The organism is Edaphobacter aggregans DSM 19364 (assembly GCF_000745965.1).
In the GTDB taxonomy this organism is placed as follows: Bacteria; Acidobacteriota; Terriglobia; order Terriglobales; family Acidobacteriaceae; genus Edaphobacter; species Edaphobacter aggregans.
In genome coordinates this window covers 248087-304776 of sequence record NZ_JQKI01000001.1, presented here as the reverse complement: position 1 = coordinate 304776, position 56690 = coordinate 248087, and the positions used below count along the sequence as shown (strand labels likewise).

54 protein-coding genes (1 of these 54 cut by a window edge) are annotated in these 56690 nt (G+C 62.1%); 33 read left to right on the top strand and 21 right to left on the bottom strand.

What is annotated here, in order from left to right; genetic code table 11:
• The 7 genes from Q363_RS01390 to Q363_RS39975 form a co-directional block, all read right to left on the bottom strand.
• Positions 1-1215, bottom strand: partial view of an SGNH/GDSL hydrolase family protein gene (locus tag Q363_RS01390; protein WP_035347238.1) — the 5' end (the start) only. The gene continues 3387 nt to the left of window position 1, outside the view; the window shows 1215 of its 4602 coding nt (coding positions 1-1215); its start codon is at positions 1213-1215; the stop codon falls past the left edge of the window.
• Positions 1216-1277: 62 nt separating this feature from the next.
• Positions 1278-2198, bottom strand: coding sequence for a hypothetical protein (locus Q363_RS01385; protein ID WP_245631974.1), 921 nt, complete (start codon positions 2196-2198; stop codon positions 1278-1280).
• Positions 2195-2692, bottom strand: a complete 498-nt coding sequence (locus Q363_RS01380; protein ID WP_035347236.1) for a hypothetical protein — start codon at positions 2690-2692, stop codon at positions 2195-2197. Before Q363_RS01380 ends, Q363_RS01385 begins: the two co-directional genes overlap by 4 nt.
• A 43-nt stretch (positions 2693-2735) precedes the next feature.
• Positions 2736-3167, bottom strand: a complete 432-nt coding sequence (locus tag Q363_RS01375) for a hypothetical protein (RefSeq protein ID WP_157466459.1) — start codon at positions 3165-3167, stop codon at positions 2736-2738.
• A 5-nt stretch (positions 3168-3172) separates the two neighbouring features.
• A complete protein-coding gene (locus Q363_RS01370) occupies positions 3173-3661 on the bottom strand; it encodes a hypothetical protein (protein WP_035347233.1) in 489 nt (162 codons plus the stop codon).
• A 223-nt stretch (positions 3662-3884) separates the two neighbouring features.
• Positions 3885-4856, bottom strand: a complete 972-nt coding sequence (locus tag Q363_RS01365; RefSeq protein ID WP_035347232.1) for a hypothetical protein — start codon at positions 4854-4856, stop codon at positions 3885-3887.
• A gap of 165 nt (positions 4857-5021) precedes the next feature.
• Positions 5022-5162 carry a hypothetical protein gene (locus Q363_RS39975; RefSeq protein WP_157466458.1) on the bottom strand — a complete coding sequence of 47 codons (141 nt, stop codon included), beginning with the start codon at positions 5160-5162 and terminating at the stop codon, positions 5022-5024.
• 877 nt (positions 5163-6039) lie between these two features.
• Between Q363_RS39975 and Q363_RS01355 the strand changes: the two genes are divergently transcribed.
• The 3 genes from Q363_RS01355 (at position 6040) to Q363_RS01345 (ending at position 8646) form a co-directional block, all read left to right on the top strand.
• Positions 6040-6711, top strand: a complete 672-nt coding sequence (locus tag Q363_RS01355) for a helix-turn-helix domain-containing protein (protein WP_157466456.1) — start codon at positions 6040-6042, stop codon at positions 6709-6711.
• A gap of 297 nt (positions 6712-7008) precedes the next feature.
• On the top strand, positions 7009-7275 hold the full coding sequence (locus tag Q363_RS01350) for a hypothetical protein (RefSeq protein WP_035347227.1): 267 nt from the start codon (positions 7009-7011) through the stop codon (positions 7273-7275).
• Positions 7276-7326: 51 nt separating this feature from the next.
• The gene (locus Q363_RS01345) at positions 7327-8646 is read left to right on the top strand and encodes an alpha/beta hydrolase family protein (protein WP_035347225.1); all 1320 of its coding nucleotides are present in this window, start codon (positions 7327-7329) and stop codon (positions 8644-8646) included.
• Between the two features lie 103 nt (positions 8647-8749).
• Here Q363_RS01345 and Q363_RS01340 read toward each other — a convergent pair whose 3' ends face one another.
• A complete protein-coding gene (locus Q363_RS01340) occupies positions 8750-9376 on the bottom strand; it encodes a Maf family protein (RefSeq protein ID WP_211256097.1) in 627 nt (208 codons plus the stop codon).
• Between the two features lie 139 nt (positions 9377-9515).
• Between Q363_RS01340 and Q363_RS01335 the strand changes: the two genes are divergently transcribed.
• A complete protein-coding gene (locus Q363_RS01335; protein ID WP_035347224.1) occupies positions 9516-11555 on the top strand; it encodes a S9 family peptidase in 2040 nt (679 codons plus the stop codon).
• 74 nt (positions 11556-11629) lie between these two features.
• On the opposite strand, the gene Q363_RS01330 is transcribed toward Q363_RS01335, so the two are convergent.
• Complete coding sequence (locus Q363_RS01330; protein WP_035347223.1) at positions 11630-12538, bottom strand: D-hexose-6-phosphate mutarotase; 909 nt, start codon at positions 12536-12538, stop codon at positions 11630-11632.
• A 127-nt stretch (positions 12539-12665) separates the two neighbouring features.
• On the opposite strand from Q363_RS01330, the gene Q363_RS01325 reads away from it, so the two are divergent.
• Together Q363_RS01325 and Q363_RS01320 are read left to right on the top strand one after the other, a co-directional pair.
• Positions 12666-13577 carry a hypothetical protein gene (locus Q363_RS01325; protein WP_035347222.1) on the top strand — a complete coding sequence of 304 codons (912 nt, stop codon included), beginning with the start codon at positions 12666-12668 and terminating at the stop codon, positions 13575-13577.
• A gap of 172 nt (positions 13578-13749) precedes the next feature.
• Positions 13750-15363 carry a TIGR03118 family protein gene (locus Q363_RS01320; RefSeq protein WP_084079817.1) on the top strand — a complete coding sequence of 538 codons (1614 nt, stop codon included), beginning with the start codon at positions 13750-13752 and terminating at the stop codon, positions 15361-15363.
• 5 nt (positions 15364-15368) lie between these two features.
• Here Q363_RS01320 and Q363_RS01315 read toward each other — a convergent pair whose 3' ends face one another.
• Positions 15369-16505, bottom strand: coding sequence for a mechanosensitive ion channel family protein (locus tag Q363_RS01315; RefSeq protein ID WP_051978190.1), 1137 nt, complete (start codon positions 16503-16505; stop codon positions 15369-15371).
• Between the two features lie 48 nt (positions 16506-16553).
• Positions 16554-17441, bottom strand: coding sequence for an alpha/beta hydrolase (locus tag Q363_RS01310; protein WP_245631973.1), 888 nt, complete (start codon positions 17439-17441; stop codon positions 16554-16556).
• Between the two features lie 56 nt (positions 17442-17497).
• Here Q363_RS01310 and Q363_RS01305 point away from each other — a divergent pair, with 56 nt between their 5' ends.
• A complete protein-coding gene (locus Q363_RS01305) occupies positions 17498-18052 on the top strand; it encodes a hypothetical protein (RefSeq protein ID WP_035347216.1) in 555 nt (184 codons plus the stop codon).
• 66 nt (positions 18053-18118) lie between these two features.
• On the opposite strand, the gene Q363_RS01300 is transcribed toward Q363_RS01305, so the two are convergent.
• Positions 18119-20239: a glycosyltransferase 87 family protein gene (locus tag Q363_RS01300; RefSeq protein ID WP_035347214.1), complete on the bottom strand. Its 2121-nt coding sequence runs from the start codon at positions 20237-20239 to the stop codon at positions 18119-18121.
• Between the two features lie 125 nt (positions 20240-20364).
• Here Q363_RS01300 and mnmG point away from each other — a divergent pair, with 125 nt between their 5' ends.
• The 3 genes from mnmG to dnaB all read left to right on the top strand — a co-directional run bounded on the left by mnmG (position 20365) and on the right by dnaB (position 24897).
• A complete protein-coding gene (gene mnmG / locus Q363_RS01295; protein ID WP_035347212.1) occupies positions 20365-22338 on the top strand; it encodes a tRNA uridine-5-carboxymethylaminomethyl(34) synthesis enzyme MnmG in 1974 nt (657 codons plus the stop codon).
• Between the two features lie 56 nt (positions 22339-22394).
• Positions 22395-23099, top strand: a complete 705-nt coding sequence (gene msrA / locus Q363_RS01290) for a peptide-methionine (S)-S-oxide reductase MsrA (RefSeq protein WP_035347210.1) — start codon at positions 22395-22397, stop codon at positions 23097-23099.
• Positions 23100-23490: 391 nt separating this feature from the next.
• The gene (gene dnaB / locus Q363_RS01280; protein ID WP_035347206.1) at positions 23491-24897 is read left to right on the top strand and encodes a replicative DNA helicase; all 1407 of its coding nucleotides are present in this window, start codon (positions 23491-23493) and stop codon (positions 24895-24897) included.
• A gap of 12 nt (positions 24898-24909) precedes the next feature.
• Here dnaB and Q363_RS46035 read toward each other — a convergent pair whose 3' ends face one another.
• Together Q363_RS46035 and Q363_RS01270 are read right to left on the bottom strand one after the other, a co-directional pair.
• Positions 24910-25278 carry a type II toxin-antitoxin system VapC family toxin gene (locus tag Q363_RS46035; protein ID WP_035347205.1) on the bottom strand — a complete coding sequence of 123 codons (369 nt, stop codon included), beginning with the start codon at positions 25276-25278 and terminating at the stop codon, positions 24910-24912.
• 2 nt (positions 25279-25280) lie between these two features.
• Positions 25281-25571, bottom strand: a complete 291-nt coding sequence (locus Q363_RS01270) for a type II toxin-antitoxin system VapB family antitoxin (RefSeq protein ID WP_245632002.1) — start codon at positions 25569-25571, stop codon at positions 25281-25283.
• A gap of 169 nt (positions 25572-25740) precedes the next feature.
• On the opposite strand from Q363_RS01270, the gene Q363_RS01265 reads away from it, so the two are divergent.
• Positions 25741-26121 (top strand): VOC family protein, encoded by a 381-nt coding sequence (locus Q363_RS01265; protein ID WP_035347200.1) that lies wholly within the window; start codon positions 25741-25743, stop codon positions 26119-26121.
• 116 nt (positions 26122-26237) lie between these two features.
• Positions 26238-26966: a helix-turn-helix transcriptional regulator gene (locus Q363_RS01260; RefSeq protein ID WP_051978188.1), complete on the top strand. Its 729-nt coding sequence runs from the start codon at positions 26238-26240 to the stop codon at positions 26964-26966.
• A 12-nt stretch (positions 26967-26978) separates the two neighbouring features.
• Here Q363_RS01260 and Q363_RS01255 read toward each other — a convergent pair whose 3' ends face one another.
• A complete protein-coding gene (locus tag Q363_RS01255) occupies positions 26979-28334 on the bottom strand; it encodes a GDSL-type esterase/lipase family protein (protein ID WP_169746903.1) in 1356 nt (451 codons plus the stop codon).
• A gap of 96 nt (positions 28335-28430) precedes the next feature.
• Here Q363_RS01255 and alr point away from each other — a divergent pair, with 96 nt between their 5' ends.
• Entirely contained in the window at positions 28431-29663 is a 1233-nt protein-coding gene (gene alr, locus Q363_RS01250) for an alanine racemase (protein WP_245631972.1), read from the top strand.
• A gap of 3 nt (positions 29664-29666) precedes the next feature.
• Here the strand turns inward: alr and Q363_RS01245 are convergent, their stop codons facing one another.
• Positions 29667-30914, bottom strand: coding sequence for a cation:proton antiporter (locus Q363_RS01245; RefSeq protein ID WP_035347193.1), 1248 nt, complete (start codon positions 30912-30914; stop codon positions 29667-29669).
• A gap of 94 nt (positions 30915-31008) precedes the next feature.
• On the opposite strand from Q363_RS01245, the gene Q363_RS01240 reads away from it, so the two are divergent.
• The 5 genes from Q363_RS01240 (at position 31009) to Q363_RS01220 (ending at position 34439) form a co-directional block, all read left to right on the top strand.
• Entirely contained in the window at positions 31009-31218 is a 210-nt protein-coding gene (locus Q363_RS01240) for a hypothetical protein (protein WP_035347192.1), read from the top strand.
• Positions 31219-32259 carry a Gfo/Idh/MocA family protein gene (locus Q363_RS01235; protein ID WP_035347190.1) on the top strand — a complete coding sequence of 347 codons (1041 nt, stop codon included), beginning with the start codon at positions 31219-31221 and terminating at the stop codon, positions 32257-32259. It abuts the gene before it with no gap.
• A 251-nt stretch (positions 32260-32510) separates the two neighbouring features.
• On the top strand, positions 32511-32807 hold the full coding sequence (locus Q363_RS39960; RefSeq protein WP_035347189.1) for a hypothetical protein: 297 nt from the start codon (positions 32511-32513) through the stop codon (positions 32805-32807).
• Positions 32804-33127: a hypothetical protein gene (locus Q363_RS01225; RefSeq protein WP_157466454.1), complete on the top strand. Its 324-nt coding sequence runs from the start codon at positions 32804-32806 to the stop codon at positions 33125-33127. Before Q363_RS39960 ends, Q363_RS01225 begins: the two co-directional genes overlap by 4 nt.
• 1 nt (position 33128) lies before the next feature.
• Positions 33129-34439 carry an MFS transporter gene (locus tag Q363_RS01220; protein WP_245631971.1) on the top strand — a complete coding sequence of 437 codons (1311 nt, stop codon included), beginning with the start codon at positions 33129-33131 and terminating at the stop codon, positions 34437-34439.
• Here Q363_RS01220 and tsaA read toward each other — a convergent pair.
• Positions 34436-34861 carry a tRNA (N6-threonylcarbamoyladenosine(37)-N6)-methyltransferase TrmO gene (tsaA, locus tag Q363_RS01215; protein WP_035347187.1) on the bottom strand — a complete coding sequence of 142 codons (426 nt, stop codon included), beginning with the start codon at positions 34859-34861 and terminating at the stop codon, positions 34436-34438. The genes Q363_RS01220 and tsaA overlap by 4 nt on opposite strands.
• A gap of 256 nt (positions 34862-35117) precedes the next feature.
• On the opposite strand from tsaA, the gene Q363_RS01210 reads away from it, so the two are divergent.
• Positions 35118-36539: a DUF4382 domain-containing protein gene (locus Q363_RS01210; RefSeq protein ID WP_245631970.1), complete on the top strand. Its 1422-nt coding sequence runs from the start codon at positions 35118-35120 to the stop codon at positions 36537-36539.
• 172 nt (positions 36540-36711) lie between these two features.
• Here Q363_RS01210 and Q363_RS01205 read toward each other — a convergent pair whose 3' ends face one another.
• Complete coding sequence (locus Q363_RS01205) at positions 36712-37590, bottom strand: lipoprotein (RefSeq protein WP_035347665.1); 879 nt, start codon at positions 37588-37590, stop codon at positions 36712-36714.
• 248 nt (positions 37591-37838) lie between these two features.
• The gene (gene mltG / locus Q363_RS01200; protein ID WP_035347186.1) at positions 37839-38822 is read right to left on the bottom strand and encodes an endolytic transglycosylase MltG; all 984 of its coding nucleotides are present in this window, start codon (positions 38820-38822) and stop codon (positions 37839-37841) included.
• 398 nt (positions 38823-39220) lie between these two features.
• On the opposite strand from mltG, the gene Q363_RS01195 reads away from it, so the two are divergent.
• The 7 genes from Q363_RS01195 (at position 39221) to Q363_RS45280 (ending at position 42396) form a co-directional block, all read left to right on the top strand.
• Positions 39221-39679, top strand: coding sequence for an antitoxin Xre/MbcA/ParS toxin-binding domain-containing protein (locus Q363_RS01195; RefSeq protein ID WP_051978185.1), 459 nt, complete (start codon positions 39221-39223; stop codon positions 39677-39679).
• Positions 39680-40132 carry an RES family NAD+ phosphorylase gene (locus tag Q363_RS01190; RefSeq protein WP_035347184.1) on the top strand — a complete coding sequence of 151 codons (453 nt, stop codon included), beginning with the start codon at positions 39680-39682 and terminating at the stop codon, positions 40130-40132.
• Positions 40113-40652 (top strand): Holliday junction resolvase RuvX, encoded by a 540-nt coding sequence (ruvX, locus tag Q363_RS01185; RefSeq protein ID WP_245631969.1) that lies wholly within the window; start codon positions 40113-40115, stop codon positions 40650-40652. Before Q363_RS01190 ends, ruvX begins: the two co-directional genes overlap by 20 nt.
• A gap of 153 nt (positions 40653-40805) precedes the next feature.
• A complete protein-coding gene (locus tag Q363_RS01180) occupies positions 40806-41279 on the top strand; it encodes a GreA/GreB family elongation factor (protein WP_035347181.1) in 474 nt (157 codons plus the stop codon).
• Positions 41280-41281: 2 nt separating this feature from the next.
• Positions 41282-41530 carry a hypothetical protein gene (locus Q363_RS01175; protein WP_035347180.1) on the top strand — a complete coding sequence of 83 codons (249 nt, stop codon included), beginning with the start codon at positions 41282-41284 and terminating at the stop codon, positions 41528-41530.
• A gap of 71 nt (positions 41531-41601) precedes the next feature.
• A complete protein-coding gene (locus tag Q363_RS01170; protein ID WP_035347178.1) occupies positions 41602-42234 on the top strand; it encodes a CDP-alcohol phosphatidyltransferase family protein in 633 nt (210 codons plus the stop codon).
• 27 nt (positions 42235-42261) lie between these two features.
• Positions 42262-42396: a hypothetical protein gene (locus tag Q363_RS45280; protein ID WP_281175957.1), complete on the top strand. Its 135-nt coding sequence runs from the start codon at positions 42262-42264 to the stop codon at positions 42394-42396.
• Positions 42397-42617: 221 nt separating this feature from the next.
• Here the strand turns inward: Q363_RS45280 and poxB are convergent, their stop codons facing one another.
• Together poxB and Q363_RS01160 are read right to left on the bottom strand one after the other, a co-directional pair.
• Positions 42618-44357, bottom strand: a complete 1740-nt coding sequence (poxB, locus tag Q363_RS01165) for a ubiquinone-dependent pyruvate dehydrogenase (RefSeq protein ID WP_035347176.1) — start codon at positions 44355-44357, stop codon at positions 42618-42620.
• 27 nt (positions 44358-44384) lie between these two features.
• On the bottom strand, positions 44385-44615 hold the full coding sequence (locus Q363_RS01160; protein ID WP_035347174.1) for a KTSC domain-containing protein: 231 nt from the start codon (positions 44613-44615) through the stop codon (positions 44385-44387).
• Between the two features lie 203 nt (positions 44616-44818).
• On the opposite strand from Q363_RS01160, the gene Q363_RS01155 reads away from it, so the two are divergent.
• From Q363_RS01155 to Q363_RS01120, 7 genes are all read left to right on the top strand, one after another.
• Entirely contained in the window at positions 44819-45571 is a 753-nt protein-coding gene (locus Q363_RS01155; protein ID WP_051978175.1) for an acid phosphatase, read from the top strand.
• A gap of 74 nt (positions 45572-45645) precedes the next feature.
• A complete protein-coding gene (locus Q363_RS01150) occupies positions 45646-48198 on the top strand; it encodes a TonB-dependent receptor (protein WP_084079886.1) in 2553 nt (850 codons plus the stop codon).
• Positions 48199-48316: 118 nt separating this feature from the next.
• Positions 48317-49270: an isoaspartyl peptidase/L-asparaginase gene (locus Q363_RS01145; protein WP_035347169.1), complete on the top strand. Its 954-nt coding sequence runs from the start codon at positions 48317-48319 to the stop codon at positions 49268-49270.
• Between the two features lie 22 nt (positions 49271-49292).
• Positions 49293-50045 (top strand): endonuclease III domain-containing protein, encoded by a 753-nt coding sequence (locus tag Q363_RS01140; RefSeq protein WP_051978173.1) that lies wholly within the window; start codon positions 49293-49295, stop codon positions 50043-50045.
• 136 nt (positions 50046-50181) lie between these two features.
• On the top strand, positions 50182-53874 hold the full coding sequence (locus tag Q363_RS01135) for a TonB-dependent receptor (protein WP_157466452.1): 3693 nt from the start codon (positions 50182-50184) through the stop codon (positions 53872-53874).
• Between the two features lie 619 nt (positions 53875-54493).
• A complete protein-coding gene (locus Q363_RS01125) occupies positions 54494-55156 on the top strand; it encodes a PEP-CTERM sorting domain-containing protein (protein ID WP_035347164.1) in 663 nt (220 codons plus the stop codon).
• A gap of 330 nt (positions 55157-55486) precedes the next feature.
• Complete coding sequence (locus Q363_RS01120) at positions 55487-56269, top strand: hypothetical protein (RefSeq protein WP_051978171.1); 783 nt, start codon at positions 55487-55489, stop codon at positions 56267-56269.
• Positions 56270-56690 lie beyond the last annotated feature (421 nt).

Sequence of the window (56690 nt, the reverse complement as noted above, 5' to 3'; positions counted from 1 at the left end):
GCAGTCGCCGACGCCGAAGCAGTCGGTCTCGGTTGGAGCCAGCACGTGTTGTCCCTGCGTGTTGTAGAGGCCGTTCAACATCAGGGCGCTGTAACCCGTCTTGAAGTAGGGAACGGTCGTATCGACGTTTTCCGGGAAGTGATTGGAACCTCCGGCCAGTCCCTGGTGGAAGATCATCATTCCAACAGAAGCGGGAGTGCCTGAACCGGTAAGTTGATGCACCGTTGCTCCGCCACGGGTGGACGTAACGGTGACGACCTCGCCCGCCTCGGTGCCGGGAGTAATCGCGCTCTCCGGATCCTTGAAGCTGTCGCGTCGCTGTCCCAGCCGCAGGTCTTCGACATGCGTCTGACTGTTCCACTGCGAAGGCGTGTAGCCCTCCGTGCGGCCGTAGGTGGGCTCCGCCTTCACATCGCAACCGCTTGCGCAGTCAGAGGACGAGACTGCGTTCGCGATTCCGTTGTCGCCGCGCGCGTCCTGGTACTGGCTGGCGTACTCCACGCCGTTCAGCCGGTTCACTTCAAGATTGGTTCCGGCTGGCTGCGCGACCGTCTGTGTCGTGAAAGGCAGCGTGGCAACCTTCTGGCCGAGTCCGCTGGCCAGTGCGTTCACGCTTAGATCCACGTAGCTCTTCGTGGCGGCCTGCGCGGGCGCGGTCGGATCGCCGGAGAGCACCAGCGGGCCGGTCATCGTATCGCCCTGCTTCAGGACGTACGGGTTCGTGGTGTCGAGCGGATGCCCGGCGACGGCCGCGGCGATCGCGGTATCGACGTAGCTCTTGCTCACCGTCTGCATCGCCACCGAGGTTGGGAGCACGGCACTGCGCACAGCGCTGAGGTGCACCGGCGACTGGCTCGCCGGAATCACCCAGTACTCGCGGCTCACGCTGCCATCGTCCAGGTGATACACCGCGGCGTAGTAGGTTCCCATGGGCCTCGCGCCCGCATTGGGAGCAAGCTGCACGCTCAGCACACCTCCGGCCGAAAGCGTGGCGGCGGTGCTTCCACTGGCGACGGTCTGGCCCGACGCGCTGGTAAACGCTGGCCAGTTGACGATCACCGATCCGCCTGCAGGCGTGCCATTCGCGCGATAAATCGTATCTATAACCTGTGTGGTTACAACCTGTGCCAGCGTGCCAACTGCCAGCACGGCAAGCATTCCAGGAACTGCCAGCAGGATCCCCACCAGCGTTCGTCCTCCACGCTTCCAACTCATCGTTATCCCCTCTCTCAACTCCCGCAAATCACACAACACGCGACGTCTCCGCCGCACAGGTCTCACGCAGGCAGATAGCTGCGGAAACAAAGAACCATCTCGCCATCGCTGGCATCGCGCACAGGCAGCGCTCGAAACGCTCCGGCGAGCCGGATGCGAGTGAGCGGCGCCGTCAAGGTCTCCGCGGCCTCGGCCGCGCTCTGCATGGCCTGAAGGCGCGGATAGTGGTAGATCACGCGGTCGCCTCGCTCGCCCCCCATAACGAAGAGCGCGGACCACTCCTGGAAGAAGCTTCCTCCTTCGCGATCGACGAACCCCACCATGCGGCTCACCTGCATTCCGGCCGCGGGAGCGCCGGCCAGCAATGGAGCTTCAAGCTGAAGTGCGTTATCGGCGATGCTTGCTACGCGGCCCACATTCAGTGAGACGCGCCGAATGTAGTTCAGGTCGCTGTTCACGTCCGCAGCGGAGCGAACGTAGGCTCCGCTGACGCCGGCGCCGACGAGATCGCCGATGAAGAATGCTGTTGCAGCACTGCCCACGTTCAGCGAGCTTGCGGTCGAGGCTGGTTGCAGTGGAATCGCAGTTGCGGACGTTCCTCCACTGCCGTTGGGCGCCGCGCCGCTCGTTGTCGCGAGCAGGTTCATCTGTTGCGAGCCGCTCGAGAGCGCCATCTGCCGCTTTCCCCAGCTTGCGAACTCGAGTTCGACGGTTGCTTCGACTTCAGTGCGCACCTGCGCGAAGGTCATCGCGGGAGCGCCGGATCGAAGCGCGGCAATCATGCTTCCCTTCGGTGCGCCGCTGCTGCGTTTGAAGCCTGAGCACCAGCCGAGGTCAATCCACGGCGCAGGCGGCGCGTCGAGAGCGAAGCGTCCTGTCTGTGCCGCGTCGAAGAGGCACGGCGTCTCTGTCGTGCGGTCCACGGGGGCGAAGTACGCCCTCACGCGCCGCGTTACCGGCGCCACAGCTCCCACTCCGTTCACAGCTCACCTGCTTCCTGGTAGCAGAAGACGTCGACCGTCGCCACCCGTTCCAGCCGCTCGTCCTTTGGCTGCGCGGACTGAAACGCTGCGTCGTTCCAAAAGACATTCGTCTGCATCGCCGCAGGCCCGGAGGCGGCGGTGTAGTTTGTCTTGACGGCGCGCTGCGGAACCTGGCTCAACGCGGCGGCCAGCTCGGCGTCCATTGCGGCAAGCAACCTTCCACGATCCATGCCGCCGTTTCCTGCATTTCCCGCGGTTGCGTAGCGGATCTCGCAGCGCATCGTTACCAGGGGAAGTGCGCCCTGCGCATCCATCTTGACGTCGGTCCATCGGAGGCGGAAGGCGTCGGGCTGGTCGTATGCGGAGACCAGCTCGTTCTCCTCCACAAGGATGCCTGGCCGCAACACACCCCGCACGACCACGAGGCGCGCGGGATTCAGCGCGGCGATGCGGTCCCGCAGCGTGATGTAAAACGTATCTTTTGCATGCTGCATAAATTCGTAACCCTTTCCGTAACAAAACGCCGCAGCGCAGGTTCTACAACGTGTCCGCGGTGGACTCGTGCAGCTGGAGACGGTAGCCACAGATCGCGTCGCCGGCCGTAAGCTCGGTTGCGGAGGTGATGGCGAGCAATGACTGATCGACGAGGACCCCGAAGGCCGAGGCAAACAGCGCCGCCGTCGAGGCGAAGTCGTGCGAGCCCGTGAGTGTTTCAATTGCGGTGGCGGAGACGAGCAGTTCGCGCCGTGCGGCCTTGCCCTCCGCGGTTCGCGCTGATGTTGCGCGAAAGACGACCGGCGCCAGCTCGACGTCCTGAAACTGCGGCACGGCGAGGCCAAGCTGCTCGGACGCGTCGCCAGCTATCGCGGGTGCGGGAATCCGCAGCATCACGGAGCGGGCGCCTGCGCCGCGCAGCAGAACAGAGGCCGCACGGCGCGCTGCCTCTGCGGCTCTTGAGAGATCAGCCATGGGCGTCACCCCAGCCTCTCTGCCACGTAGGGGCGAAGCAGCGCGAGCACCTGCGGGTCGAGCAGCGATCCCGAGAAGTACTCCATCTGTACGGTGTCGATGCGGCTGGTCTTGACGTTCAGCGCGGGCGTCGCCTGGGCGTTCTTCACGATCTGCGCGCAGGCAATCTTCACCGGCGACGGAATCGCGGAGAGACCGGAGGTATAGGTCACCTCGACCTCGTTGTAGTTGATCCCCAAAAGGTTCGCGGGGAAGGTAAGCTCGCCGGTCGCGAGGTTCACATCGACACTGGCGGGGTCGAGCGTCGACCAGCTTCCGGGCAGGCTGAAGGCCCATGCGACGTGATCACGGAAGGGTTCGTTCAACTCGCCGCGGCGGGGTCGGCCGTAGCGGGCGCGCACTTCGATCAGGCTCGAGGCCATCGCGATCCAGTCATCAGCGGCATCGGTGCTGAGACCGTACTGGACGTATTCGTTTGGCGATAGATAGGTCACTGGGGATCACCCCTCCTGGAAGGTTTTTGCCGCGCGCGGCGGGTTGGCTCCCGCGCGGCTGTTTGTACCTCAGGGGCTAAAGCCCCTTTTACTGCGGCTATTGCGGCACGGCTCAAGCCGTGCCCTTAAGCAAGACGGTTCGAGCTTCGCTCGAATGTCCCACTCATGACGCGATGAGACTGCGTCATGAATGGGGCACCCGTTCGTGCAGAACAGCCTGTCTTTAGCGGTCTACGAGCACCTGGTAGTGCGCGTAGTTGGCGCCCTTCACGACGAGTCCGCCGAACTTCACGACGACGTACTGCGAGGCGAGCGAGCCGGGGACGCCGAGCTGGAAGATGCGCGGGTTCGGATCGGAGAGCCAGTGGTACTTGATCATGTCCTCGGTGACGATGTAGGCGGGCAGCACAGCGGAGCCGGAGCCGGGCGTTCCGGTGTAGCTGAGCGTCCACTCGGGGATGAGCGGGAGCTCGCCGGCCTGCGTGGAGAGCGTCTTGACGGTGAGGCCAGCGGCGAGCTCCTTGGTGTTGAGGATGGCGTTGAATTCCTGCTTGGCCTCGCGATCGATCAGGTCGAGCAGCACGGGGTTGGCGTAGATGGCCGTCGGACGCACACCGAAGGAGGTGTTCGAGAGCATCTGCGCGACGGTGGACTTGAGGCCGTCGACGATGGACTGCACGGTGCCGATGGTGACGGTGTTGCCACCGGCGGCGATCTGTGCGGCTGCGCCGAAGTACTGCGCAGTCGTCGGCGAGCTGAGCGAGGTGTCGTTGCCGTTCCACAGCGCGACGTCGTGCGTGCGCAGGACGCCGTCGACGGTGTCGGCGAGGTCCTTGGCCTGCAGGTAGGCGAACTGCGACTGCTGCTGGCCGAGCTCCATGTCGAAGAGGTTGTAGTTGATCTGCGCGACGAGGGCCTTGAACGGAACGCTGCGCTCGACGCGGGTGGGCGTGACGAGCGGGGCGACGATGTTGCGCGGGTCTACGAATCCTGAAGACGCCGCAGGCGCCGGGATTGTGGTTTCTTCGAAGAAGCGCGAGGGGTGCCCGGTGGCCGGGACCTGCTTGATGCGCCGGCCGAAGATGCCGCGGCGCTGGACGAGATCGGTGATCTCGGTCTGGAAGGCGGGGACTTCGATGGCGCCAGGTCCGAGGAAGTCAGCGGCGGCGTGGATCTCAGTAAACTTCGGGTTCATTGTTCTCCCTTTCGATGAAGAAAGGCGCGGCTTGTGGCCGCGCCTTTGTGTTGGTGAAATTTTGGAGGTTTCTCCCGTGCGCTTATGGTCGATCAAGCAGCGTCAAAATACGGGGGTTCCTCGCGTTGCTCGGAATGACGGCCTTGAGGGGGCGTGCACTAAGAGCTAGCGCAGCAGGCCGGAGCGCATGAGCTGTGCCTTGACGGCGATGCGCTGCTCGAGGCTCAGGCTGCTCATTGCGGCGTCGAGCGCGCCTGCTTCGACGGAGTCGACCGTGACGCCCTGCTTGGCGAGCATGGTGGCCATGCCTGCGGGCAGAGTCTTGCGTAACTGTTGGGGGCACAGTTTTGTCGGACGCCGCCATTAGCTCGGCGATCTTCTTTTTGGGTGCGGCGGGCTTGCGTGCGGCAACGGCCCAGACGGCGGGAAGGACGACGACGGCGGCTGCACTCATCGCGCACCTCCTGCGGGAGCCTGGGTTTGATTGCAGCGGTTGAGGCGTGCGAGACCGGGTTTGCGGCCGGCACGGCTTTTGCCTCGGGGAGCGGGAAACTCCGAGAGGCGGAGAGCGCAGGAACGGCAGTAGACTCCATTGCTGGTTGCGCTGCGGAGCCAGAGGGAGCCGCAGCCTTCACATACTTTCAGATCCATTCGCAAATGCATCATGTTGTTCATCTCAGCCCGTGTTCTCCCTGGCGAGCCTTGGTTGTCAGCGATCGGAGTGGCTCGCCTGAGGTGGTTGGGGGTGCTTCGACGCCTGCTTTCTGGTCGAGCGGCGAATCGTCGGCACACAGTTGCGGTTCAATACGATATGGCGAGACCCATTGGGATAAAGTCGCTGCACCCTCCGGCCGTTTATGGCGGAGACCGGGAGCCCGAGGGCGCGCCGGGGTTTGGCCGGCGGGCCGACGGATTTTGTCTCCGTTGAAGAAACTGGAGGAAGTCCAGTGGTTATAGCTTTAGACAAATTCCCTGTCAACAGGGAAGATTTCCTCAGGTTTCATGTTGGGATAAAGCCATATTTTGTAGGGATTCCTGCATCATAATCTATTGCACATAGATACATATTCGCCTACTATTCGTCTTGCATAATGATATTTCCTATTTCCTTACATCCTTACAAAAGAGAGGGTTAGCGCAACTGAACTTTCAGGATCTTCATGAACTGTTGCGGCAGGAGCTCGTGCGCCGTATCGATCGCGGCGTAGTAACCGGCAGTCGGCTGGCCCAGAAGGCGGGGTTTCAACAGGCGCATATCTCGAACTTCCTGAACCGGAAGCGGGCGCTGTCGCTCGAGGGACTGGACCGCGTGATGGAGGCTCAGGGGCTGACGGTGGAGCAGATTCTGCCGGTGGACCTGGCGGCTGGTGCGGCTTCGGAAGAGGAGGCAATTGATCCCGTTGAAGCGGTGCCGATTGTGTCGCCGTCGGCGGCGATCGACGACGCGAAGATCGCGGGCGCGGCGGTGATCGAGACGCTGCCGGTGGTCGGGGCGCGGCTCAGGGAGAATCGCGCGAAGCCTGCTCCGCGGCGGACGCAGTGGGAGAGGTTTGTGGCGGTGCGGGTGGATGCGCAACAGGCGTCGGCGATGGCTCCGGTGCTGGCGGTGGGGGCGCTGGCTGTCATTGACCGGCACTACAACTCGCTGGCGCCGTATCGGGCGAATCAGCCGAATATCTATGCGGTGCGGTCGGGGTCGATGCTGATGTTGCGGTATGTGGACTTCGACGACCGGCACCTGATTCTGCGGCCGTTTCTGCGGGAGTTTCCGGTGCAGCTGATTGGGCTGCGGGAGGGGGAGTCTCCGTCGGATTACATTGTGGGGCGGGTTTGTTTGGTGGTGGCGGAGGTTTGAGGATGCACCTTGTCGGTCACATAGGGGCATGAGACGATGCGGGACAGTCATGTATACGCCGCTCAAATGGTCGCTGGGTTTTCTTGCGGTCTTCTTAGTCGGATGTTGGGTGGCCGCACGTAACCCCATGGGCTCCTGTCCATCGACTCCGGCGGTGTTTGGCCTTTTTCTTTGTCTACTGGGTCCTGCGGGAACAGTGATTCCATCGCTCTATTGGATTAACGGGCGAGCCTGGCATTGGCGTAAGGGCGACCCATTTCGGCCGGTTCAGCCGTCTCTCGTCGAAACGGAGCGGCCATGATGAAGGTCAGGGAGATTGTGCTCACGGTCGTGGGATGGTTCGCTATCGTGTTGGCATTGTGGGCAGCACTGGCGATCATAAGCACTTGGTTTCTGGTTCCCGACGATCATAGACTCACGCCTGCGGGCAACCTAAAGATTAGGGTCGAATATTCTGCGGCCTTTGCCGTATGCGTTGCGGTGTTTGTCTCGTCCGGATCATGGGCCTTCGAGAAAGCGCGGCAATGCAGATTGAACCTGAGCAAGATTTCAACTGACCGCTAGCGGCGAATCACACCAAAAGGCTTCTCGCTGACAGCTTGGTAAACTTGAAGGATGCTCGGAAAGCTTTATGCGAAGTGGATGTACGCCTGGGAGACGGCGTTGACCACTCGCGATACGAATCGCGTTGTGCGGTCCCTGGAGTGGGGTGAGGATTGGCTTGGCGAGTTCCTTCCTGGGGCTGGGTTGCGTCATGAAACCGCAGATCCTTCGACTTCGCCCCTGTGGGGCTTCGCTCAGGATGACACGGATCGCGAGGGAAACGTTGAGCGTGGCGATGGCTTCGTGCGCATGGTTGCGTTGAATGAGTCGATTGTGGCGCGGGCGGATGAGTTTTTTGGGTATGAGACGCCTTCGGATTTTCGCTTGGAGCATCGGCATCCGCTGCTGTTTCCTACGAATGTGAGGCCGGAGACTCTGGCGCAGGATGCGGAGTTTCGGCGGCAGGCCGAGGTGGGCGAGGCTTCGACGGCGGAGTTTCTGCGGTTTACCTCGCCGGTGCGGACGCGGTATCCGGAGAACGATGTCGTGAATGCGCGGTGGTATCCGGCGGAGCATTCAACAGGAAAGGCAAAGGCGGCCAGGCGGGCGGGTAAGCCGAAGCAGGCGATGATCGTGATGCCGCAGTGGAATGCGGATGCGTTCAGCCACAACGCGCTTTGCACGCTGTTCAACCGGTTTGGCGTATCGGCGCTGCGGCTGTCGAAGCCTTATCACGACATACGGCGACCTGCGGAGCTGGAGCGGTCGGACTATGCGGTGAGCTCGAATATTGGACGGACGATCGCGGCTTGCCAGCAGGCGGTGGTGGATATTCGCAGCTGCATCGACTGGTTGGCCGCGCAGGGCTACGAGCAGTTCGGCGTGCTGGGGACGAGCCTGGGGAGCCTGTATGCGTTTATCGCGGCGGCCTTCGATCCGCGGATTCGTGTGTGCGCGTTCAACCATGCTTCGACGTGGTTCGGCGATGTGGTTTGGACGGGGCAGAGCACGCGGCATATTCGCGCGTCCTTTGAGCGGGAAGGGTTGTCGCAGGCCGACGTGAGGAAGATCTTTACGTCGATCAGTCCGATGTCGTACATGGAGCGCTTTGCGGCGCATCCGAAGCGCGTGCTGGTGGTGCATGCGACGTACGACCTGACGTTCATCCGCAAGTTCTCGCTGGATGTGCTTGCGAACTTCGATCGCGTGGGGGTCGACTATGTCTCGAAGGTGCTGCCGTGCGGGCACTACACGACGGGCGAGACTCCGTACCAGTACATGGATGGCTGGTTCCTGGGGTCGTTCGTGTATCAGGCGTTCAAGCGGCTGGCTGAGGAGGGAGTCGCAATGGGCAATGCAAACCGCAGGTCCTTCGACTCCGTGGCTCGCTAGCGCGAGCCACTTCGCTCAGGATGACACGTCGATTGTGGGTTCGCTCAGGATGACACGTCGATGATGGGATGACAGTCACGATGCCACTTTGATTTCGGCGCGGCTACGTGAGGTGCGTGAGGCGCGAGGGCGGCGGCACGGCCTCGTTGGTGCCCTCCTGGGCTCGGGCGAGCAGGGCCATGGTGCGCGACAGTGGCAGTCCCATCACGTTGAAGTAGCAGCCTTCGATGCGGGGAATCCAGCGGGCGGCGTAGCCCTGAATCCCGTAGGCACCGGCCTTGTCCATCGGCTCGCCGCTCATCAGGTAGTGGACCAGCTCCTCCTCGTCGATGAGGTCGAAGAAGACCTGCGTGATCTCGACCTCGCTGACCATTCCGCGCGCGGAGACGGCGGCGATTCCGGTGAGCACCTGGTGGGTGCGGCCGGAGAGCTGCTCGAGCATGCGGCGCGCATCGGCCCGATCGGCGGGCTTGCCGAGCATGTTGCCGTCGAGGACGACAGCGGTGTCGGCTCCGAGCACGAGGATCGGGTCGCTCGCGCCGTCGTCGTTGCTGCGATGACGCTCCCAGACGGCCTGCGCCTTTTCGACTGCGAGCCGCTGGACGTATTTGGCGGGGGTCTCGCCGGGCTGGGGCTGCTCGTCGATCTCGGCGGCCTCGACCGTAAAGTCGAGTCCTGCCTGCTCGAGCAGCTGGCGGCGGCGTGGAGAGGATGAGGCGAGAATCAGCATGTGAGTTGAGGGTATCGGGTGAGGGATTCCGCCGGCAAGATGGTGCGTGTGCCGGCAGCTTTGTCACAAAATTCTGCATGCGTCTGCATGTTTCTAGAGTACCTTCAGTTTCGCTGCTAGTTCATCCCCGGAGCGTACCGTGAAGAAGCTGATTGTTGGTGCAGCCGCTAGTATCGTCCTTATGTCCTCGATTGTCTATGCGCAACAGCCGCCGCTTATCGACCGACAGCTCTTCTTTGGCGAGGTTCAGATTGCGGGAGCGCAGATCTCGCCCGACGGGCAGTGGATCTCGTTCCTGAAGCCGTACAAGGGAGTACGCAACATCTGGGTGAAGAAGGCCGGCGAGCCTTTCGACAAGGCGCGGCCGCTGAGCGGAGAGAAGACCAGGCCGGTGGGCGGCTACTTCTGGTCGCGCAACTCGAAGTACGTTCTCTACTCGCAGGACAACGCGGGCGACGAGAACTTCAATGTGTATGCAATCGATCCTACTGCACCTGCGGACGAGAAGACCGGGCTTCCGGTAACGCGCGCGCTCACGGACCTCAAGGGCATACGCACGATAATCTACGCGGCTCCCAAGGCAAAACCTGACCTCCTGTACATCGGGCTGAACGACCGGGACAAGCGCTGGCACGATCTGTATGAGCTGCATCTCTCGACCGGCGAGAAGAAGCTGGTGCGCCAGAACACGGAGCGCATCTCGGGCTGGGACTTCGACAACAACGGCGATCTTCGGCTGGCGGCGCGGACCAACCAAGCCGGTGACACGGAGATCCTCAGCGTGGCCACCGATGGCTTCAAGCAGATCTACAGCTGCAATGTGCTGGAGCAATGCTTCGCTGTGGCGTTCACGCCGGACAACAAGCTGGCCTACCTGATCACGAATAAGGGCGCGCTGAACTTTATCGAGCTGCAGACGATCGATCCGGCAAGTGGAGCGACGACGAAGGTGGAAAGCGATCCGGAAGGCCGCGTCGATCTGCAGGGCCTGGTGACGTCGCGACTGGATCACCGGATTCTGTTCACCCTCTACGAGGATGACCGTGCGCGGCTGTACTTCCACGACAAGGAGTTCGAGAAGGAGTACCACTGGCTGCAGTCGAAACTGCCGGGCAAGGAGATCGCGCTGGGCTCGCCCTCGGACGATGAGAACACCTGGATTCTGAACGCCTACAACGATCGTGAGCCGGGCGAGACCTACATGTGGGATCGCAAGGCAAAGACACTGGCGCTGCAGTTCCGCATCCGCGAGGAGATTCCCCGTAATGCGCTTTCGGAGATGAAGCCGTATCACTACAAATCCTCGGACGGGCTGGACATTCCAGCATACCTGACGCTGCCGAAGGGGCTGCCGACGAAGAACCTTCCCCTGATTGTCTTTCCTCACGGCGGACCGTGGGGCCGCGACTCGTTCCGCTACGACACCTTCGCGCAGTATCTTGCCAATCGTGGATATGCGGTGCTGCAGCCAAACTTCCGCGCGTCGACGGGCTACGGGAAGAAGTTTCTCAACGCAGGCAATGGCGAGTGGGGCCGCAAGATGCAGGACGACCTGACCTGGGGCGTCAAGGCGCTGGTCGCGGATGGCACCGCCGATCCCAAGCGCGTTGGAATCGCGGGCGGATCGTACGGCGGCTATGCGACGTTGGCGGGCGTGGCGTTTACGCCGGACCTGTATGCGGCGGCCTTCGCGATCGTCGCGCCTTCGAACCTGATCACGCTGCTGGATGCGATTCCGCCGTACTGGGAGGCGCAACGCAAGCAGATGTACACACGCATGGCCGACCCGAATACTCCGGCGGGCAAGGAGTTGCTGATAGCAGAGTCTCCGCTGACGAAGGCGAAGGCGATTGTGACACCGCTGGTCGTGGTGCAGGGCAAGAACGATCCGCGGGTGAACATCCGCGAGAGCAACCAGATTGTGGCGGCGGTCCGAGACAACGGCAAGCCGGTGGAGTACCTGGTTGCGCCGGACGAGGGACACGGGTTTGCGCGTCCCATCAACAACCTTGCCATGGTGACGACGATGGAGGCGTTTTTCGCGAAATATCTCAGCGGACGCTACCAGCAGGACGTTCCGGCGGATGTTGCGGAGCGGTTAAAGGTTCTGATCGTGGATCCGAAGACGGTGAACGGCGATGTGACGCTGAAGGGTTCGCCGGCCGAGGCGATCAAGTAGCGCGATGGCGCGCGGCAACAGGTGCGAGGATCGCAGGTTCTCGCTGCGTTCTTCGTTTTTGCCGCCCGGGGAGCTTACTCTTTCGCCTTGGCGACGGTCACATGAGCCTGCATGACGTGGCTGGCCCCGGGTGCGAGCGTGACGGTGTTCGGGCCGGCGTTCACCGTCTCGACGCAGACCATCTCGTGCCACTCGTCGGGACCCATGTCGGGCATCTCCTTCCAGGGGTTGAAGACGACGGTGGTGTTGGAGTTCTGCTTCTCGACCGTGATGGTGCGCCGGCCGGGAGCGTCGTGGATCACGCAGGTCGCCGTGGTGTTCGGGTAGACGCGATCGGTGAAGGCGGTGAAGACGAGCGGAGCGTGCGCGCCGGGCTTCACCTTGAAGTTGTCGGTCTTGTCGATGTAGCTGGTCGGCTCGAGTCCGGTGACGGTGGTCTCGTGAACGTCGACGACGGCGAAGTAGGTATGGAGCGCCTCTTCAAAGACGAGCGGCGTTGCGGCGTCGTTGGCGACAGCCAGCTTCATCGTCAGCGTGCGGCCGATGACGAGCTCGAAGGCGAGGCGGAAGCGGTCGAATCCCATCTCGCGGCTTAGTTCGGAGGGAGCGAGCGTGAAGGTGAGATGGAGATCGTCGCCGGCGAGCGCGGCGAAGGATGGGGTCCAGTCCTGAATGCGCGCGAAGCCGTGCGAGGGGCCGGGCTTTCCCTGGTAGCGATCGGCCTTGGAGTCGACGGCGAACCAGGGGAAGGCGATGGGAACTCCGCCGCGAATGGGCTTGCGGGGCGCGAAGTCGCTCTTCCGGCTGAGGAAGAGAACAGGCTGCTCGCCTGCCGGCTGCCAGTACGTGAGGTGCGCTCCCTGCAGGTAGATAGTGGCGCTGGCGTGCGGTGTGGTGACGACGGCGCGGGCGAGCCCGTTGTGTTCGTCGAAGCGAAGGGCGTTGGGGATGCCGAAGTGCTCGTTGAGTTGTGTGAGGTCCATGTCGAAATAAAGTGTAGCGTTTATGAGCGGTCTGCGACATGCGCGGCGTTATGAGATACTTCCGGTCTCGGTAAAGGTCTGAGGCCCCAGTTCAAAATTCAAGATTGATGCAAGCGAGGTATCGCGTATGAGCCAGCTTCATCTGCGCATCTTTGATGGCAGCCGCCAGTTATTTCTTCTTCCCGCAAGTTTCCTGGTGCGGATTGTGGATGGGAATCAGAAGCAGCAGCGTTGGCACGATTACGCGTCAAACGACCTGCTGTTTCCCGACCTTCCGTTCTTCGACAACCAGGGCGACAGCTACAGCGTGCTGGTCTCGGCGAAGGGTTATAAGCAAGCCGGGTTTTATCCGGTGAAGCTCTCGAACGCATATGTGAAGACGCTGGATGTGATGCTGGTGTCGAAGACGCCTGGGTTCAGCTTTGTGAGTGCGCGGTGGCCCGAGGCGCAGGCGAAGTATCCCTTTCTGGGCAGCGACGTGGACAATGCAGCAGGGGAGGCGAGGTACGACGATCTGCTGGACCGCTCGGAGCGGGCGCTGGCATGCTTTCTGAATCTTGCGGAGGCGATGAGCACTATTCCGCTCGCGGAGGGAACTCCGCTGACTCACATCAGGCAGATGCGTTGGGATGGGGACTTCCGTCCGGCGCAGGACAGGTTCTTCTCGTGGTGCGATGCGACGCTGATCGATCAGGTGCGCGAAGGGGCGAGCGTGGGTCAGTTCTCCGAGGAGCCTGCTCCGGGGCTGCTGCATCCGGGGGCAACGTACTCGTGGAAGGAGGCGAAGTTTGGCGAGGCGAATGTGCAGCTGACGTTCCACGAGAACGAAAAGCAGAAGATCGGCGGCGTGGACTGCGTGATGCTGGAGACGGACGTTGATTACTACCGCGACCCGCTGGCGCACGCGATACTTGAGGTGTTTCCGAACGGACTGACGCACGCCCTGACCGATCCCGTCGAAGTCTACGTGCTGCGGTGGATGGCGGGAAGGATGGCGGGCGTGCCGGAGTTCGCTCCGCTGTACACGGTTACGGGCTGACGCCAGGCGAGCGCAGCTTCCGAAATAACCAAGGAATAACAATTAACTGACAAGAACCAGACATACGTTGTGTGCCGACCCACTAGGATTCCGATTAATCATTTGTATTGATCAGGGTTCTATTTGCGGGTGCGCTGCTGCGGCACGTCGCAGAAGAGAGTGAGTGAGCGTCATGCGAAACGCGATTCTTGTGGTTTTGGCTTCGGTGCTGGGTCTGCAGGCGGCGGCCCAGTCCTACAAGGTGACGAACATCATCTCCGACGGTTCGGTCCCGGCGGCGACGATCGATGCAAACTTTCTTAATCCGTGGGCGATCTCCACGAGCCCTACGTGGTGGATCAGTGCCGCGAACACTGGCTACAACTACGTGGTCCAGTCCTCGGGAGCGGTTCCGTTCAAGGTGATCGTCCCGTCCGCGTCCGGGGCGGCCGGCTCGACGGGCGAGCCCGCAGGTTCGGTGACAACGGCGGGGACGGTTGGGATGCTTCTTCCGAACGGCGTGAAGGCTTCGTTCCTCTTCTCGACCCTTGATGGCACGATCTCGGGCTGGAACAACAGGCTTGGAATGAACCTCGCTGTCTCACAGATCGCAATCAACAACAGTTCGGCGGGTGCGGTCTACCCGGGCATGGCGATTCTGAACATCGCCTCCGGTGGGGTTACGACCCAGAGCTATATCCTTGCCGCGAACTTCGGTGCGGGCAATGCAATCGAGGTCTACGACAGCAACTTCAAGCCGACGAAGCTCGCGGGGACGTTCACCGATACGACTCTCCCACCGGGCTACGCGCCGTGGTCCGTGCATGTGCTTGGGACGCAGGTGTTTGTCGCGTATGCGCTGCGCACTCCGGACTTCGAGGAGGTCCTCGGTTCCGGCAACGGCATTGTGAATGTCTTCGATACGTCGGGGAACTTTGTGGCTCGCGTGGTTACCTTTGGCAATCTCAATGCGCCGTGGGGAGTCGCCATTGCACCTGCCAACTTCGGCATCTTCAGCAATGATCTGCTGATCGGGAACCGTGGCGACGGCAAGATTAACGTCTACGATCCGAAGACGTTCGCGTACCTGGGCCAGCTGATGGATTCGACCGGCAAGCCATTGACCTACGACAGCCTTTGGGAGCTACTGCCGGGTGGTACGGCGGTGACGGGCACGACGGCGGTGAGCGGCGGCGATACGAGCACGGTGTACTTCACGGCAGGGCTCGCCAACGAGGCGCATGGCCTGTTCGCTGGAATCACAAACAGCACAACGCCGGGCAGCACCGCGACGTTTGGGTTCAGCACGTCGGCAGGCGCTGCGACGATTCCGGCGGGCAGCTCCACCACGGCGACGGTGAGCGTAGCTCCGGCCAACGGCTTTAGCGGCTCAGTCTCGCTGGCGTGCAACGGCCTGCCTGCGGGGGCTTCGTGCAGCTTTTCCCCGGCGTCGTTGAACGTGACGGCAAACGCCGTGGCGACGGGAACCGTGACGATCCAGACATCGACAGGGGCGGCGAATCTGCGGCCCGCCCGGCGGCAGAACATGCTCTTTGCGGGGGTTGCCTCTGCGCTGCTTCTGCCGTTCGCATCGCTCATGAGGATGCGGCGTAGACGCGCATGGCCGCACCTACTGTGCGCGGTGCTTGTCTGTGCGGCGGCGGGGGGATTCATCTCGGGGTGTGGAGATGACTCGAAGTCAACGCCGCTGCCTCCGACGACCCCGGCGGGCCAGTCAACGGTCTCGATCACCGCAACCTCGGGATCGATCACGCAGACAAGCTCGTTCGCGCTGACTGTGCAGTAAGGCTGCTAGTTCCTGCCTGAGGACAGGAAGGTTTCGGGCTGGGAGCCCTGCGTGCTGACGGCGATCTCGCTGGTTGCGGCGAAGCGCGTGGTGGGGAAGGCGTTGGGATAGTTCTGCCGGATGTAGTCGATCATCTGCTCGCGCACGAGGCAGCGCAGGTCGAAGTTCTCACTGGAGTTGCGCGAGCTCATCAGGCAGCGCAGCTCCATCGTGCGCTCGGAGAGGTTGGTGACCTGCAGCCCGCAGACCTTCCCGTCCCACAGAGGCGAGGACTCGCAGATGCGGCGGAGCTGCTGGCGCAGGTCTTCGACCGGCACCGTGTAATCGACGTAGAGGAACGAGGTTCCCAGGATGTCGGCCGCCTGACGCGTCCAGTTCTGGAAGGAGTTTTCGATGAAGAAGCTCAAAGGGACGATGAGGCGGCGGAGGTCCCAGATACGCACGACGACGTAGGCGGAGTTGATCTCCTCGACGCGTCCCCACTCGCCCTGGATGACGACGACGTCGTCGATGCGAATGGGCTCGGTGAAGGCGATCTGCAGGCCGGCGAGAAAGTTGGAGGCGGTGGACTTCGCTGCGGTGGCGAGGATCAGTGAGGCGATTCCGGCCGAGGCGAGCAGGCCGGAGCCGTAGTGCCAGATCCGCGGATCGTTGAAGGTCCACAGCAGAGCACCGATGGTGATGACGACGATGAAGCTGATCAGGATGCGGCGGAAGAGCTGGAACTGCGTGTGAACGCGGCGCGCGCGGATGTTGTTCTCGACCTTCAGGTCGTACTTGCGCAGCATGTACTCCTGGACGACATAAACGCAGCCGATGGCGAACCATCCGAGCGAGACGACGATTGCCATCACAAGGCCCTGGCGGATGATGGCGTAGAGATGCTCCGGAATGTCCGGGATGAGAGGAAGGGCGATAGTGCCGCAGGTGAGGAAGAAGATGGCGCGCGCGGGATGGCTGAGGAAGCGATTGATTCCCCAGCCAGTTCTTAATCCTGACCTCTCCTGCTCCCTCTTTTTAAGCACGCGGAAGAGGATGTAGTGGACGACGCTGGCCAGCACGATAATGCCGCAGAACACGAAGACGGCAGAGAACCACGGGTGGCGCGTAAAGTTCGGAAGGGCTGCGGCAGCGATCGTCATAGTTGGTGTGAAGCTCCGGGGTGCGCGTCGGTTGCCTTCGCGCAGGGGTTAGCGGACATGAGCGGTCTCGAGCGCATTTAAGACCTGCTGTTGAAGCGCGATGCGGTAGTCCGAGTATGCGTGATCGGTTGGGATGTGAGTGGCCCGGACCTGCGCATCGCCGAGCTTGTGGAGGTTGGCTGCCAGCTCATCGGAGGCGTCGGCAAGGCCATCATCGGAGGTGATGATGAGCACCGGCCGTGTCGCAAGCCGCGGAGCGAGGTCGGGAATATTCCACGCCGCAGCATGCGCGTACAGATCGCGCACCAGCGATTCGGGCGTGCAGCCGGCTAGCGGAGCGATGCCCTCCGCCGCGAGCCCCTTAGCGAATCGCGGAAGCGCAGCCTCCTGCTGGTTGGCCTTCACGACAGGCAGAGCCCTGCCGGCCATATTAGCGGCAGAGATCAGTCCGACGAAGCGAATGGCTGGGTCAGCCGCGGCGACGTTGGCGGCGATCATGCCTCCCATGGAGTGGCCGATGACGAGGATGTTCTTCGGATCGGCGCGGAACTTCGCCGCGTTTGCGGGATCGCGCAGGTACGCAACAGCAGCTTGCGCGTCCTCCATGGCGTGGGTGAACGAGAAGTCACCGGGCGATCCCCAGGAGCCGCGATAGTTGAAGTACAGAACATCGTAGCCAGCGCGCCGCAGCGTCTGCGCCAGATCGAGATTGCGTTCGTTGCCCGGAAATCCGTGCAACAGTAGCACGACAGGATGCGGTGCTGCGCCTTGAGCGATGTAGACGAACGCATTCAGGAGCGCTCCATGACTGGGGAGCTGGAAGGACTGCATCGCGGCAGGCGCGGACTTGTCGGGTGCTGGATCGGTTGTGATGGCGGCCGTTGTCTGCGTGGAGGCGGAGGCGGACGCGAACAAGAGAACGAGCAAAGCGAGCATTCGCATATCTGCGATTATGGCATCAAGCGAAGGGCACAAGGTCAACACGAAGAAGTATGACTGGTCGATCGCGTTTGCTTGAGAGTGCCCTGTTTTCGCAGAACTGCCGTATTATCCTCGACATGTTCAGCTTCGAGAAGCTATCAAAGCAAGTCCTTCTCCTGCTTTGCGTGTGGTCTGCTGCCGCGTTGCACGCACAGACAGTTTCGGGGTGGGATGCGGTAAAGCGTATTCCTTCCGATCGGCTCATTCGTGTCCGTTCATCTCATCGCTTCACGGTTTGTAACTTCGACAGTGCGGACGACGGCAGCCTTACCTGTACCGAGCGCCACACCGTATTCTTCGTCCCGACAAAGTCCTCGCGACATTTTCTTCGCTCCGAAGTGCAGTCCGTCAGGCTTTCGCGGCAGGGAGTCTCCACAGTACTGGGAATGGTGATCGGGGCGGGTGCCGGTGCCGGCATTGGAGCAGGCATCGACGCCTCAAGCAGCACTCGCGAGGATGGACACCTGGCTACGGCGGTAATGACTCTGCTGGGAGGCGTCATTGGCACGGGAATCGGCAGGCATACGGACTTCCTTGCTGGGCCGACGATCTATACAGCCCTCTAGCCTTAATAGCCGCCTGAATGCGATCAACCGACTGGATATGCGAGTCGGTAGAAGTATTACCCGTAGTCAGCGTGGCAGTTCAGCCCAGGCCAATGCGGTGAGTCCGATTCCGCGGCCACAGTCGCTTGCGTAGAGAATCTCGTTTGCGCTGCTCCAGGATGGCCGGTAGGCGTTGCAATCGTTAGAGGTGAGCGTAGTGACGCGGTTGGATTGCGTGTCGAGCACTGCGAGCTGCCAACGGTTGTGGACGAGCTCGGTGAAGGCGATGAGGCGATCGTCAGGCGAGACAGCAAAGGCCGCTATGTCGTCCGTGGCGGAGAAGAAGGAGCCGGGCTGGTGCCCGGGAGAGACAGTGTAGAGACCTGTGTGCCCCTCGTGCTTCGCCGCAAAGAGCAGGCGTCCGGAGCCGAGGAAGCCGGCCTGGCGCACGTCGTAGGTCTCATCCGTGAGTTGCATATCGTGGTTTGCCGAAGACAGCACCGAAGCTCGCAGCAGACCGCGGCCTTTCGCCTCGCGGATGTAAGCGAGAGTTTGCCCATCGGGGGAGAGCGCAGGTGACTCAGCGTCGTCTGCAAGGACGCGCGCGCCATTGGTACGAACGATGCGCGAGCCGCTGGCATCGGCGATCTCCACGAGTAGGGAGTTATCGGGCGCAACAGTGAATGAGAGCTGATCGACGGCCGCTGCTCCGGTAGTGGGTGGCGCGACGGCTTCGTCCTTCTGGTTCAGTACCTGATATCCCTCAGGCATCATGGCGATGAAGAGGATGTCGTGTGCCGTTCGGATGGGGTTGGTGGCGAGATAAGAGGACGAGTGCAAAGGAAGAAGGCTGCTCATCTGCGCATTGCGATGAGCGAAGTGATGACGGTATCCGGTGACGCTGAGCACGAATCCGCATGCGCCCAGAGCGGCCGCGATCGTGAGATCGCGCCACGAAGGATGCGCCGCGTTGCTTGAGCGGAGATGCCACAGCCACCCAAGAGACAGCAGGTACAACGCTGAGACGAGCCAGAAGCGCGCGGAGGGGAGCATCGGGATGTGCACCGCACCGACCAGCGAGATCGAGACGTAGAGGAATATGGCGAGGGCAGCGAGGTTCGTGGCGCGTCCCCGAAGCAGCGAATTCAGCAGCAACGTGACGGGAAGAATCAGGACGACAAAGTGGTAGGTCACGGGTATCGGCGATAACGCGAGGAGCGCAAGAAGAAAAGCGGCCCATTCGACCTGCTCGCCGCCGGCATCTCTGTGGGGAGCGGAGGGTTGAAGCAGAAAGAGCAGCGGTGCGGTCATCGCCATCTGCCAGAGCGGATACAGGATGGCGTAGAGCGATGGCGCGTTGATCCGGGGCGAGGGATTCAGTTGCGGCTCAAAGAGAAAGAGACGATGGAAGAGGGACGCTCCGGACGCGAAGCCGACGTTGTAAGGATCCATTAGCTCGCCTTGCAGGCTGCGCGGCAGCTGCTGAAAGGCGTAAGTCTGCAGGATCTCCTTGCCCATCAAAACTTCGGCGACGATCACGACGAGAACTATGGAACATGCGGTTGCCAGAGCAGCGCGCCACCGTCGCTTAACCAACAGATAGCCGAAGAAGAGGATAGGGTAGACCTTAAGCGCTGCTGCCATCGCAACGCATGTTCCGCATGCGAGGTTGCGTCCGCGAACGTAGAAGAAGTACGCCGCAACCATAAGGATCAGCACCGAGATGTGCATCTGGCCGAAGAGGAAGCTGGTACGCAACGGGACAATCGCAAGCAGACAGATGATCCAGACGAAGCGGCGCCGCAAAGCTGTCGATCGATGGAGCAACTCTGCGCTCGCCGCAAGCATCGCGAGATTCAGCACGATCCAGATGCGTTTGGCTGTAAGCGCTGAAAAAAAGGTGAGTGGGACGACGGGAAGAGCGGAGAACGGGGTCAGGCCGGGAAATCCGACGAGGCTCTGGTGCAGCCCCCAGTGATCCTTGATGCGTTGCAGCCATATCCAGTCATAGACACGGTCCAGACTGTACCCTTCGCGAAGAAGGCGCGCGACGAGATAGTAGTTGGGGAAGTCGGTGTTCAGTCGGTTCCACGCGGGCAGCAAGCCCTTCCAGAAGAGGAGCGCAGCAAGAAGGCCACAGAGAACGATCTCAATCCACACCTGTGCTGTGGGAATGGAACGAGGATTGGCTGTGGTCGTCGTCACCATGGTCTGAGCTTATGGCAACCGGCACCCGAATCCGCAGGTGCGCAGCAAACTTTACATCCTGGCGACAAACGGGCGTCTGGCAGATTCGAAGCCGTCTTCTCGGGGGAAGATCTAAGATAGAGGTGATGGCCTTTACGGAACAGTACGACGTGGTGGTTGTCGGCGCGGGCCACGCGGGATGCGAGGCTGCGGTCGCGGCGGCGCGCATGGGGCTGCGCACGGCTATCTTTACGCTGAACCTCGACCTGATCGCGCAGATGAGCTGCAACCCCGCCGTCGGCGGCATCGCCAAGGGACACCTTGTGCGCGAGGTTGACGCTCTGGGCGGCGTCATGGGCGAGGTCGCCGACGCCTGCGGCATTCAGTTCCGTCTGCTGAACACGTCGCGTGGCCCTGCCGTGTGGTCGCCGCGCGCGCAGTGCGACAAGGCGCTTTATCGCGTGAAGATGCGCGAGGTGCTTGAAGGCCAGAAGAACCTGTTCATTAAGCAGGCCGAGGTGGTGGACCTGATTGTGGAGCAAGTCAGCGAGTCAGCAGGTCAGCGAGTCAGCGGCGTGAAGCTGCGCGATGGCCGCGAGGTTCGCGCTGCCGCGACCGTCGTCACCACCGGAACCTTCCTCAACGGCCTCATCCACTGCGGCGAACAGCAGTACACCGCCGGCCGCTCCGGCGAGCCCGCCAGCGTTCTGCTCGGTGAATCGCTCAAGAAGCTCGGCCTGCGCAACTGCCGCCTGAAGACAGGCACGCCGCCGCGCCTGGACGGGCGGACGATTGACTGGTCGCGCTTTGAAGAACAGCCCGGTGACGCCGAGCCCACGCCCTTCAGCTTCCGCTCGCCGTTCACGCGCACGGGGCAACCGCCGCTGCGCCAGATCAGCTGCCATATTGCGTACACGACGCCCGAGACGCTCCAACTCATCCGCGACAACGTGCATCGCTCGCCCATGTACTCCGGGCAGATTGCGGCCATCGGCCCGCGCTACTGTCCGTCCATCGAGGACAAGATCGTGCGCTTCCCCGAGAAGTCGCAGCACCAGTTCTTCCTCGAGCCCGAGGGGCTGAACACGCACGAGGTCTACATCAACGGCATGAGCACGAGCTTGCCGATGGAGGTGCAGGCCGCGATGGTGCGTTCCATCCCGGGGCTTGAAGACGCCGAGATGCTGAGGCCGGGATATGCGATTGAGTACGACGCCATCGACCCCACGGAACTTAACCGCTCGCTCAAGGTGAAGAGCTTCGACGGCCTCTATCTCGGTGGCCAGATCAACGGCACCAGCGGCTACGAAGAGGCGGCGTGCCAGGGCCTGATGGCCGGCATCAACGCCGCGCTCGCGGTGAAGGGCGAGCCCGCCTTCACGCTCGACCGCACCGAGGCCTACACCGGCATCCTGATCGACGACCTCATCTCGAAGGGCACCAACGAGCCCTACCGTATGTTCACCTCGCGCGCGGAGTTTCGCCTGCACCTGCGTATCGACAACGCCGACCGGCGCCTCACGCCGCACGGCCGCCGCCTCGGCCTCATCCCCGACGACGCCTGGGCCGACTACGAGGCCAAGCAAGCGCGCGCCGCTGCCTTCGCCAGGCTGCTCGAAACAACGAAGGTCCAGATCGACGAGCTGGCCGCTGAAGTCCGCTCCCAGCTCGAAGGCACCAACGTCGAAGGCCTCACCTTCGCGCAGCTCCTCAAGCGACCCGCGATCACCATTGAAGCTGTTGCGCCCGCCCTCATCGAGCCGATGGCCGCGCGGAGCGAGCTTGCCGTGTGGGCCGAGGCGGAGACGGATGCCGGACACCTGCCCGTCTGGGTTCGCAACGAGATGAAGACCGTCGAGACCGAGATCAAGTACTCGGGCTACCTCGACCAGCAGCGCAAGTCGATGGAGAAGCTCAAGCGCGCCGAGCAGAAGGCCATCCCCGACTGGTTCGACTACACCGCCGTCTCCGGGCTCTCGCGCGAGATGAAGGAGAAGCTGGGCCGCGTCCGTCCGCAGACTCTCGGCCAGGCAAGCCGCATCTCCGGCGTCACGCCGGCAGCGATCAGCCTCATCCACGTCTACATCGAGATTCAGGGCCGTCAGCAGACCGTTGCCTAGCCACTGTTACTTTCAAAGCCTTCCTGCATCCAATGAGAGCAGCCGAAGGAGCAGCAATGAGAAGCGGCGCTTCATGGATCTACCTGAGTCTTGTCTTTCTTGCTCTGCTTGCGGGTGTGCTTTGGATGGGGAGAACAAAGATGGCGAGTGTAGCCGAAGCAGGACGGGGGCCGATTCCGGCGCCCGCTGTCGATGAGCACGTGAGCGCACCGGCAACCGAGACCGCGGTCTTCGCCGGCGGATGCTTCTGGGGCGTGCAGAGCGTCTTTCAGCGCGTCAAAGGCGTCACCGCCACCACAGCCGGGTACTCCGGCGGAACCAAGGAGACTGCGAACTATCGCGACGTCTCCGCCCACCGCACCCAGCACGCCGAGGCCGTAAAGATCGTCTACGACCCCTCAAAGGTCAGCTACGGCACGCTGCTGCGCGTCTTCTTCTCCGTCGTGCACGACCCCACGCAGCTCAACCGCCAGGGCAACGACATCGGCGAATCCTACCGCTCGGCCATCTTCCTCAGCACGCCGGAGCAGCAGAAGGTCGCCGCCGCCTACATCGCGCAGCTCGATGAGGCGCACACCTTCCCGAAGAAGATCGTCACGCAACTCGTCCCGCTCGAGGCTTTCTACGACGGCGAAGACTACCACCAGGACTACGCCGAAAAGAACCCGCACAATCCCTACATCCAGGTCTGCGACGTGCCGAAGATTGCGGGGTTGAAGCAGCAGTTTCCCGAGTTGTTTCAGGAGTACGAGCGGAAGTAACAAGGCTTGAAATGCCATAAACTTGCTACGTGATTGACAAGCATAGGTCCCGAAATCTTCGAGACGAGATTCGTCGCGTCCTGATGTCTCAATGGGATCCGATTGGAGTCCAAGATGAGCCCAATGCTGCCGATGAATACGACGGTTACCTTGGCGATATTTTGACATTGTTAGAGAGGGGCGCGAGCGCTGACGAACTCGCGACGTATCTGCTGAATGTCGAAACAATACGCATGGGGCTAGTCGATGCTGAGGGGGAGCCGCTGGTACCTACAAAGGCTCGCTTAGACACAGTGCAGGCTTTACAAGCCTTAGACTTGGACTAGTTTTCCACGAAGTCCACAGGAGGCGGGAGTATCCTCAGCCCCCCGTCCGCTAAGGTAGAAGCTCCATGGCAGCGATCCCCCAACTAGTAAGCAGCGGCGGCGACGAACGTCCCGCATCCGTTCACGCCGAGACCACCATCCTCGGCGCCATGCTCGTCGAGCCCCTCGCGATCACCGATGCCACCATGCTGCTCGTCGCCGACGACTTCGCGCTGGACTCGCACCGCCGCATCTACTCCGCGATGCTGCGGCTCTCCGAGGCCGGCCACGCGGTCGACATCGTCACCGTAGCCGAGGAGCTGCGCAAGCAGAAAGAGCTCGACTCCATCGGCGGCGTCCCCTACCTCGCCTCCCTCAGCGAGGGTCTGCCGCGCAAGCTGTCGATCGAGAGCTACGTGCGGATCGTCCGCGACAAGAGCCTGATGCGTCAGCTCATGACCGTCTGCGACATGGGCATGGTCGAGGCGGCGGACCAGAGCCAGGAGGCCATCGACGTTCTCAACAACGTCTCCAACCGCCTGATGGAGATCTCCGACCACGCCGTCACCGGCGGTTTCTCCGACATCGGCGATATCGTCAAGTCCTCCTTCGGCTCCATCGACGCCCTCTACGAGCAGGGCCGCGAGGTCACCGGCCTCGCCACGCACTACACCGAGTTCGACCGCATGACCAGCGGCCTGCAGGACTCTGAGCTGATCATCATCGCCGCGCGTCCTTCGATGGGCAAGACCGCCTGGGCCATCAACATCGCGCAGAACTCCGCCGTGCGCGACGGCAAGGTTGTCGCCGTCTTCTCGCTCGAAATGTCGAAGGAGTCGCTCCTCCGCCGTATGCTCGCCAGCGAGGCGCTTGTGAACTCGCGCAAGATCCAGACCGGCTTCCTCGGCAAGGACGACAAGGGCAAGCTGATCTCCGCGCTCGAGCGCCTGATGGAGTCGAAGATGTTCATCGACGATACGCCCGGCATTACGCTGGCGGAGATGCGCGCCAAGGCCCGCCGTCTCAAGCAGCAGGAGGGCAGCCTCGACCTCATCATGATCGACTACCTGCAGCTGATGAGCGCCTCCGCCGGTCCCGGCAAGAAGGGCTTCGAGAACCGCAACCAGGAGGTCGCGGCTGTCTCGCGCGGCCTGAAGGCGCTGGCCAAAGAGATGAAGGTCCCGGTTATCGCCCTCTCGCAGCTCTCGCGTGCCAGCGAGCAGCGCGGCGGCGACAAGAAGCCCATGCTCTCCGACCTTCGCGAGTCCGGCTCGATCGAGCAGGACGCCGACGTCGTCTGCTTCATCCACCGCGACTCGTACTACAACAAGGACGAGAACGGTGACGAAGATCCCGATTCCAAGGGCAAGGCCGAGATCATCATCGCCAAGCAGCGCAACGGCCCAACAGGCAGCGTGCACCTCGCGTATCTGTCGGACTACACGCGCTTTGAGAACCTGCAGAGCGGCGGAGACTACGGCGGCGGGTACTAGCCTGCTGCCCTCTCAGGGGAACTGCACGTGGATCTTCATGGTCTCTGCAACAACTCTCAGACGCCTGTCCCGAGTCCATAGTGTGGCATCCGGTGTAAGTAGGACCGATGCGATGAGATGAACATCCGAATAACCGATTCCACGGCTGTACAGCGCCTTGTGCTCGATCAATCTGCGAACCTCATCCGCTTGCGCGAGCACGGCATACGGCAAGTCGTCTATCGCTGCAAGAGTCTGCTTTCGCTGGCCCAGAGAGCCAAGTGCCAACTCGCCAACGACAAAAGGGTGCATAAGAATATTTCTGCGATCCAGCTCCGTGAGCAGTCGGGCATCGCTTCTACGCAGGTGATCAACCCACACTGAGGTATCTGCCAGAATCATACTTACGCAAGCCTTCTCCGCGGAGGCGCTTCCAGATCAGGCGAAGTGCCTCCCATGCGAGCGAGCCTGTGTGATGCTTCGCGTTCAATCAGAGCCCGCAAGGCTTCGCGTACGATCGCCGACTTCTCTGATATCCCCGTATATTCTGTGGCCTTCTTAAGAAGGTCGTCGTCAAGGGTCAGCGTTGTCCTCATAAAGGCTCCTGCATAAATAATAGCATCATCTGATGTCGCTATTGATGCTTTTACCAGACATATCTTTACCTCGAAAGTGGTAGTCGAAGATTCCAGCATCACGGGAGGCCCTCCCCGCCGGCCTTGCCTATAGTGTCACTCAGGCGGCCTCTCCTCAGGCGTCCTAACGAACGAGAAACCTCCTGACGAGCCTACTGACATGATGCTGTCAGGATGGCTTCCGTATGCTTCTTACTACAGTCGCTGAAGACCTTTCAGGAGCACCGAGATGAACGACCAAAAGCTACGACAGAATGCGATCAACTGGTTCGAGATTCCCTGTGAAGACCTGGACCGCGCGGCCACGTTTTACGAGACGCTGCTCGGCGCGCCCATGACGCGCGAGACCACGGAGACGCCGATGGTCTTCTTCTCCTCCGAGCGCACCGGAACCAGCGGAACCCTCGTCAAACGGCCCTTTCAGAAGCCCGGCCGCGGCGGCACCATGGTCTACCTCAACTGCGACGGCGAGCTGGACGCCGTGCTCTCCCGCGTTCCCGAAGCCGGCGGCCTTGTGCTCATGCCCAAGACCCCCGTTCCCGGCGGCCACGGCCACTTCGCCTGCCTGCGCGACTCCGAAGGCAACCACATCGGCCTTCACTCCCACTAAAGACAGTGGTTAGTGATTCGTTGCTAGTGGTTAGTTGTCAGTAGAATCGCAACCAGCAATGGACAACCGATCACAATCAACTAACCACTAACCACTAGCAACTAACTACCGCCTTTATGCGTCGTGCCGACCGGCTCTTCCGAATCGTCCAGTTTCTCCGCATGGGCCGTCTGCTCACCGCAGAGAAGCTCGCCGAAAAACTTCAGGTCTCGCAGCGCACCATCTATCGCGACATCCAGGACCTCCAGCTCTCCGGCACTCCCATTGAAGGCGAGGCCGGCGTGGGCTACACGCTGCGTCGCGACATGGACCTTCCCCCGCTGATGTTCACTCGCGGCGAGCTCACCGCACTCGTGCTCGGCGCGCGCCTCGTCCGCGCCTGGGGAGGAGCCGAGAACGTCCTCGGCGCCGACCAGGCCCTGCAGCGCATTGAGGCCGTCCTTCCTCCCGACCTCCGCACCGAGTTCGACTCCATCCTGCTCTACGCCCCCGGTTACCGCATGAAGCAGCACCTGCGCGAGCGTCTGGACGCGCTGCACAACGCCTGCAAGAGCCGCCACGCCATCGCCTTCCACTACACCCGCGAGGACGGCGAGCAAAGCCAGCGCACCGTGCGTCCGCTTGCCCTCACCTTCTGGAGCGGTGTCTGGACCCTCACCTCGTGGTGCGAGCTGCGCGACGACTTCCGCGAGTTCCGCCTCGACCGCATGGCTGAGGTCGCTGTGCTCGAGCGCGTCTTTGTGCAGAAGCGCGGCCAGCGCCTCGAAGACTACCTCAAGGGCATGGAGGCAGCCGCCGCCGAGCGCAGAAAGCTGATCGCCGCCGGCGCCATCACCGGCGACTAATAGGTTGAGTTGCTACTGCTTCGTCTCCGGAACGAACAGCGCGTTCGCCTGTTCGAGCACCGCCGCCGGCATCTCCGGCGCCGTTACCGCGCGCCCCGCAACGGTCTTCGACAGATTCAGCGGCCACAGTGGATCGGCTGCGGCCACCGGCCCCAGCGCCAGGTCGGGAATCTTCGTGCTGAAGCCTGCATTCATCGCGTCGATGAAGTAGTTCGCGATCACGGCATAGCCGGTGTTCGTCGGGTGAATGCCGTCCAGTGAGAATATGCCGCCCAGGAAGGCCGTGGTTCCCGTCACGCCGTTGATCGTGACGCCGTTCGCCGCCACCTGGTTGAAGAGCGCGTTGATGTCCACCAGCGTCGCTCCCACGCTCTTCGCCTGCGCGGCGATCACCTGGTTGTACGCCGCCACCTGCTGCTTCGCCGTCGCCGCCTCGGCCGCCGTCAGAACGCCCGGGTCGGAGATCGGCGTCTTCTGCGCCCCGGCCAGAATCGCCGAGATCTGCGTCAGGCCCGCGGGCGTCACATAGTCTCCCGCCGTGATCCCGAACATCGTGCTCAGCGTCGCCACCGGGATGTGCGTCACCGCCGAGTACTGAGCCAGCACCGCCGCCGCCGGCTGCAGATAGGGCACCAGCGTTACGTCCGGAACGTTGCCGATCACCAGGTGCGCCGGCGTCTGCGTCGAGAGCTGCTGGATCAGAGCCGTGTACTGCGAAGTGAAGTCGGCCGTTGAGGTCATCGTCGCTGGCGTCCCGGTCAGGTCGGCCACCAGCGCGTCGTTGTTGCCGGTCCACAGAAAGATCGTCGTCGGCTGCGCCTGGACGGCGAAGCCCAGCTGGCTCAGCACCTGCCCGTAGCCCATCCCCGGATAGCCCAGCACCAGCTGGTTGATCTGCTGCTGGCCGGGCGCGGGATTCACCAGCGCAACCGTGTTGATCACGTCGTTGACGAACGCTCCCGGCACCGCGAGGTCTGTGGGCTGGGTCGCAAAGTCGTCGCGGCCCGTCGTGGTTCCCGTCACCGTCGTGATCACCGGCGGCGGCCCCAGCGAGGTCAGCTTCAGCACGTTCGGCGCGCCGGGGTAGGCGATCAGCGGCAGCGAGATACTGAACTGCGCCTGCGCGGCCACCAGCGGAGCCCAGCCATGACCCTGCTGCGTGTCCAGCAGCGAGCCGCTCTGATAGCCCGCCGTCAGCGAGTCGCCCAGGAATACGGTCTTCGAAAAGTTGCCCACATTCTTCGCCTGCGCTTCCTGAACGGCGGCCAGCGGGTTGGAGCTTCCGTTGGAGCATCCGGTCAGGCAGGGGCCCACAGCTCCGAAGGCGAGAGCGGCGGTGAGGGCGAGAAAGACTGAACCGAGATTCATCTTCATGGCGGCTGACGTTGTATCACACTCCATGCACCCAGCGAAACAACTTCCCACATGCCATCGCAACGTACGATAGAAGCTGTGAAGAGTTGGGTGGAGATCTCAGAAGAACGGCTGGCGGAAAACTACAGAGTGCTGGCACAGGCGGCGGGCGACGAAGTTGCCGTTCTGGCCGTCGTAAAGGCGGACGCGTACGGCCACGGCGCGGAGCTTTGCGCTCCGGTGCTGGCGCAGGCTGGCGCTCCCTGGCTTGGCGTCACAGACGCGCAGGAAGGGGTCACCGTCCGCGGTGCTCTGAAGCTAGCTATTCCTTCTTCGCAGCAGCCGAAGGTTCTGGTCATGTCCGGGCTGCTCGCTGACGAGGCCGGAGCCATGTCCGCGTGGGACCTGACTCCCGTGGTCTGGACCATCGAGCAGATGGAGTGGCTGCGCCGTGCTGTGGAGTCTCGCGGCCCTGGCGAGCGGCTTGATGTTCATTTCGAGATCGACACCGGAATGACCCGGCAGGGCGCCGTTCCGGGCGCGGAGCTCGACCGTGTGCTCGGCTGGTTGGCTGCGCAGCGCACTCTCCGGCTCGACGGTGTGATGACGCACTTCGCCTCGGCAGAGGTCGCCGGATCGCACCTGACATTGGAACAGCAGCAGCGCTTCGAGCAGGCGATGGCCCAGGTCCGCGCCCGTAGGCTTCGCCCGCAATGGGTCCATGCGGGGAACTCATCGACGATCGACAACTCTGCTGAAGATGCTCATGCAGATGCAGTCAATGCTTCGGCATCTTCGAGTCGCCTCCCCTGGCTGCGGCGGATCGCTGCTGAGGCCGGAGCCCGACCGATGGTCCGGACCGGTCTTGGCCTCTATGGATACTGCCTTCCCATCGAGCAGGAGGAGGATTTCCTCGGTGCAGCCGCGGCTCAGGTGCGCTCGCGACTACGGCCTGTGATGACTTGGAAGACCTGCGTCATTGGCGTACGCGAAGTCCCCGCCGGTACACGTATCGGCTACAACGGTACCTTCACCGCGCAGCAGCCGATGCGCCTTGCCCTTCTGCCGATTGGTTACGCCGATGGCCTCCGCCGCGAGCTCTCTTCCACCAACGACCGCCCCGGCGGCTGGGTGATCATCGCCGGCCGGTGCGCTTCCATCCTGGGAAGAGTCTCCATGAACCTGACCGTCGTCGATGTCACCGAAATTCCCGAGGCTGCTGTCGGCTCTGAGGCTGTTGTGCTCGGCGAGGGAGTTACGGCCGACGATCACGCGCGAATCGCCGGAACGATTCCCTACGAGATCCTCTGTGGTCTCCGCGCCTTCCACGCGCTCAGGCCCTGAGGCTCAGGCCCTGCTCGCCGAAGCCTTCATCAGCCGCTTCAGGATCAGGTCCATCGAGCCGCCCTGTATGACGATCGAGAAGAGCACCACCGAGTACGTGGCGACGAGAATCCACGTGCGCTGCGGGCCGTGCGGCACCGAGAGCGCCAGCGCCAGAGACAGGCCGCCGCGCAGGCCTCCCCAGCTCAGAATGCGGATCGAACTCGGGTAGCCCGGCCGCATCGCGCGCACCAGCGTAATCAGCACCGTCACCACCGCAACCCGCACCACCGAGACGGTCACGATGGCCGCCGCGCCCGCCGTCAGCGGGACATTCGCAAACGGGATCGCCAGAACCTCGAAGCCAAGGAGGACGAAGAGGATCGCATTCTGGACCTCGTCGATCACCTCCCAGAAGGTGTCGATGCTCTCGTGCGAGATGATGTGCGGCGGATGGTGCATGTTGAAGCGGCGCAGCGCGATTCCGGCAGCGACGGCGGCCAGCGGAGCCGAAAGATGCCAGTCGTCGGCCAGAGCGTACGCGCCCGTTGCCAGCGCGATGGTCAGCAGAATCTCCACCTGGTAGGCGTCGGTCCATCGCATCAGCTTCGAGGTGATCCACGCCAGCACGATGCCCAGCGCCAGGCCACCGCCCGCCTTGATCACGAGCAGCGCGAAGAAGCGTGTGGGCGACGGCGCCTCGCCGCGCGAGGCCTCGAGCAGCGCCAGGAAGATCACGGCTCCGACACCGTCGTTGAACAGCGACTCGCCGGCCAACTGCGCCTGGATGTTCCTCGGCACGCCCACGCGCTTCAGCATCTCGAGCACCGCGATCGGGTCCGTGGGCGAGATCAGCGCGCCGAAGAGCAGGCAGTGCAGCCAGTCCACCTGGAGCCCGAGCAGCGGCAGCGTAGCGTACAGGATGGCCGCCGTCGCCAGCGTCGACATCGCGGTTCCGGCGACTGAGAGCAGGGCCACCGGAAGGTTCTCCTCGAGCAGGGACTTGATGTCCAGCAGGAAGGCTCCGGCGAACAGCAGCACCGAGAGGATTCCGTGGAGTATGAGGTTCTCAAACTCGATGTGTCCGACGATGAGGCCGGCCCAGGTCTTCATCCCAGGGTAGAAGTGGCTGGCGCCCAGCAGGCTCAGCGACAGTATCACGGTCAGCAGCATCGTTCCGATGGTCAGCGGAAGCCTCAGCCAGCGGCGGCAGATCCAGCCGAGCACAGCGGCAGTGGTGACGATCAGGCTGAAGAATTCAAGGGTTCGCATCGGCTCCTCTCAGTGTAGCGAGCCCTGCTCTCCACCACGCGCATTTGCGCCTTCATGCGCTGGCCGTTAAGATCGGGCTTGAGGAATCTCTTTCATGGAAGCCACGACCATCGCCGCGCGCCGCACTGAGGACATCGCGCTCGACCTTCTGAAGTTCATCGCCGCGCAGACGCACATGGGAGCCAAGGGCCCGGGTGCGACCGGCTTTGCCGCCGCTCCGTCGACGAAGCCTGAGGACCAGGTCGCGCAGCTGCTGGAGCTGTATACGCGCTGCCGCCGGGCCGTGGAAGCTCCCGCAAAGTAAGTGACGGACAACAATCCACTCCGCGTCGCGGTCGTCGGAGCCGGAGCGTTCGGCCGCAATCACCTCCGCGTCTACAAGGAGCTGGAGCAGGCGGGCGAGCGCGTGCGTCTGGTCGGCGTCGTCGACCGCGATGCACGCGTTGCTTCCGAGGCGGCTGAGAAGTTCGGCGTGCCGGCGTTTGAGTCCATCGCAGCGTGCCTTGCTGCGACGAAGGTGGATGCGGCGTCGGTCTGCGTTCCGACGGTGCACCATCGTGCGGCGGCTGAAGAGCTGATCGCCGCTGGCGTGGACGTGCTGGTCGAGAAGCCGCTGGCTCATAGCCTCGGAGATGCAGATGCGATCCTCGCATTGGCTCGCGAGCGTGGGCGCGTCGTGCAGGTCGGGCATCTCGAACGGTTCAATCCGGCGGTGACGGCGGCGCGGAGATTCCTGAACCGCCCGATGTTCTTCGAGTCGCATCGGCTGAGTGTCTTCACTCCGCGGTCGCTCGATGTGGACGTGGTGCTGGACCTGATGATCCACGATCTTGACATCGTGCTCTCGCTTGTCTCGTCGCCGATCAGAGAGGTGCGGGCGGTGGGGCTGCCGGTGCTCTCGCCGAAGGTCGATATTGCGAATGTCCGGGTTGAGTTTGAGTCGGGGTGCGTGGCGAACTTCACGGCCAGCCGGGTTTCGACGGAGCGGGTGCGGAAGCTCAGGTTCTTTCAGCCGCATCAGTATCTGTCGCTCGATTTTGCGCGGCAGGATTTGCTGATGATCGACGTCACTGCCGCCGCCGGGATGGACCCGGGGAAGCTGGCGGCGATGGCGGAGCTGCTGAAGGTTGCGGGCGAGCATCCTTCGGCTGGGTTGTCGCTGAACAAGGTGCAGGTAGAGCAGGGGGAGCCGCTGCGGCTGGAGATCGCGGCGTTCCTTTCGGCTGTTCGCGAGCGTTCGCGTCCGGTGGTCTCGGGCGAGGACGGACGGGCGGCGCTCGCGCTGGCGCTCGAGATCAACGTGGCGATCCATGCTCATGCTGAGCGGGCCGGGTTGAAGATCTAGGGCCGTCCCCTCCCCCCGGCACTATTTTGTGCAAGGTCTTCGAAGATAAGGAGTTATGTTGGTACTTTGGTAGTGAAGTATTGATTTTGTTGGGTTGATGCCTGCAAAGTATTCATTTTTCTTGCTTTAGCTTTAAAAAGGAAAGCCCCGGGTGGTTGGCCGGGGCTTTTTCCATCTATTTTCTATTATAGCTGGTTTTTCCGGGAAATCGGCAGCGTGGATGTCCTTTTAAATGTTGGAGATGCGGAAAAGTGGGGCTTGACAAAGGATTTTCGGCGCTGTTTGGGCTTGGGTGGGCCTACGGCAGTGCGGATGCGCCTTCGGCGCGGCGGATGGATGCCCGGGCTGAAGCCCGGGCCTACCTCAGAGGCAAGGGCAACGGCAAAAGCAGCGGCAAAAGCAACGGCAAAAGCAACGGCAAAAGCACGGCAAGGGCAACGGCAAAAGCAACGGCAAAAGCAACGGCAAAAGCAACGGCAAAAGCAACGGCAAAAGCAACGGCAAAAGCAGGTCCTTCGGCTTCACGCTTCGCTCAGAATGACACTTGAGAGCGCGATTGCATGGTGACTTCCGGCTGAGGTTGTGGAGCTTCGAGCAAAATGCGGGGGTTCTTCGCTTCGCTCAGAATGACGAGCGGGGGAGTAGCGGCGCTGATTGGGCTTGGGGTCGCTTCGCCTACGGCTTCGCTCCGGCCTACGGCAGTGCGGATGCGCCTTCGGCGCGGCGGATGGATGCCCGGGCTGAAGCCCGGGCCTACCTTAGAGGCAACGGCAACCGCAACGACAACGACAACGACAACGGCAACGACAACGGCAACGACAACGGCAACGGCAACGGCAGAGGCAGGCAAACCAAGTCTGGTGACTAGAATGGTCTGCACGATGCAGACGGGTGGCGGGGTGCGGGTGGGGCGGGATTTGACGGAGACCGGCAGGGTGGCGGGGCTTCGTCGGCAGCAGGCGGTTACGTTGTTGCTGCTGTTTCTGGCGGGAATCGTGAACTTTCTCGACCGCTCGTCGTTGTCGATTGCGAACACGACCGTGCGGGCGGAGATGCATTTGAATGCGACGCAGATGGGGTGGCTGCTGTCGGCGTTTTCGTTTGCGTATGGGTTGGCGCAGCTTCCGCTGATCGGGCTGCTGGACCGGGTGGGGACGCGTGCGGTGCTGGGTGGTGGGCTGGTGGTGTGGTCGGCGGCGCAGATGCTGACGGGGTTTGTGCGGAGTTTGCCGGAGTTTCTTGTGCTGCGGGTGATGCTGGGGGCGGGGGAGGCTCCGTTCTATCCGTCGGGGATACGGTCGGTGCGGGAGTGGTTTAGCGCGGAGACGAGGGGGAGGGCGACGGCGGTGATGAGCACGTCGCAGACACTGGGGCTGTCGCTGGCGCCGCCGGCGCTGACGTGGATCATGCTCGCGATCGGGTGGCGAGGGATGTTTGTGGTGCTGGGGGCCGCGGGGCTGGTGGTGGCGGCGGCGTGGATTGTGCTGCATCGCGCGCGGCGCGATACGGAGTTTGCGGAGCCGGAGACTGAGCAGGTTGTGAGCGAGGCAACGGAGTCGGCTTGGAGGGTGCTGATTCGCCAGCGCGCGGTGTGGGGGATGATGCTGGGCTGGGGTGGCGTGAACTACACGGTGTGGCTGTACCTGGCGTGGCTGCCGTCGTATCTCGAGGAACAGAGGCACCTGTCGCTGGCGAAGAGCGGGTGGGTGGCGGCGTTGCCGTTTCTTGCGGGGGCGGTGGGGATGCTGACGAGCGGTGTGCTGGCGGACTGGCTGGCGAAGCGCGGCGCGCCGCTGACGACGATTCACCGGCGCATTGTTGTGGCGGGGATGGCGGCCTCGGCGGCGGGGACGTTTGTGGTGGCGCACAGTGCGTCGACGGCGCAGGCAGTGGCGGGGATCAGCGCGGCGCTGTTCTTCATTCACTTCGGCGGGACTTCGGGGTGGGGGTATGTGCAGGCGATCAGTCCGCTGCGGTATGTGGCTTCGCTGGGGGCGCTGCAGAACTTCGCGAGCTTCATGATCGCTTCGGCTGCGCCGGTGGTGACGGGATGGCTGCTCGATCGGACGCACTCGTTCACGATTGCGCTGGGGGTTTGCAGCGCGGTGACGCTTCTGGGCGCGCTGAGCTACGCGACGCTTGCGGCTCCGAGCGGCATGCGGATTGCGCAGAAGGGTTAGCGTTTCTCGCAGAGCGAGGGGTTGCGTGCGGTTTCGGATTTGAGGACGGGCTTGATGTCGAGGACGGGGGTGCCGTCGATGGTCTCGATGGCGTCGACGTGGAGGGTGAGGCCTTCGATGCGGAGGAGCGTCGCGCGGTGGAGGCCGATGGGGTTGGGGCGGTCGGGGGAGCGGGTGGCGAAGACTCCGGTGATGGGATTGCGAGGGTCGGAGCCGGGATGGACGCGGAGGGTGTCGCGGTCGGCGTCGTGGAGCCAGGTGAGGATCCAGATGTCTTGATTGGGCTCCAGGCCGTCGACGGCCTCGGCGTAGTCGGGGAGGATCTCGAGAGTGGCGGGGGGCGCGCCCTCGGCGGCCTGCCGCGGGGCGTTGGTGCGGTCGGTGAGGGTGGAGCGGATGCGGCCGATGGGGGTGAGGATCATTCTTGGGTGATGGTATCGCTTTATGGGGGTCGATTTAGCCCCCTTCGGCCCGCGTTTTGTCAATACAATGTCAGGGGGATGTGTCTCGCGGTTCTTATGCGGCACCTTCTATGTTGTCGGTGTGTTAGATCTACTGCTGGCTTGTTTGATTGTGGATATGGTTGTGGGCCCATGGTTTTCTCCAATTGGTTAGGAATAAACAGACCAAAATGGAGGCATTAAGGCGGCGGCTAAGTACGCTGCCTGACGGAAAACCATGGCCAATAAGACCAGTAAATTGTGGGCTCTCTTTTTAACCACCAGTTTTTTGCTTGCCGGAGTTGGGATTCTGGCCTGCGGAGACGGCAAGAACACATCGACGACGACCACCGGGCATGGGATGGCCACGGTCAGCATCAGCGATCCGGCGACCTGTGCGGGACCGAGCGGACCGTTTGCCCACGTCTATGTGACGATCACCGACGTGCAGGCGCATACGAGCGCGACGGCGGGAGATAACGACGCCGGATGGACGGACCTGACGCCCAATCTTGGAAAGCAGCCGAAGCAGATCGACCTGCTGGGACAGGCGGACAACAAGTGTTTTCTGGCGACGCTGGGAGACGCGCTGCAGCTGCAGGCGGGCAACTATCAGCAGATACGGCTGATTCTTGCGGACAATAGCGCGAATATTGCGAACAACCTGTGCCAGGGCTCGGCGAACTGCGTTGTACTGGGTACGGACAACAGCGTGCATACGCTGCTGCTCTCGAGCGAGGCGAAGACGGGAATCAAGATTCCTTCGGGGCAGATCGCTTCGGGGGGCTTCAATATAGGTGATGGTCAGACGAAGGATTTGAACATCGACTTCAGTACGTGCGAGTCGATTGTGCTGCAGGGCAACGGGCAGTATCGGCTGAAGCCGGTGCTCCATGCAGGCGAGGTGAGCACGACGTCGACCTCGATCAACGGCAAGGTTCTGGACAAGGCGACGGGTAACCCGGTGAGCGGCACGGTTGTGGTGGCTCTGGAGCAGAAGGACGCGGCGGGTATCGACCGCGTGGTGATGTCGACGCTGGCGAACACGGACGGGTCGTTTGTCTTCTGCCCGATTCCGGCGGGAACGTATGACGTGGTCATCGTGGGGGTGGATGCGAGCGGAGTTGCCTACCAGCCTTCGATCGTGACCGGGGTCGCCAATGGGCAGACAACGGGTAACGTGAGCCTGTATGCGTCGACTGCGGGGACGCAGGGCGGCGTGGCGCTGCAAGGGATCGTGACGTCGCAGAACAGCGCAACACCGGCCGCCGGCACGGTTGCGGATGTTGCGCTGAGCGCGCTCGAGACGGCTGGGACCTCGACGTTTACGATTCCGCTGCTTCCGACGGCGCAGCAGCACGCGCCGACGCTGGCGGTGGAGACGGCGGCACAGGCAAGCTGCCCGCAGAACACGGATTGCACGAGCTACACGATGGCGCTTCCGGCAGGCGGGCCGTATGTCGGGGTGTACTCGACGAGCGGGCCGGCGCTGGCGCTGAGCGCGCCGCTGGCGACGTACGTCGTCGACGGGCTGGCGTTTGTGCCTTCGTCGGGAGGCACGGCTAACTGCACACCGCCGGAGCAAAAGACGCAGGCGTATGCGCTGACGAATAACTTCTCGCTCACAGTCGGGACGTTGGCGTTTACGCAGTGCCAGTAAAGCAGTGAATGCAGGAACGGGCCGGGGTCGTGAGACTCCGGCCCTTTCTGTTTTGAGGGGGGCGCTAGTTGTTTTTCGGTTGCGAGAGGCTGAACCAGTTGCCGAAGGGTCTCGGCGGACTCGCCGCGTTCGGCGAAGCTGGATGTGGCGAAGTACCTGAAGTGAGGGCGGGCTACTTCATGGTCTCGACGTTGATTCCCTCGGGGATCTTGAGCTCGAACTGGTCGTCGTCGAAGTGGCCGTTGAGGGTGAGCTTGGTGACGGTGACGGTGAGGGAGTAGTGGTCGCGGGGCCGCTCGATGATGATCTTCGAGGGGAAGGGTATGTTGCCGTAGAACTGGTAGCTGCTGTAGTAGGCCTTGGTGACGACCTGCCCGTTGGTGTCGTAGATGTCCTGCTGGTAGGGGAGCAGGTCGGTGGAGTTGATGTGAATGACGCGGAGGGTGCGAACGATCTGTCCCTCGGGCATGGCGAGGATCTGGAGCGCGTAGGCGGGCTCCTCGATGAGGTCCTTCTTGTTCTTGCCGGACTCGATGACGCGGATGTCGGTGGTCATCGACATGATCTGGTCCTGCTCGGGCCCCTGGATAAACATGGAGTCGAAGAAGACGTCGGGGCGAAGGTTCTCAAGTCGGTTCTTGGACTGGGTGGTGACGGTGTTGGAGCCGACGATGGCGCGCTTGCGCGGGGGGATGAGGAGCTTGAAGTTATGGCCGTCGGAGACCATGTCGAGGGCCTGGGTTCGGACGACGGGGACGAGCAGGAGGACGCGCAGGAACTCCGGTTTGCGCATGAGGATGTAGCCGGCGAAGGAGAGGGTCTGGACCTCCTTGCCCTCAAGGCCGCCGCCAGTGGTGGCGGAGATCTCGACGCCAGCGTTGAAGGTCTGGACGGCCTCGTAGCGGCTGTCGAGCTGCTTGGCCATGGCATCCAAGGAGGTGCTGATGATGATGTCAGCGACGCGGGTCTTGGGAACGTAGCGGGTACGGGTAAGGCATCCTGTGAGCGCCGGTGCGATGCCGATCACTGCCAGCGCTAAGGCTTGTCTCATCTTCATTCGCACGAAGGTTAAGTATATCCGTCCGGGAGGTTTGGTTTTCTTGCTGTAGGTATTAGATGTTAGGGAAGGGGTTGGGGTTCCGGGAAAGTTGGAGTGGCAGGGTTGCCTGACTAGGCACGGTGAAATATAGGGTCCCATTCGACTTCGCTCAGGGCAGGCTTCTCCACTACGCGCGCGCTGCGGTCGAGATGACGTGTCGGAGGAATATCGCTCGAGTGGAGATGACGATTCACGACAGGTTAGTGTTGCTGGGCGTGGCGGTAGCTCTGGACGTTCTGGTTGTGCTCCTTGAGAGACGCGGCGAAGCGGCTGTGGCCGGCTGCGTCGGAGACGAAGTAGAGGTAGTCGGTCTGGGCAGGGTGCAGGGCGGCCTGGAAGGAGGCCATGCCGGGATTGCAGATGGGGCCCGGGGGCAGGCCGGGGTGCTTGTAGGTGTTGTAGGGCGAGGGTGAGGCGAGGTCGGAGGCGAAGATGGTTCCGCGCCAGCGATTGTCGAGCAGGGCGGCGTAGATGACCGTGGGGTCGGTGGCGAGGGGGATGTTTTTGGCGAGGCGGTTCTGGAAGACTCCGGAGACCAGCGGGCGCTCGGCGCCGACGGCGACCTCTTTTTCGATGAGCGAGGCCGTGATGACGGTGCGGTAGGCCTCAGGTCCCTGGAGGTTGAGCTGCTGGGCGGCCTGGCGGAAGCGGTGGACCATGGCGGTGAGGATGGTGCCGGCGGGTGTGTGGCGGGCGAAGTGGTAGGTGTCGGGGAAGAGGAAGCCTTCGAGGGAGACGAGTGGGTGCTGGGGGTCTGCCCACTCGGCGATGAGCTCGGTATGGCGGCGCGCGGCGGCGAGGAAGTCGTCGCGCTGGCCGAGGCCCGCGTCCTGGATGGCCTGGGCGATGTCGAAGATGTTGTAGCCCTCGGGGATGGTGATGCCGATGGTGTAGATGTCGCCGTGGACGATGCGGCGGTAGACCTCGGTCATGGGGACGGGGTGGTCGAAGCGGTACTCGCCGGCCTTGAGGGTGCCTTTTTCGATGAGGCGCAAGCCCTCGAAGGCATAGCGGTTGCGGATGACGCCGGCCTTTTCGAGCTGGGAGGCCATGTCGGCGGTGGGGGTGTGGGGGGCGATCTCGACGAAGGTCTCGGTTGTCGGGCCGAAGGGGGTGGTGACGAGCCAGTAGGCGACTCCTGCGGCGATCAGGAGGAGGAGAAGAAGAGTGAGGAAGAACTTCACTGGTGGGAGGGCCCTCCGTACAGAAGTGTATTGTAGGACGGAGAAGATTCAGATTGCTTCGGTAGGGATCTGGGATATGAGTAAGCTGAAAGACCTCGCGTTGATGTATGCCGGGATGGCGAGCTATTGGGCGGTCTGGTTCTGGTGGCCGAAACGAGACCGTAAGGGTCTGACTTCGATGGAAGAATTTCGGTTTGTGGTTTGTCGGAGGGTTCGCTCTCATTGGCACGGCCTTTATTCTTGCTGGGATTTGATTTCACGAATCGGGGGCCTCAGAAGTGCGGTTCGAGCTTCGCTCGAATGCCCATCTTCGGCGCGATAAGACCGCGCCGAAGATGGGGCACCCGTCTGGTGGGGTGTGACAAATTTTGATGTTAGCGCCACAGCTCAGTTGAGCCATGAAGTGGGCTATAATGATCCAGGGAGAGCTGGCGATGATTGCACCGGAGTCGATTGCTGAGATTCTCGGGCTGGGGGCGTCGATCCGTACCGTGGGCGAACTGGAGTCTGCTGTATCGGCCGGTTTGCCGAAGCGTGCTCTGGAGCGGCTCTCCTATCGTCTGTATGCGGACCGACGTGTGGCGAGTGCGTACAAGTTCAAGGTAGTTCCGCAGGCGACGTGGAAGCGGCGCGCGAAGCGGCTCTCGGTGGAGGAGAGCGAGCGGACGGAGAGGCTGGCCCGGGTGCTGGCCGCGGCGGAGTATGTGTGGGACGACCGGGAGCAGGCCCGGGAGTGGATGAGCACGCCGCATCGCGAGCTCAACGGGGCGACTCCGCTCGAGGTCTCGCGAACGGAGCTTGGTGCGCGGCGGGTGGAAGACCTGCTGGATAAGCTCTACTTTGGGCTGCCGGTATAGATGATCGCGTATCGTATTGCCGATTCTCGGCACCCGATCTTCGACGCAACCGGCGCGATGCTGCATGGGGGCCGCTGGAACTCTGTTGGGGTGCGTGCCATCTATGCCGCCGAGACCTATGCTGGCGCTCTGCTTGAGGTGCTGGTACACGCCAATCTCTCGCAGCCGCCCAAGCACCACCGCGTGGTCCGCATCCATATCCCGGAGAAGACGAAGGTCGAGACGGTCTCGGCTGCCGACGTCTCAGGCTGGGACGCTGAGGACATGGCGGCCTCGCGGGGTTTTGGCGACCGGTGGGTTCGGGAGAATCGAACTGCGGTTCTGAGGGTGCCGAGCTTAGTCACCCTGGGCCGCGAGAACAATATTGTGTTCAATCCGTTGCATCCGCAGTTTGCCGTGATTCGTGCCGAGGATCCGGAGCCGGTTCACTGGGATGCGCGGCTCTTCCGATAGACTTTGCGGGCTTACACTCATAGTGATGCAGGAAGAGCAGTTTCAGCACGAGGGTGAGGGTGCGGGAGAGCCTCTGCCGGGAGGCATGGGTCCGTCGCGGGTGTTGGGGTTCGATGTGGGGGACCGCCGGATCGGGGTGGCGGTGTCGGACCCGCTGGGGTATACGGCGCAGCCGCTGCTGACGATTCACCGGACTCGTCTGCGGGAGGATATGAAGTCCGTCGGGCGGCTGCTGCGGCGGCATGGGGTGGAGGAGGTTGTGGTGGGGAATCCTCTCTATATGTCAGGGGATGTGAGCCCGCAGGCGTTGAAGGCGCAGGCGTTCGCCGAGGAGCTGCGGGCGCAGTTCGGCGTGGTGGTTCACCTTTGGGATGAGCGACTTACGACGACGCAGGCGCACCGGCACCTGGATGAGGCAGGCCACGGAGGGCGGCAAGAAAGGAAAGGAATCATCGACCAGGTGGCTGCGATGTTGATTCTACAGTCGTTTCTGGACGCTCGGAGCCGGGGCGGGGTCTGAGGCGAACGGGATTTCGGCCTCCGGCGTCGTATAATCGTACTTTCACCCCCATGTGCGCGTTTTTGCCACTGGAGGGTATTCCTGTGGCTAAGAAGGCCACAGGGGCGCAATGTTTCCACAGGGCGCAATGTTTAAGGAACGGGGAAGGCCCCAATGCCACAACAGATCATGAAGCGGCTGCAAGAGGAGATCAAGCAGCTAGAGTACGAGCTGACGACCGAGCTTCCGGCCGAGATTAAGAAGGCGGTCGCGCTAGGCGACCTGAGCGAGAACGCCGAGTACCACATGGCCAAGCAGCGGCAGGTGTTTGTGAACGCGCGGCTGGGCCAGCTGAAGAAGCGCATGGGCGAGCTGGCGCTGGTGAACCTGACGAACATCCCACACGACAAGGTCGGCTTTGGCGCGACGGTGACGGTGTTCGACAGCTCGAAGGATGAGGAGATCGTCTACAAGCTGGTGACGAGCGAAGAGTCGGACGTGGCCAAGGGGCTGATCTCGACGACATCGCCGATCGGGCGCGCGCTGCTGGGCAAGAAGGAAGGGGACACGACGACGGTGGTGACTCCGAACGGCAAGCGCGAGCTGGAGATTCTGAAGCTGGTGACGATTCACGACGCTACGGAGTAAGGATGAGCTTCAGTGTCCTGAAGAAGGTCGAATTGAAGGATCATCACTATCGTCCGGGGCGAACGAAGCACAGCTACACCGACGGAAAGACGGTGACTGAATTTCCGCCATTTGTTTCGTTGAAGATTGCTCAGTATCCCGGAGATTCAGGCTCTATCTCCTCCACATCCCAGAAAAGGGAATGGTTGCTGATACCTGGCATAAGGATATTGAGGAAGCTCTCCATCAAGCAGAGTATGAGTTTGATGTGAAGCCAGATGAGTGGCGGGACGTAAACGAGCAGTTCTGAACGCTGCGAGGATAGACTGGTAAACGGCAAGAAATGACCTGGACAAGTGCATTCGGACGAGGCAGCGGATGGCTGCTGCAGAAGATCGTGAACGGGCTTGCGCTCTCCCGCATCTCGCCGAACACGCTCACCTTCATCGGGCTGATCATCAATATTGTTGCGGCGCTGTTCTTCGGGTTTGCGCGCGGGGCGCATGCCAACCGTATGTTCTTTTATGCCGGGCTGATCATTATTGGCGCAGGCATCTTCGACATGGTGGACGGGCGGGTGGCGCGAGCGACGAACCAGGTCTCGGTGTTTGGAGCGTTCTTCGACTCGGTGATCGACCGCTACTCGGACGTAGCAATCTTCTTCGGGCTGCTGGTGTACTACGCGCGCGGGAACCGGCTGTTCTACGTGGGCCTGGTCGCCTTCGTGATGACGGCGTGCCTGATGGTGAGCTACACGCGGGCGCGCGCCGAGGCGCTGATCGGGACCTGCAAGGTGGGTTTCATGGAGCGACCTGAGAGGATCGTGTGCGTGATCCTGGGGGCGCTGTTTAATAAGTGGGGCGTGATGGCGGCGGCGCTGTGGGTTCTGGCGGTGATGTCAACCATTACGGTCATACACCGCATCCGATATACGTACGTTGAGACCGAGCGCAGGAAAGCTCTTCTGGTTCCGTAGCCTTTTTCCTGGGGCTGCATGAGCGGGATGAGCGGAGAGTACCGCGCAGGCGGAACAACGCACATCCCGAACCTGAAGGTTTCGATCAGCCATCGCCTGGTGCGCGACCTGATCCTGTGGTCGAAGCACCAGGGGGCGTGCTGGTTCGATATGGGCGGGTGACGGTGGGAGAGCCTGTGACGCATCCTCTGCACGGCGTGACGGTGTTCAAGCGGCACTTTACGCACAACCTGACGGTGGTGGGCGAGGAGTGGAGTCTGGAGCCGCATTCCTGCGCGGGCGAAGTTCGTGCGCTGGCTGGGAGGCCATGTGCGACGATCGACGGACGTGATGCTGCGGATGAGCAACGGTCGGCACTAGCCCGCGAAGGCGAGCCGGTGCGGCTACGACAGAATGCGCTGGAGAACGTTGGTCTTTGCGAGATCGAGGACCTCGTCGCCGCGACCGCTGAGGACGGACTTCGCTGCCCACAGGGAGAAGCCCTTTGCCTGCTCAAAGGTGATGGTCGGGGGCATGGAGAGCTCCTGGCGGTTGACGATGACCTCGACGAGCGCGGGACCGGGGGTGTCGATGAAAGCCTGGCGGAGCCCGGCTTCGAGGTCGTTGGGCTCCTCCACGCGCACGCCGTGGAGCCCGATGGCGCGGGCGATGCCGGCGAAGTCAGGGTTGTCGAGCTGGGTGCCGTAGTTGACGAAGCCGGCGGCCTTCATCTCGAGCTCTACGAAGGCGAGCGAGCTGTTGCTGAAGACGACGACTTTGACGGGAAGCTTGAGCTGGCGCAGGGTGATGAGATCTCCGAGCATCATCGCGATTCCTCCGTCGCCGGCCAGCGCGACGACCTGCCGCGAGCGGTGCGAGGCCTGCGCTCCGATGGCCTGGGCGACGGCGTTCGCCATCGAACCATGGACGAAGGACCCGAGCAGGCGACGGCGGCCGTTCATGGTTAGATAACGCGCCGCCCAGACGGTGGGGGTTCCGACGTCGCAGGTGAAGACAGCGTCGTCGGCCGCGATCTTGTCGATGAGACGGGCGACGTACTGGGGGTGGATGGGCGTCCGGTTGTTGTCGGGTTGTGCGAGCTCTTCGAGCCCCTCGCGGACCTTTTTGTAGTCACGGATGTGGGCGTCGAGGCGCGCCTCGTCGGTCTTCGGTGTGAGCATTGGGCGCAGCGCAGCCAACGTGTCGCGCACGCTACCGACGAGGCCCAGGTGCACGGTGGTGCGGCGGCCGATCTGCTCGCCGCGCATGTCCACCTGGATGACCTTCGCCTTCGGCGGGAAGAACTGCGTGTAGGGGAAGTCGGTGCCGAGCATCAGCAGGGTGTCGCAGCTCTCCATGGCGTGATAGCCGGAGCTGAAGCCGATGAGGCCGGTGAGGCCGACGTCGTAGGGGTTGTCGAACTCGATGTACTCCTTGCCGCGCAGCGCGTGCACGATGGGAGCCTTGAGGGCTGCTGCGGTGGCGACCAGCTCGGCGTGCGCGCCCTTGCATCCTGAGCCGGCGAGGATGGTGACCTTTTTGCCTTCGTTGATGATGGCGGCTGCTTTGTGCAGCTCCTGGTCGCTGGGGCGAAGGATGGTGTCGGGCGTGGCGATGGGGAGGACGGGCGCGTCGTTGACGGCCTCGTGGAGGAAGATCTCGCCGGGAATGACGAGCACGGCGACGGAGGACTGCGTGATGGCGGAGCGCATGGCGATCTCGAGCAGGCGCGGCATCTGCTCCGGGACGCTAACCATCTCGCAGTAACTGCTGCACTCGCGGAAGAGGTTCTGGGGATGCGTCTCCTGAAAGTAGCCGGTGCCGATCTCGTGCGAGGGGATGTGTGCCGCGATGGCGAGCACCGGCACGCGGCTGCGGTAGCAGTCGAAGAGGCCGTTGATGAAGTGCAGGTTGCCCGGGCCGCAGCTTCCGGCGCATACGGCGAGCGAGCCGGTGAGGTGCGCCTCGGCTCCGGCGGCAAAGGCGGCGACCTCTTCATGGCGGACGTGGGCCCACTCGATGCTGCCGTCCTTGCGGATGGCGTCGGTGAAGCCGTTGAGCGAGTCGCCGGGAAGGCCGTAGACGCGCTTGACGCCCGAGTTCTTCAGGCTCTCGACGATGATCTCTGCGATGGTCCTTGCCATGGTCTCTCCAGAAAAGGTCGGTGGGAGTTATTTGACTCGATGTATGCCCTGTGAGGAGGGAACACGTTCGTAGGGATGCTGTCGTTCCTTGAAGGTGTGATTCAGATACGCTTCTTTGGAAGGAGCGGCTCGGAGCTCGTCCCACTCCTCAGGAGTTACGTTGTCGTAGCGGTAGGTTCCGCGGGTGCCAGGATAGGTGATGGTGAGCGTACGGTGCTCGGAGTTGTCGCTGATGGCGGCGATGACGTTCGAAGGCATCGTGGATACGGTCTCTCCCTTGAGATGCGAGCTTCGGAGTTTCGTGACATTCTCTTGAACGGACGAGGCACAGCCAGCTTAAGCCAAGCTTAATATTTTTGAGAAATTTTGGCGTATAACCTATCTATTTTCAATATTTTAAACCCTCTATTCACGCTTCCGTAAAGGCCTTCTCACAAAGCCCCCCTAGTCTTCGAAACACCATGAGACATCTTGTTGGAGTTACCGGTGCGCTGGGGCTCGTGTGTTTTGCGCATGTGGCGGCATGCGCGCAGGGGCTCAAGACCGATGTCGGGGCGAAGCCGCCCAAGGCAAAACATGAGCCTTACTTCATCCATCCTGATCGGCTGCCGCTGATGACGATGATTCCGGCGCCGCCCGCGGAGGATTCGGTGACGACGAAGGCGGAGTTCGCGGAGCTTCACCGGATTCAGGAGGCGCGGACACCGGAGCAGGTGAAGGCGGCGCAGGACGACGATGCGGAAGAGGACATCTTCGTCTACCGGACGGTGCTTGGTCCCTCGTTCAACGCGCAGTCGCTGCCCCTGACGGCGGCGCTCTCGGCACATGTGCACGGTGACGAGCCTGTCGCGAGCAACGGCCTCAAGGAGCGCTTTGCGCGTCAGCGTCCCTACCAGGTGGACGCGACGCTGCACCCGGTGTGCAAGGTCACGACGCAGCACAACGCGTATCCCAGCGGCCACACGGTCTCGGGCTACATGCTTGCGCTGACGCTGGCGAAGATGGTTCCGGAGAAGAGTGCGGAGATTCTTGAGCGCGCGGACAACTATGCGCACAACCGTCTGGTCTGCGGTGTTCACACGTCCAGCGACCTCGAGGCGAGCCGCCGGATCGCCTACGTGGTCTTCGGCAGCATGACCGAGGAGCCGCGATTCCAGAGAGAGCTTGCAGCAGCACAGGCAGAGACGCGGAAAGCGCTGGGCCTGAATCCATAAGCCCGCCCTGATCGCTGCACAAACCACCACTTTTGTCCGAGCGGAACAACCACTCAATGTTTGGAGGCTTTGCGATGCATGGAATGAGTTTGCGAAGGATAGTTTCGCCGCTGCGGATGATTGCACTGGCGTTGATTTCTACCGCCACGATGGTGGCACAGCAGTCCGGCACGATCACCGGCAACGTGGCCGATACGATGGGGACGGGCATTCCGCACTCGACCGTCGTCTTCCGGAACGAGAGCACGAGCGCGGTGACGAAGATCTCCGGCGACGATACGGGGCACTTCACCTCGCCGGCACTGCCGGAAGGTAAGTACACGGTGGAGGCCTCGGCGGCGAACTTCGCGCTGACGACGAAGAAGGGCATCGCGGTCTCGGCCGACCATCCGGCACAGGTGGCGATGACGCTGAACGTCGGATCGGTGACGGATCAGATTACGGTGGAGGCGAACAACTCGAACTCGGTGGCGGCGCAGTACGCTCCGATGGACGGCCTGCTGGATGCGCGGAGCGCGCGCACGGAGGTGAACACGGCGTTCATCCAGAACTTCTCGTCGCCGGTGGCCGACTACACCGAGTTGATGCAGATGACGCCGGGCGTCTTCAGCATCAACTCGAACGGCGTGGGCCTGGGCGATGCGAAGATGTTCTTCCGCGGCTTCTCGGACGGTCTGTACGACATCACCTTCGACGGGATTCCGTGGAACGACACCAACACGCCCTCGCACCATTCGTGGGCATTCTTTCCGTCGCAGTGGCTTGGCGGCGTGGACTTCGATCGCAGCCCGGGAACGGCCTCGACGGTTGGGCCGACGCCGTTTGGCGGATCGGTCAACCTGCTGTCGAAGGACATGCTGGATGTACGCAACATCCGCGGTGGCATGAGCTATGGATCGTTCAACACGATCCTCGGCGATTTCGCCTTCGATTCGGGCAACTTCGGCGGTGAGAAGAAGCGCAACAACGTGCTGGTGGACGTTCACCACATGAGCTCGGACGGCTTCCAGACGTTGAATCGCCAGCAGCGCGACGCGGGCTCGCTGAAGTACCAGTACAAGTTCTCGGACACGAAGGTGCTGACGGGCTTTGCGGGCGTGATCTGGCTGGTCGCAAATACTCCGAACATCAAGGGACCGACGACGGCTCAGGTGGCGAAGTACGGATACAACTATCTGCTGCAGAACACCGATCCCACACAGCAGAACTACCAGGCGTACAACACCTACTGGGTCCCGACGGACTTTGAGTATGTGGGCTACAAGCAGCAGCTCGGCAAGGGATGGTATCTGGACACCAAGCCCTACACGTACAGCTACTACAACGCGCAGTACTACGCGACGCAGCCTTCGGGCGGCAAGCCGATCAACGCGGTGAACTGCGCGCCGGTCAAAGGCATACGTCCCTGCGCGATGGACAAGCTGAACAGCTACCGCAAGTATGGCGAGATTACGTCGCTGAGCAAGGTGTCGAAGTACGGCACCTTCCGCACCGGCATGTGGTACGAGTGGGCTGCGACGGACCGCTACCAGATTCCCTCGGACCCACTGACCCACACGGACGACGTTCTGCCGAACTTCCACGAGAAGTTCTGGACCAACAGCTATCAGCCGTTTGCCGAGTACGAGTATCATGCAACGCGTGCGCTGACGATCACCGGCGGCTTCAAGTGGGCGCACTACTCCCAGGACCTGAAGCAGTACGCCGACAATGGCAAGACGGTCGGCAATCTCGGCGGCGCTGCGTTCACGACGCACTCGGCGGGATACAACAGCTTCCTGCCCAGCGCGGATGCGAACTATCGCATCAAGCAGAACTGGAGCGTGTACGGACAGTACTCGACCGGATCGGTGATTCCGCCGAGCTCGGTGTTCGACGTGACAGGTGCAGTGGTCTCGACACTGCCGAAGCCGACCTATGCGAACAGCTTCCAGACAGGCACGGTGCTGAAGCTGCGGCGCGCAACGCTGAACGGCGACTACTACTACATCAACTTCCAGAACGTGTTTACGGCTTCGCCGGACCCCAACCAGCCGACGGCGACACAGTACACGCAGGCCGGCAACCAGGCAGCGAAGGGCTTTGAGGGCGAGGCGAACTTCTACCTCTACAAGGGCCTGAGCTTGTATGCCAACGGCACCGTGGGCACAACGAAGTATGTCTCGCAGACGGTGAGCGGCGTGGTAAACCCGAACTACAACAAGTGGGTGGCGAACACGCCCGGCAACACCCAGGGCCTGGGGCTTACCTATCAGCAGAAGTACCTGGACTTCGGCATCTTCAACAAGCGCGTCGGCTCGATGTGGAACGACGGCACCAGCGGAGGCTCGCTGATCGTCAACGGCACGAAGTTCAGCGGCATCACGCTGAACCAGTATGCACCCATCAACTCGTTCAACCTGACGAACCTGTTCTTCAACGTCACGATGCGTAAGGGTTCGTTCTTCGACCAAAGCAAGCTGCGGCTGAGCTTCAACAACGTGTTCGATCAGCGCGGCACAACCAGCCTGACGCCTGGCGTGAAGGCGAACGTTTACACGCCTGACCCGAGCGATACGCTAGGCCTGCTGGCCGGGCGCAGCGTGACGGTGTCGTTCGTGATCGGGCTTTCGCCGCGCAGGGAGTAGTGGATGCTGTAGGGCGAGGAGGAGCGGCTCAGGCTGCTCCTCTTCGCGTTTCGGGTTTAAGGTGGACACTCGTGTCATAACGACGGCGAGTGCGCAAGTTCACTACAATCGATCATGAATGAACTCTCCTATTCTCCTGATTCACGGCGGCGCGTGGGCGATGCCGGACGATGCGATTGCGGCCCATGAGGCTGGAATTGCGAATGCTCTTGCTGCCGGTTATGCGCTGCTGGAGCGAGGCGCGAGCGCCGTCGATGCGGTTGAGGCCGCGGTTGCGGTGATGGAGGACGATGAGGCCTTCGATGCGGGGCGCGGGTCGTTCCTGACGCGCGACGGTCGCGTGCAGCTCGACGCTCTGCTGATGAATGGCGCGAACCTTCGCACGGGCGGCGTGGCGTGCGTGGAGCGGCTGAAGAATCCGATCTGCGCGGCGCGACTGGTGCTGGACCACAGCCCGCATGTGTACTTCGTGGGGACCGGCGCGGAGCGGTTTGCGATGCAGCATGGCATGGCGCTGATCGACAACACGGAGCTGATCGTTCCGCGTGAGCGCGAGCGGCTGATGGCGTTTCAGGAGGCGGAGCTTGAGGGCGCGGTGGATACGACGTTCTCCGGGCCGGTGGGTCTGGACAAGGAGAAGGAAGACGTGACGCTGCTCTCGCACGACACGGTGGGCGCGGTTGCGCTCGATCAGCATGGGCACATCGCAGCGGGCACGAGCACGGGCGGGACGCTGTCGAAGGCTCCGGGGCGCGTGGGCGATTCGTCGCTGATCGGCTGCGGGTGTTATGCGGACGACGAGTCGGCGGCGGTCTCGTTGACGGGCTGGGGTGAGCCGATCATGAAGCTGGTGCTCGGCAAGTGGGCCGTGGATCGCGTGGCCGCGGGAGCGACTCCCGCGGAGGCGGCGCAGGCGGCGATCGACTATCTGTACGCGCGGCTTGGCGGGCACGGCGGGATGATTCTTCTGGATCGCAACGGTCGCGTCGGACTGGCGCACAACACACCGCGGATGGCGTGGGGCTTGCAGACGGCCGATGGTGTGCAGCTTGGCGTGACGCGGAATCCCTGAAACTCAATAGAATTGAGCCGTGATGGCGTCTGAACAGGAGCTTTTTCCGACCGGTGACGATGAGTCAGCACGTCGACGGCGATTGACGCCGGAAGAGGCGGATCGTCTGCCGCATGTGCATCGGCTGCTGCTGGGGCACTTCGGCGAGCCGAAGAGGCGCGAGCCTTGGGACCCGCTGTCACAGATGATCTATTCGCTGCTGGCCTCGCGGACGAAGACGGAGCTGACGTATGCCATTGTCCGCAATCTTCGCCATCGCTTCGGGACGTGGGAGAACCTGCGCGATGCTCCGCTCGGGGAGATCGAGGAGGCGATTCGCGACATCACGTTTCCGGAACAGAAGGCGCTCTACCTGAAGGCGGCGCTCGAGCAGATTACGGAGCGGTACGGCTCGCTGACACTGGACTTTCTGGCGCGGTATCGCACGGACAAGACTCGCGCGTGGCTGGAGCAGCTTCCCGGCGTCGGCAGGCAGGTAAGCGCGGCGATCGTGAACTTCTCCTCGCTGCGCCGGCGGGCGATCCCGGTGGATGCGCACCATCTTCGGGTGACGCAGCGGCTGGGGCTGACTCCGCGGGCCGATGCGGCGACGACGGAGGAGCGGCTGATGCGGCTGGTTCCGGAGACGTGGACGGCGGAGATGCTGGACGATCATCATCAGCTAATCAAGCAGCTGGGGCAGACGATCTGCACGTTCGCGGAGCCGAAGTGCAGGCAGTGTCCGTTAGTGAAGATCTGTCCGTATGGGCAGCGGCAGGTGGCGGCGAAGGAGTGAGGTTTTGAGCGACCTGCGAATCTTCCCTCTTGCAATCTGAATACGCATTCATGTAGAACATCGCGTCGCTTCGTTCGCCGTTCTGACGGTCACTGAAACCGGCAGCGGCAGGCTGCGGACAGGGGATGCGAACGTTATGCTAATGCGATTTCTACGGCCAGTTGCGCTTGCTTCGATCTGTGTGGGTGCTCTTCTCTTCCTTGTGACAGTGCTCGCGAGTTCGGGGCTGGCGCAGAACATCACTACGGCGCAGCTGAACGGCACAGTGCACGACCCGAGCGGCGCGGTTGTTCCGGGCGCGACGGTGACGGCCACGGATGCGTCGAAGGGCTTCAGCCGCTCGACGACAAGCGATGCCAGCGGCAACTACCAGCTGCTGCTGCTGCCGCCGGGAACGTATGTGGTGACGGCGACGGCTCCGGGATTCGCGAAGCTGACCTCGAGCAACGTGGTGCTGACGGTGGGCGAGCAGGCACAGCTGCTGCTGACGCTCTCGATCAGCGGCACCGAGGTGGTGAACGTGACCGCTGGGGCGGAGCTGATCGAGGCGCAGCGAAGTTCCCAGTCGACGACCGTGGACCAGGAGCGGATCCAGAACCTGCCGATCAACGGGCGTAATTACATCAACTTCACGCTGACGAACTCGCAGATCGCGCGCGATGCTGCGCCTGCGGTGGGAGCGATTCCGACGAGCGGGCTGAACTTCGGCGGCGTCAGGGCTCGGTCGAACTCGATCAACGTGGACGGCGCGGACGCGGGCGATTACACGTCGGGAGGCTCGCGCACGACGGTCTCGCAGGAGGCGGTGCAGGAGTTTCAGATTGTGACCAACGGCTTCTCGGCGATGTATGGGCGAGCCGCGGGCGGCGTGGTGAATATTGTGACCAAGTCGGGCACAAACGCGACGCACGCCAGTGCGTTTGGCTTTCTGCGTAACCGGTACATCCAGGCGACGAACCCGTTTTCGACGGTGTATCAGCCGGCGTATACGCGGGTGCAGGCTGGGTTTGCCGTCGGTGGACCGATCGTGAAGGACAAGACGTTTTACTTCTTCTCGACCGAGATCACGCGGCGGCAGGAGTCGGGTTTTTCGACGATTGGCCGCAATAACTTCGGGCTGACGAGCATCGATGTGAGCAGGTTCTACGGCGCGCCTGCGGGATCGCTGAGCGTGCAGGGGACGCAGGCGCAGAGGGCGTTTCTGACAGCTGCTCCGGCGGCGACTCCGGGGATTCAGCAGTACGTTGCGCTGGTGGGTTCGAGCTCGTCGCTGGCGACCACGGGCAGGAATCCGGCGTTTCTGCAGCCGACGATTGGGGCGAACCGATTTGTGACGTCGGGACAGGCGACTCCGGGATCGTATACGCCGCTGAACAGCCTGATTGGAAATTTTCCGATTACGGAGAAGACAGAGGTCTACTCGCTGCGGCTCGATCATAAGCTGACGGATCGGCAGCAGCTGATGCTGCGCTCGAGCGTGAGCCCGAGTCACATCACCGGCATTCAGGAGAATGCGGCGAACCAGAATCTGGGCGAGAACTCGTTCTCGCGTACGGCCTCGCAGAGCCTGCACGACTTCGCGATCGTCGGGCAGCACACGTATGTGATCAGCGCGAACAAGGTGAATGAGATTCGGTTTCAGTATGCGCGGCATCCGGTGCTGTTCGCGCCGTCGACGGCTCCGGGAGGTTCGGGTGTTGCGGTGAACATTCCGGGGTTTGCTTACTTCGGCAAGACTCCTTTTTCTGTCGTGGATCGCATCGAGAATCAGAACCAACTGCAGGACTACTTTACGTACACGCGCGGTCGCCACACGTTCAAGATGGGCGTCGATCTGCGCTACATCCCGATGAACTTCAAGCAGGGCGATCTGTATGGCGGCGGCGACTACACGTTTGCGGCGCTGAATGCGACGGATATCTCGCCGGCGCTGGCGGGTTTACCGGGCTTTTCGCCGATCCAGGTTTATGGACTTGGGATTCCGCAGTCGTTCGTGCAGGGCATCGGGCGGACGACGTACAAGTACAACCTGAAGGTGCTGGGCGCGTTTCTGGAGGACAGCTGGCGCGTGACGCAGAGGCTGACGCTGAACGCGGGGCTGCGCTACGACGTTGAGGCGTATCCGACGCAGGGCGCGCTGAACGCGAATACGTATGCGGCGGAGCGCGCATATGGGGTTCGCGAGGGAATCCGGCTGCAGGACACGAACTTTGCGCCGCGCGTTGGCTTGGCATACGACGTTCGCGGCGATGGGAAGACGGTGGTTCGGGGGAACTACGGCATCTTCTACGATCGCGCGCCAGGAAATCTGTCGGCGCAGTCGGCGGTCTTCAACTCGACGACGGTTCCGCTGGTGATCGTTGCGGGTGGAGCGCCTTGCACGGCGGCGAGCACGGTGAGTCCGCTGAACCTGAATGCGACGAGTGCGTTTCAGGGGTCGCTGACGAATGCGAACTGCCTTCCGGTCTCGAGCCTGAACTATCTTCCGGGCGAGCAGAGGTTCGATCAGAACAATACGAACTCGATCTTCGTGAACCAGAACTACCTGGCGACGGGCTTTCCGCTGGCGATTCTGCCTTCGGGTTTGCAGGCGGATCTGCACTACGTAACGCCTTATGTGCAGCAGATCTCATTCGGCGTGGAACAGGATCTGGGGCACAACATGTCGTTGAACATCGCGTACAACTCGACCGGCGGGCGGCGGCTGAACCGACCGATCAATGCGAACCCGGTGAATGCGGGGCTGTTGGTGAACAACTGGCGCGCCGCGGTTGCGGCGGTTCGGGCGGGAACGGCGTCGGTGCGTCCGGGAACTCCGGTGACCGCGGTTGCGGGGCCGACTTCGAATCCGCTGACGGTGGCGACGGCGAGCGGGACGATTCCTTGCGGCGTCGGGCCTGCGGGACCGTATGTTGCGCCGCCGCTTTTGAACTTCTTCCGCAAGTCGGGGCTGAATGCTTCGCTGGCTCCGTTTCTGGTGAGCCTGGGCGCGGGACAGTGCGTTGCGCTGGCGAGCCAGATTGCGGCGGCGAGCGGGCTGGGCGTTGGATTGCCGGTTCCGTTTGGGGATGTGAATCCGAACCGGACGAACGGCACGTCGAACTACAACGGGTTGAGCGTGAACTGGAAGAAGCGGTTCTCGGAGAAGTACGAGTTTCTGGCGAGCTACACGTGGTCGCACGCGATCGATGATTCGACGGACGTGGTTTCGACGTCGGATGCTCCACAGAACAACTTCAATCCGAACGCGGAGCGGTCGAACTCGACGTTCGACCAGAGGCACAGGTTTGTGCTGTCGGGCGTTTACAACTCGGGCCGCGTGGGCTCGGGCGGATTTATGAGCGCGGTGTTTTCGCAGATTACGGTTGCTCCGATCATCGAGTTCGCCTCGGGACGGCCGTTCAATATTCTGACGGGAACGGATACGAACTTTGACTTCAATCCGCTGACGGACAGGCCGAATGCTGTTGCTCCGGGGAGCGGGCCGACAAGTTGCGGGAACGCGCCGGTTCTGAGCAAGTACTCGCCGACGGGCGCGTTCAATCTGCCTTGCTACATCGATGTTCCGGCGGGTTCGCCGCCGTCGGCTTACACGGGCAATCTTTCGCGGAACATCGGGACGAAGCCTTATGTGGTGTTTACCGACCTGAGAATCGCGAAGGCGTTCCAGATGGGCGATAAGGTCTCGCTGCAGGTGATGGCGGACGGTTTCAACCTGATCAACAAGAACAACACGCTGGATGTGAATCTGCTCTATACAGCTGCGGGGCAGGAGACGGCGGCGAGCGATCCTCGGCAGTTCCAGTTTGGGGCTCGGCTGTCGTTCTGACAACTCCCCCGGGGGTGAATCGATAAGTGGCCTGTTATCTGCAGTTTGCTCGATTTCGATAAGCTAAAATATTGCATCGAAATGGGTTAATGGTCAAAATATTGATTTCAAATGAGATAGCCCCGGCTTTGGAGCCGGGGCTATGTGCTTTATTTTGAGATTAATTAAAGAATAGCAGATTAGAGGGGGTAAATCGGCACATTATATTTCTTTTGTTTTGATGGAGTTAGGCAGTTTTGGGGCTTGACAAGATTTTTGCGGGCCGTGCCCTTAAGCAAAACAGCCTCTCCGCGAGGAGTATTTGGGGAGCTGGGTTTTGGTGGCGGTGCAAGCAGTGTGAACTACTGAGATTCCTCGCTGCGCTCAGAATGACGGATGCGCACAGAAAAAGTACCACATTCCTATGCATTGGCTTGCAGTTGGGAGGGAAGGGCATTTCGTAGATAGAGGAAGGGCGATCGAGGTAAGTGAAGAGGGAGCGTGAGTAACGTCTGAGCGATGGATGATAACTTTTCCGGCAGTAGGATTGCTCTTATCACGGGCATCCGTAAGTATTCCCTTCCTCGGCCCCTCGTTCCCAACGTTTCTTACGGAAATCTCTTTCCCAAAGGAACCCTAAATGCTGAAGAGACTGGCAGCTTTTCTCTTTCTTTGTCTCGTGGGTCTTACGCTTCCCTCCAGGGCAGATACCATTGGACCGATTTGCGGCTCATGTTACGGCTCAAGCTATACGTTGAGCTACACCACGACCGCTGACCCAAACATCTTCGACGTCTTCCTGCAAGTGGACACAACCGACTACAACCAGGGAGCGACGGATGTACTGAACGCAGTTGCACTCAAGCTGGTCTCCAACGCATCGAGCATCAGTTCGGTCACGCTGATTGGAGCGCCGATTCCCACCGGCTTCGGCACCACGGTAGAGACCGGGCTCAATGCAAATGGCTGTGCGGGAGGCAGTAACGGGTTTTTTTGTTCGGCGTACAGCGACCCAGCCTCTGGGCTGCAGGTTGCGCACTCCGGCGACATCTACACGTTTGAATGGCAGCTTGCGCTGACTTCTGCGGCGGATCTGTTGACGGGTTCGGGAGCAGCCTCGGTGAAGGCGCTGTACCTGACGAGTGCTGGACAGCAGCATGGCATTACCTCGGAAGGCATCACGCTAACTCCTGGGGTGCCGCCGCCTCCGCCTGTCCCGGAGCCTTCGTCCCTGCTGTTGCTGGGGACCGGCATGGTTGGTGTCGCCACAACGATCCGCAGGAAGCTCGCAAGAAGCGTTTGAATTGAATTGGATCTTCCCGCTTAGGGACAGCACTGCCCCTCCGGGGTCGAATTTGGAGGGGCAGTCTTCTTTTTAAAACGCATTTTTGGGTGGAGATTCCGTTGCCAGTTTTTAGGGGCTATCTGTGGAAATAACAGAGGCTCAGTGACTTAAACGGGCGGGGTGGGGGTTTTTTCGAGGGGGCGAGCACAACTTGGCGGGGCGTATTGGTTCTCAAACTAATGATGAAAGGCGGTTTGCTCAGGTCGTGGGGCTTCGGAGTGTTGCTGGTGCTGGCGCTGGTGACTCCAGCGCGCGGGGATGTGGCGTTCCTGATGGAGGAGGCTGCGGATGTGCCGGGCGGGCGAGCAGGGTGTGGTGTTGAGCCGGTACCACAAGTTGGCGGGGTACGACTGGCTCGCGGTTCCGGTCGTGGCTTATCTGTATGCGGTGGATCGGGTCGACGAGATCCCGCTGGTGGCCGATGCGCGGCTGCGGGATGAGCTGCGGGACAGGTACAGGAGAGAGCACCTGGAGGCGATCGCTCCGGATGAGGCGACGGAGTATGGGGCCGCGGAGTCGCCGAAGGGGCGGTCTCCGAAGGGGGACTGTGTGCAGTTGGTGGGGGAGGCATACGACCGGAAGATCTACGGGTTCCAGATGGAGACGACGAGGGAGGAGGACAAGCGGTTTGTTGCGGCTTACAACGACCAGAGGAATGTGAGCCACTTCAACCTGTTCTTTCGTAACTGCGCGGATTTTTCGCGCGGGGTTCTGAACTTTTATTTTCCGAAGTCGGTGCATAGGGCGTGGGTGGTGGATATGGGGATGACGACACCGAAGCAGGTGGCGAAGTCGCTGACGAAGTATGCGAGGCGGCATCCGGAGGTGCGGTTTACGGTGTGGGAGATTCCGGAGGTTGCGGGGGAGATTCCGCGGAGCCATGGGGTGGATGGGGTAATGGAGTCGCTGGTGAAGTCGAAGAAGTATGTGGTTCCGCTTGGGGTGTTTTATCCGGAGTTTACGGCGGCGCTGGGGGTGACGTATCTGGTAGGTGGGAGGTTTTCGCCGCCGAAGGATGCGAGGGTGGTGCGGGTTCCGGGGGTGGCGGGTGTTGTGGCTGGTTTGGAGTGATGCGGCGTACGGGCGTTGGGGGATGTTTTTGGGGGCTCGAGATCTTCGGCGCTGATTTGAAGTTGGGTCGCTTCGTCCTTCGGACTTCGCTCCGGCTTACCGGCAGTGCGGTGCGCCGCTTCGCGGCGGGCTGTTAGAGGGCCAAGGCTGAAGCCTTGGCGTACCCAGAGGCAAAGACAGAGAGCAAGGGCAACGGCAAGGGCAAAGGCAAGGAGCAAGGAGCAAGGAGCAAGGAGCAAGGAGCAAGGCAAAGGCAAAATGCAGGTCCTTCGACTCCGCTGCGCTTCGCTCAGGATGACAAGGTTTAGTGGATTGGTGATGGGGTTCGCGCTTCGCGCGAATGAACCCACATCTCAAAAGCGAGATGTGGGCACCCGCATCCTTTCCCCGCATCCTTTCCCCGCATCCTTTCCCCGCATCC

What these genes read in the sequence shown, in the direction of transcription:
- Q363_RS01380 (WP_035347236.1), bottom strand. Translation starts at nt 2,692, where the DNA reads ATGCAGCATGCAAAAGATACGTTTTACATCACGCTGCGGGACCGCATC.
- Q363_RS01375 (WP_157466459.1), bottom strand. Translation starts at nt 3,167, where the DNA reads ATGGCTGATCTCTCAAGAGCCGCAGAGGCAGCGCGCCGTGCGGCCTCT.
- Q363_RS01365 (WP_035347232.1), bottom strand. Translation starts at nt 4,856, where the DNA reads ATGAACCCGAAGTTTACTGAGATCCACGCCGCCGCTGACTTCCTCGGA.
- Q363_RS39975 (WP_157466458.1), bottom strand. Translation starts at nt 5,162, where the DNA reads ATGGCCACCATGCTCGCCAAGCAGGGCGTCACGGTCGACTCCGTCGAA.
- Q363_RS01350 (WP_035347227.1), top strand. Translation starts at nt 7,009, where the DNA reads ATGATGAAGGTCAGGGAGATTGTGCTCACGGTCGTGGGATGGTTCGCT.
- Q363_RS01345 (WP_035347225.1), top strand. Translation starts at nt 7,327, where the DNA reads ATGCTCGGAAAGCTTTATGCGAAGTGGATGTACGCCTGGGAGACGGCG.
- Q363_RS01340 (WP_211256097.1), bottom strand. Translation starts at nt 9,376, where the DNA reads ATGCTGATTCTCGCCTCATCCTCTCCACGCCGCCGCCAGCTGCTCGAG.
- Q363_RS01330 (WP_035347223.1), bottom strand. Translation starts at nt 12,538, where the DNA reads ATGGACCTCACACAACTCAACGAGCACTTCGGCATCCCCAACGCCCTT.
- Q363_RS01325 (WP_035347222.1), top strand. Translation starts at nt 12,666, where the DNA reads ATGAGCCAGCTTCATCTGCGCATCTTTGATGGCAGCCGCCAGTTATTT.
- Q363_RS01320 (WP_084079817.1), top strand. Translation starts at nt 13,750, where the DNA reads ATGCGAAACGCGATTCTTGTGGTTTTGGCTTCGGTGCTGGGTCTGCAG.
- Q363_RS01315 (WP_051978190.1), bottom strand. Translation starts at nt 16,505, where the DNA reads ATGACGATCGCTGCCGCAGCCCTTCCGAACTTTACGCGCCACCCGTGG.
- Q363_RS01310 (WP_245631973.1), bottom strand. Translation starts at nt 17,441, where the DNA reads ATGCTCGCTTTGCTCGTTCTCTTGTTCGCGTCCGCCTCCGCCTCCACG.
- Q363_RS01305 (WP_035347216.1), top strand. Translation starts at nt 17,498, where the DNA reads ATGACTGGTCGATCGCGTTTGCTTGAGAGTGCCCTGTTTTCGCAGAAC.
- Q363_RS01300 (WP_035347214.1), bottom strand. Translation starts at nt 20,239, where the DNA reads ATGGTGACGACGACCACAGCCAATCCTCGTTCCATTCCCACAGCACAG.
- mnmG (WP_035347212.1), top strand. Translation starts at nt 20,365, where the DNA reads ATGGCCTTTACGGAACAGTACGACGTGGTGGTTGTCGGCGCGGGCCAC.
- msrA (WP_035347210.1), top strand. Translation starts at nt 22,395, where the DNA reads ATGAGAAGCGGCGCTTCATGGATCTACCTGAGTCTTGTCTTTCTTGCT.
- dnaB (WP_035347206.1), top strand. Translation starts at nt 23,491, where the DNA reads ATGGCAGCGATCCCCCAACTAGTAAGCAGCGGCGGCGACGAACGTCCC.
- Q363_RS46035 (WP_035347205.1), bottom strand. Translation starts at nt 25,278, where the DNA reads ATGATTCTGGCAGATACCTCAGTGTGGGTTGATCACCTGCGTAGAAGC.
- Q363_RS01270 (WP_245632002.1), bottom strand. Translation starts at nt 25,571, where the DNA reads ATGCTGGAATCTTCGACTACCACTTTCGAGGTAAAGATATGTCTGGTA.
- Q363_RS01265 (WP_035347200.1), top strand. Translation starts at nt 25,741, where the DNA reads ATGAACGACCAAAAGCTACGACAGAATGCGATCAACTGGTTCGAGATT.
- Q363_RS01260 (WP_051978188.1), top strand. Translation starts at nt 26,238, where the DNA reads ATGCGTCGTGCCGACCGGCTCTTCCGAATCGTCCAGTTTCTCCGCATG.
- Q363_RS01255 (WP_169746903.1), bottom strand. Translation starts at nt 28,334, where the DNA reads ATGAATCTCGGTTCAGTCTTTCTCGCCCTCACCGCCGCTCTCGCCTTC.
- Q363_RS01245 (WP_035347193.1), bottom strand. Translation starts at nt 30,914, where the DNA reads ATGCGAACCCTTGAATTCTTCAGCCTGATCGTCACCACTGCCGCTGTG.
- Q363_RS01240 (WP_035347192.1), top strand. Translation starts at nt 31,009, where the DNA reads ATGGAAGCCACGACCATCGCCGCGCGCCGCACTGAGGACATCGCGCTC.
- Q363_RS01220 (WP_245631971.1), top strand. Translation starts at nt 33,129, where the DNA reads ATGGTCTGCACGATGCAGACGGGTGGCGGGGTGCGGGTGGGGCGGGAT.
- tsaA (WP_035347187.1), bottom strand. Translation starts at nt 34,861, where the DNA reads ATGATCCTCACCCCCATCGGCCGCATCCGCTCCACCCTCACCGACCGC.
- Q363_RS01210 (WP_245631970.1), top strand. Translation starts at nt 35,118, where the DNA reads ATGGCCAATAAGACCAGTAAATTGTGGGCTCTCTTTTTAACCACCAGT.
- Q363_RS01205 (WP_035347665.1), bottom strand. Translation starts at nt 37,590, where the DNA reads ATGAGACAAGCCTTAGCGCTGGCAGTGATCGGCATCGCACCGGCGCTC.
- Q363_RS01195 (WP_051978185.1), top strand. Translation starts at nt 39,221, where the DNA reads ATGAAGTGGGCTATAATGATCCAGGGAGAGCTGGCGATGATTGCACCG.
- Q363_RS01190 (WP_035347184.1), top strand. Translation starts at nt 39,680, where the DNA reads ATGATCGCGTATCGTATTGCCGATTCTCGGCACCCGATCTTCGACGCA.
- ruvX (WP_245631969.1), top strand. Translation starts at nt 40,113, where the DNA reads ATGCGCGGCTCTTCCGATAGACTTTGCGGGCTTACACTCATAGTGATG.
- Q363_RS01180 (WP_035347181.1), top strand. Translation starts at nt 40,806, where the DNA reads ATGCCACAACAGATCATGAAGCGGCTGCAAGAGGAGATCAAGCAGCTA.
- Q363_RS01175 (WP_035347180.1), top strand. Translation starts at nt 41,282, where the DNA reads ATGAGCTTCAGTGTCCTGAAGAAGGTCGAATTGAAGGATCATCACTAT.
- Q363_RS01170 (WP_035347178.1), top strand. Translation starts at nt 41,602, where the DNA reads ATGACCTGGACAAGTGCATTCGGACGAGGCAGCGGATGGCTGCTGCAG.
- Q363_RS45280 (WP_281175957.1), top strand. Translation starts at nt 42,262, where the DNA reads ATGAGCGGAGAGTACCGCGCAGGCGGAACAACGCACATCCCGAACCTG.
- poxB (WP_035347176.1), bottom strand. Translation starts at nt 44,357, where the DNA reads ATGGCAAGGACCATCGCAGAGATCATCGTCGAGAGCCTGAAGAACTCG.
- Q363_RS01160 (WP_035347174.1), bottom strand. Translation starts at nt 44,615, where the DNA reads ATGCCTTCGAACGTCATCGCCGCCATCAGCGACAACTCCGAGCACCGT.
- Q363_RS01155 (WP_051978175.1), top strand. Translation starts at nt 44,819, where the DNA reads ATGAGACATCTTGTTGGAGTTACCGGTGCGCTGGGGCTCGTGTGTTTT.
- Q363_RS01150 (WP_084079886.1), top strand. Translation starts at nt 45,646, where the DNA reads ATGCATGGAATGAGTTTGCGAAGGATAGTTTCGCCGCTGCGGATGATT.
- Q363_RS01145 (WP_035347169.1), top strand. Translation starts at nt 48,317, where the DNA reads ATGAACTCTCCTATTCTCCTGATTCACGGCGGCGCGTGGGCGATGCCG.
- Q363_RS01140 (WP_051978173.1), top strand. Translation starts at nt 49,293, where the DNA reads ATGGCGTCTGAACAGGAGCTTTTTCCGACCGGTGACGATGAGTCAGCA.
- Q363_RS01135 (WP_157466452.1), top strand. Translation starts at nt 50,182, where the DNA reads ATGCTAATGCGATTTCTACGGCCAGTTGCGCTTGCTTCGATCTGTGTG.
- Q363_RS01125 (WP_035347164.1), top strand. Translation starts at nt 54,494, where the DNA reads ATGCTGAAGAGACTGGCAGCTTTTCTCTTTCTTTGTCTCGTGGGTCTT.
- Q363_RS01120 (WP_051978171.1), top strand. Translation starts at nt 55,487, where the DNA reads ATGTGCCGGGCGGGCGAGCAGGGTGTGGTGTTGAGCCGGTACCACAAG.